Origin of the sequence: Crystallibacter permensis (assembly GCF_025960875.1) — a bacterium.
Lineage (GTDB): Bacteria > Actinomycetota > Actinomycetes > Actinomycetales > Micrococcaceae > Crystallibacter > Crystallibacter permensis.
Genome location: NZ_JAODLR010000017.1, coordinates 1 through 57,671, shown reverse-complemented (window position 1 = coordinate 57,671; position 57,671 = coordinate 1). Strand labels below are relative to the sequence as shown.

The window sequence follows — 57,671 nt, the reverse complement described above, 5'->3', positions numbered from 1 at the left end:
GCGCCCTGCTCCATCTCGCCGCGGGACACGTGATGCAGGCCCACCAGCAGGTGCCAGAAGATGTGCTCCCGGGCGGGTGCGCCGGGGTCCGGAGGGACCGCGACGCCGACGGGAGTGACCCCGATGCCGGAATCGCCGCCGAAGGATGCAAGCGCGGCGGCGAACATGGCCATTTCCCGCGCCCGCACCGGATCCGCCTGGGCAACGTCACGGGCGCCCTGCAGGATCACGTGGTGGCCCAGCTGGAGGGAACCGGTGTTCCACTCGATCCGGGCACGACGGCGGACCGCGTCTGCGCGGAGGCCTGGGGTTCCGGCCAGAGCGACCGCGGCGTCGCTGAGATTCCGGGCGCGGGCGGCCTGTCCCGCCAGCCAGGCGCTGCCGGCTGCTTCATACAAACGCCGGGCCTTGGCTTCCGCGTCGAGGGTCAGTTCTGCGGCGCGTTCCCAAGCGGCGCTGGCGGCCTCGTGCCCGCCGCGGCTGCGCGTCCTTTCCGCCACCTGGTCCAGCTCGGCGGCCACCGCTTCGTCGTCGTCCTCCGCCGCGGCGGCCAGGTGCCAGACCCTGCGGTCCGTGCTGTGCTCCTGGACAAGCACCTCCGCCAGGGCAGCATGGGCCTGCCGGCGTCGGTAAGCCGTGGCGGCACCGTAGACGGCCGAGCGGACCAGCGGATGCCGCAGCTTCAGCTTGCCGTCCTCCACCTTCAGCAGGCCGGATTGTTCCACCGCTTCCAGCGCGTCATCGCCGGCACCGAGGGATTTCGCCGCCTGCCGCACGGTGGTGAGCTGGCCGGCGTCGTCCGCCGCTGCCACGAGGAGCCAGGTCTGTGCGTGCTCCGGCAGGCGCCGGCAGCGGTCCAGAAAGGCGCGTTCCACGCCGGTGGTGAGCGGCAGATGGTGCGGCAGTCCCGAGGTTCCGGCCAGTTGTTCGGGCGACAAGGATCCGGCCAGCTCCACCAGGGCCAGCGGGTTGCCCGCGGTGCTGCGCACCAGTTCGCCGGTGACTTCGGCCGGAACAACGACGCCGGAATGCTCGGCGAGCAGCTCTGCCGCCGTCTGCTCGTCGATGCCTGCGAGCGCCAGTGCCGGCAGGTCGCCGTAGTCGAACTGGCGCTCATCGCCATCGCGGGCGGCGAACAGGACGGCCACCCGCTCCGCGTCGAGCCGGCGCGCCACAAACAGCAGCGCCGCGGCCGAGACGTCGTCCAGCCACTGCGCGTCGTCGACAACGGCCAGCACGGGCTGGTGCTCGGCTGCTTCGGCCAGCAGACTCAGCGCGGCGAGGAAGATCAGGAACCGGTCCACGCTCTCGGTGGCGATTTCGCCGAAGGCTGCCTTGAGTGCGTGGGCCTGCGGTTCGGGAAGCCGGTCTGTGTAGGACATGACCGGGCGCAGCAGCCGGTGCAGCGCCGCGAAGGCCAGCGGGGATTCGGACTCGATGCCCCGGGTCCGCAGCACGCGCAGGCCTTCGGCCCCGGCCACTGCGTCGTTGAGCAGCGTCGACTTGCCCACGCCCGGCAGGCCATGGATGACAAGGGCGTTGCCCCGTGAAGCGCGGGCTTCTTCGATCAGCCCCGCAATGACCGCGCGCTCCCGCGCCCTCCCCTGGATCACCGCACGATTCTACCAACGGCAGTTGGGAAATCCCGGTGGTTTTACCGGTCCGAAGCACCCCTCCCGAGCCGGAAGATCGACATACCGAACCCCGGAACACCACAAGTCAAACCTCATTTCGACAAGGAGCCACCATGTCCCTCCAATTCCGCGGCAGCCAGCCGGACGAAGGCCAGCTGATCCGCACCACGTACCAGGTGGCCGGCATGTCCTGCGGTCATTGCGAAACCGCGGTCAAGACCGAGATCGGAGGCCTGGCGTCGGGTCACCGGCGTCGACGTCGGCCTCTCCTCGGGTGCCGTCACGGTAGCCAGCCAGCGTCCGTTGGCCCGCAACGACGTCGCAGCCGCCGTGACCGAGGCCGGCTACACGCTCATCTGACCGCCCGCCCTTCCTTGCTACCCCCTCCTCCCTACTCCTCACCTCCTCAATTTCCGAAGGCAAAACAATGAACAACACCGAACTTCACGCTTCCACCACCAGCACCTCCGTATCCGCGTCCACCACCACCAGCCGCGGCAGGCGTGTCTGGCTTTTCACCCGGCACTATCTGGAAATGGTGGTAGCGATGATCCTCGGCATGGTCATCCTGGGCCCGGTCTGGTCCTTACTGACCAACGCCGCTGGCGTCTCTGCTGTGTTCGACCGGCCGGATGTGGCCTCCCTGGTCATGGCGACGAACATGACCGTCGCCATGGGCGCGTGGATGAAGTTCCGCGGGCACGGCTGGGCGCCGATTATCGAAATGGGCGCGGCCATGTACTTGCCGTTCATCGTGCTCTTCGTCCCGCTCTGGATGGGTATGATCGACGGCCACACCGTGATGGCCGCCGGACACCTGCTCATGCTGCCGGCGATGGCCCTCGCGATGCTGCTGCGTCTCGACGAATACACCCAGGACCATGCGCACCACCGCCAGCACTCCGCCGAACAGGGTCACCAGCACCACGCCCACGAACACGCTTGAGCCGGCTTACCGCTCCACCGCCGGGCTGCAGCTGCTTACCGAAGTAACCGCGGCCCGGCTTGAGGATCTCGCCGCCGCGGTCACCGCCGCTGGCTACACCCGGCGCCTCCGGCAGCACTCTCGCCTCGGTTACTGGATGCCGGTCAGCAACAATAGTGACAAGGGCTAACTGCGTACTAAGGTGCTGGTCATGCCAAAGTTCACCTGTCCTGATGGCCTCGCCGTTGCCTACCGAACCAGCGGTCAGGGCGCGCCTCTCCTGCTGTTGAGCGGCCAGGGTAACGGGATGGGCTGGTGGGATCCGATCGTCGCCGATTTCGAGTCCGACCATCTGGTCATCCGTTTCGACTATCCAGGCACCGGCGGCAGCGACACGCCGGCGGCCGGCTATACCCTTGGCCGGTTCGCCGATGATGCCGCGGCACTGCTGGACCATCTGGGGATCGAATCGAGCGCTGTCTACGGCACGTCAATGGGTGGAAAGGTGGCGCAGCAACTGGCTCTGCGCCACCCTTCCCGCGTCAGCGCCCTCGTCATCGGCTGTTCCTCCACCGGAGGACCGAACACGCTCCGGATGTCCAAAGAGATCGGCTCCCGAATCGCAGATCCGGAGACCAAGGAAGCGGTCCTGACGGACCTGATGTATTCACCTGCTTGGACAGCCTCGCATCCTCGGCCTTACGCCACGTTGGGCGAAGCAACCACTCCCCAGGCCCGCCTGGGCCATCAGCGGGCAAGCAACGGCCACGACGCGTGGGACCAACTGGGGGCTATCTCTGTGCCCACATTGGTCCTGCACGGCAGCGATGACCTCATGGTTCCACCGGCCAACGCTGATCTCCTGGCCGACCGGATTCCCAACGCCCAAGTACGGATCATTCCCGGCGGACGCCACGCGTACTTCGAAGAGTGCCGCGAGGTCGCCAGCCCGATCGTCCTGGACTTCCTCGCAGGAGTGCTATCCATGCCTTCGGGCGACTCGAAATAAGCACTATTGGACTGCCCTTGGGCCAGCGTCTAGCGTAAGTCTTATGTCAGGGGAACCCGCAGGAAAAGCAACAGCAAAGTCGACCAACAATCCGCTGCTTGTACTGGGGAAAATCACGTCTATTCTCGATGCCTTCTCCCTGACGCGGCCGGTGCTGACGCTGGCCGATATCCGGGAGGCCACGGGAATGCCGACCTCCACCGTGCAGCGGTTGGTCACCAACCTGACGTCCCAGGGCTTCCTTGACCGCGAGGAAGATGCCTACCGGATCGGCCTCAAAATGGCGTACTGGGCGGCGCCGGCGACGCGCGGCAAGGCAGTGCTGGACGTCATCGGCCCGCTGCTGAAGGACCTGCGAGACACCACGGGCGAGACCGCCTGCTTCTTCCGCGCCGAGCAGCACTACCGCGTCTGCGTAGCCCTGGCGGAAACCCGGCACGCACTCCGGCGGGAAATGCACCTGGGCAAGATCCTGCCGCTGCATGCCGGCTCGGCCGGCCGGGTCATTCTCGCCTGGGACCCGGAGCTGCTGGCCGAACTGGTCAAGAACCCGCTGCCGCCGCTCACCGAGTCCACGATCACCAGTTCCGAAGACCTCGAGACAGTGGTGAAGCAGACGCGGACCGACGGTTTTGCCATCACCACAGAAGAGCGCGAGTCCGGGGCATCCGGCTTGTCCGCCCCGGTCTTCGACTCCGCAGCCGGCTTGGTCGGCGCCGTGACGATCAGCGGCCCGACCATGCGGATGCCCCGGCAGGTCTGCGAGGACTGGGTCGAGACCCTCCTGCAGACCGCCGAACGCATGACGCGGCTCATCGGCGGGCGCTTCCCCGGCGAGCCAAAGGCCTAGGTCTGCAGCATTCCGGCGTCGGGTAGCCGGCCGCCGTCGGGCAGTGAGTTAACGACGACGGCGATGTCCGCGCCGGCTGCGCGCATCGCGGCGGCGTCCGAGGCGACCAGCACGTCGGCGAAGTTCTCCCGATAGTCACCCAGATCTTCCGAGACGGAGCCGACGACGGCGAAGACCTGCAGGCTTCGGCCGGACCTCCGCACGCGATGCAGGATGGTCGAGATGATCTTGCCTTCCGCGGTCTGCGAATCGAGACGTCCTTCGCCGACCACCACGGCGGTAGCCTGCTCCAGCTCTCGGTCGAACCCCACGGCATTGAGCACCGTGTCGGCGCCGGAGACCAGTTCCGCCCCGAAATGCGCCCACATGCCGCCGGCAAAACCACCGGCGGCACCGCTGCGTAGTACACCGGTCGGGTCGCGCGGGAACTCCGATGCCTGCCGCGCCAACCGTTCCTCAAGCACTTTCACGGTGGCGGGATCGGCGCCCTTCTGCGGTCCGAAGACCCGCGCCGCGTCCACGAACGTGGTGGTGACATCGGAGAGCACGGTCAGCTGGGCGCCGCGCAGTCCGCCGGCGTCCTGGATTGCCCGTATAGCCCCGGAGCCGCCGTCGGTAGTTGCCGAACCGCCCGTAGCGACCAGGATCTTCCGCGCACCGTGACGCACGGCCTCGGCGATCATCATCCCGGTGCCGTAAGTGCTGGCCGACACCGGGTCGCGGTCACCGTCGTGCGCCATGGTGATTCCGCCGGCCTGGGCCAGTTCGACGACGGCGGTGCCACCATCCGCCGTGATCCCGATTTCCGCGCGGGCCGGCATCCCCCAGGGATTCTGTACCTCCACAGGCACGGGCACGGCACCAAGCCCGCGGCAGAGCGCCTCGAAGGAGCCCTCGCCGCCGTCGGCAACCGGCGCTGGACCGTTTGGCCGCCGGCGTCGGCAAGCCCTGCGGCCACGGCTGCGGCGACTTCGGCCGCGGCATAAGTCCCTTTGAAGCTGTCCGGTGCGATCAGGATGCTCATGCCCACGCGTCCGGGTTGACGGCATGCGGCGGGATCCGGCCCTCGGCCATGGCCACCGCGTTCAGCGCGCTCAGCCGCGCCATTTCGCTGCGCACCGGGACTGTGGCACTGCCGACATGCGGCAGCAGGACCGTGTTGGGCAGCTCCGCCAGGCCCGGGGCCAGTCGGGGTTCGTCCTCGAAGACGTCCAGCCCGGCGCCGGCGATCGTACCGTTCCGCAGCGCTTCCACCAGTGCGGCTTCGTCTACGATCGGCCCGCGGGCCGTGTTGATCAGGATGGCGCCGGGCTTCATCCGCTCCAGCACGTTGGCATTCACCAGGTGCCTGGTCTGCTCATTCAGCGGGACATGGACGGAGAGGAAGTCGCTGCGCTCCACCAGCTCGGTCCACGGCACCTGCCGGACCTTGCCGGCGAATTCGCCCAGCTCCTCGTCGCTGACCGGCCGGTCCCCCGGCGGTCGCGGCGCGAAGATCACCTCCATGCCGAAGCCCAGTGCCCGGCGGGCGGTGGCACGGGCGATCCGGCCGAACCCGGCCAGCCCCAGCATGCGGCCGGACACATCGTGGCCGAGCATCAGTTCGGGCTCCCAGCCGTGGAATTTCCCCTCGCGCACCAACCGGTCCGCCTCCACTACCCGCCGGGCAGTCCCGAGGATCAGCAGCAGCGCGATGTCCGCAGTCGCGTCCGTGAGCACGCCCGGCGTATTGCCCACCATGATGCCGTTGGCGGTGGCCGCGTCCACATCAATATTGTTGTAGCCCACCGCATAGTTGGAGACACCGCGCAGCCGCGCCCGCGACAACAGCGGCGCGTCAACCTGGTCACGCAACTGCGTCAGCACGACGTCGTAATCGCCGGAGGCGCAGAGCTCGCCCAGCGTTTCATAGTCCGGCGGCTCCGGCAGGACGGTGACCTGCCCGGCTGCCTCAAGCAGCTCCAGGCCGGGCGAGGGAACGGGTGTAGTGACGAGGAACCGGGCGCCCATTCAGAGCCCCATGTCGCATACGGGTTCGCGGTCCGAGACGATGACCCATTCGAAGGCCTCCGCCTTGGAGCGGGCGCCCTGGGCCGACTTGGAGCGGTTGGGCTCGCCCAGTTCCGCCAGCAGTTTTTCGGACAGGTCCACCAGTCCGGCGAAGGTAGCCGGCGTGAGCCCCTCGGGTCGGGTGGCGAAGAGGATGTCCTCGGTGGAGGTGTTGCCGCTGGCCCCCGGGGCGAAGGGGCAGCCGCCCAGCCCGCCCAGGGCCCCGTCCACCAGAGTGGCGCCGGCCGCGATGGCTGCCAGCGTGTTGGCCACGCCGAGGCCCCAGGTGTCGTGGCCGTGGTAAACGATCCGCCGTGCCGGGGACTCGTCGCGCACGCGGGAGATGAGGCTGGCTACCTGTGCCGGGACCGCCTGTCCCAGGGTGTCACAAATAACGACGTCGCAGGTGCCTCCCGCCCGCGGGTCATTGGCAATGGCGAGTACCCGTTCCTCGGGCACGCTCCCCTCGAACGGGCAGGTGAAGGAGGTGGCGATGCAGAGCTGGATCTGCCCGTTGACGGCGCGGGTATGCGCCACGGCCTCCGGCAGCGCGGCCAGGCTGGCGTCGGTGCTGCGGCCAATGTTGGCCTGGTTGTGGGAGTCCGAGGCCGAGAGGCAGTACTGGAAGTTCCGTGCCCCGGCCGCCGCCGCCTTGGCCACGTGTCCGGGCGTTGCCACCCAGATCCAGCACTTCTGAAGCTCCTCCGGAGTCAGTGCCTGCACCACTTCAAGCGTGTTGGCCATGGTCGGCACCAGGTCCGCCCGGGCCATGGAGCCCAGTTCGATGGACGGTACGCCCAGCCGCAGCAGCTCGCGGACGGTCTCGACCTTGCGTTCGGTGGAGAGCATCTTGCCGGTCAGCTGCAGCCCGTCACGCAGCGTGACGTCCCGCAGTTCCGCGCGGGGTTCCAAGGTGAAACTCATACCTGCAGTGCCTCCTCGCGGCTCGAGGCCGCATTGATTTGTTCGGTGTCCATGCCCAGCAGTCCGCCGAGGACTTCGTCTGTATTCTCGCCCAGATCAGGGCCGAGGTTACGGATGGGCAGCGACTTACCCCCGATCACCGGCACGATCCCCGGGAAGCCGACGTCGGAAAGAACTTCCTCGCCCGTGGACACGTCGAACTTCTGGATCATGTTCCGCGCCGCGTACTGGTCATCGGCGACGATGTCCTCCGCTGTGTAGATGGGGCCGGCCGGCACGCCCGCGGCGTCCAGCGCGGCGAGGGCGTCCGCGGCCGGGAGCTCGGCGGCCCATTCGCCGATCGCCGCATCCAGTTCCTCGCGCCGCGCCCAGCGGAGGGCGTTGGACTGCAGCCCCGGGTCAGCTCCCAGGTCCGGGCGGCCAATGGTTTCCATGTACCGCAGGAAGATGCCGTCGCCGTTGCCGGCCACCACGATGCTGGCGCCGTCCGCGCAGACATAGGCGTTGGACGGGGCGATGCCTTCCATCCGGCCGCCGGTGCGTTCGCGGCGCACGCCGTACGCCTCATAATCGGGCACGAGCGATTCCATCATCGAGAACATCGCCTCGTTCAACGCGACGTCGATAATCCGCTCCGGCAACGCAACAGCGGAACCCGAGCTCCGCCGTCGTGCTTCGCGCTGGAAGAGGCCCATCATGGAGCCGAAGGCGGCGTACAGGCCGGCGATCGAATCGCCGATCGAGACCCCCACGCGGACCGGGGCGCGGTCCGGATCCCCCACCAGGTTGCGGAAGCCGCTGTAGGCCTCGGCCACCGCGGCGAAGCCGGGGCGTTCGGACAGCGGGCCGGTCTGGCCGAAGGCGGAGACGCGCGTGATGATCAGTTCCGGGTTGGCCTCGTTGAGCACCTCGGGACCCAGCCCCCACTTCTCCAGGGTGCCCGGCCGAAAGTTCTCCAGCAGGATGTCCGACTTCGCGGCCAGCTCCAGCACCGCCTGGCGGCCCGCATCCGTGCGCAGATCCAGCACCACAGACTTCTTGTTGCGGTTGATGGTCCGGTACAGCATGGACGTGTCGCCCTTGTGCAGGCGCCAGTTCCGCAGCTCGTCGCCGGTGCCCGGGCGCTCCACCTTGATCACCTCGGCGCCGAAATCGGCCAGCAGCCGGCCGGCAGTGGGGGCGGCAATGTAGTTGCCAAGTTCAAGAACGCGTACGCCGTCCAGCGGGGCGATAGGTGTCTGTGTCATAACTCTTTCCTCGATAGTGCAGTACGTCTGTTGGCCGGGGGCCGGTCTAGAAGAGCAGGCTCATCGGCAGAATCAGCAAAATTGCGACGACGGACGCCACCGACACGCCGACCGTCACCGATTTCAGTGCGCCCCGGACGCTCTGGCCGAGCAGCGACTGCAGCAGCCAGAAGGTGTTGCTGGTGACGTGCACCATGAACAGCGAGCCGGCGCCGGCGGCGAGGGCGATCAGGACGGGGTCGATGCCGATGGCGGGAGCGATCGGGGCCAGCAGGCCCGCGGCGGTGATGGCCGAGAGGGTCACGGAGCCGACGGCGATGTGCAGGAGGGCGGCAATGCCCCAGACCACGAGCAGCGGAGCCACCGTGCTGGCGGAGAAGAATCCGCCGAGGATGTCGCCCAGACCGGCTGCGCCCACGGTTGCAGCGAGCGAACCGCCGACGCCGGTCAGGATGAGGATCTGTCCGCTTTCCTTGAAGCCCGTGGCGATGGCGGTTTCCACCCGCTTCTGGCCCACCGTGTACCGGCCCATGATGCCGGTGCCGATCAGGCCGATCAGCAGGGCAATGACCGGCTCGCCCAGCAGCTGCAGCCAGGCCATCTCGATCTTCAGGATTTCCAGGATCGCGCCGGCGCCGATGAGCAGCAGCGAGACCAGCAGCGGGGCGAAGAGCACCAGCAGCGGAGCTTCGCGTTCCTTGTCCGACTCGGCGACGGCGACCGAAGCGCCGGCCGGGACAGGTTCAGCAGCGGAACCGTCACCGTTGGAACGGCCCGTGGCGCCCGTGGTGCCCGTGCCGTTGTCGGTGCTGCCGCTTCCGGCACCGGTTTCTGTACCGGCCGCAATCGTCGCGGTCCCAGCGGCGGAGGTATCGTCGTCGTCCTCGTCGAGGTAGATGTGGTCCTCATCCTTCTCTTCGTTCCAGAAGCCCCTGCGGAACAGGAACGTCATGATGGCGATCGAGATGATGATGGTGGGGACGATGAGGATCAGGCCGAAGATCATCATCTTGCCCAGCGGCACACTCAGCAGGCCGGCAAGGGCCAGCGCCGCGACACCCGGGACCATGAAGACGATGCCGCATTCGAGCGCGATGGCCATGGCCGTGGCCATCCGCGCCGTGCCCAGCTTGCCGATCCTCGGCGCGAGCTTGCGGGCCAGCGGAGCGGAAATCACCAGCAGCACGTCCAGGAAGATGGACTGCAGTGCGGTGCCGAGGGCCAGGCCCATCGTGTAAGGCAGCCGCTTGGGCCCAAAAGTCTGCAACAGGTGCTCCACCAGGCGGCGGATTGCTCCGGTTTCGTTCAGGATGGAGCCCATCAGCACGCCGAAGGCAATCAGCAGGCCGACCTCGACCATGATTTCGCCGAATCCGCCGGTGATCGTCTCAACCGTCTTGGTCACGCCGAGCCCGGCCGAGAGCCCCAGATAGACGGAGCCGATAACCAGCGAAATAACGGGGTTGACCTTGAACCTGACAATCAGCACCACGGTGGCAAGCACAGCCACCGCAGTGTTGATCAAGATAGCCATATCGGACATGGGAAGAATCCATTCAGTCGAGCCTTCAGCACTGGAGGCTGCGTACGAGTTTAGCTGTGACGGGAAGCACAGCGATCATCCCATATTATGGGTTCTGACTCACATTACAAGACTTGGACCAAAATAATTACGACGGCGACAATCTGTTGCCCCACCGCTGGCTCGTCCCTCTGAATTCCTATCGCAGTCTTGCCGGCTTCGAACCTCCTGATACTCCCCGGTGCCCGGTGTTATCCGGTTCATACATGCGGCCTTCGTCACCCACACGGCGTCGAAGCCGCACATCATTGTCGGTGCCGGCTTTTAGACTGGCTGCATGGCTGAATCAGAGGCGCCCGCAGGAGACATCGTCGTTTATGTCAGGGGCGACGCAGTCCGCCTCGATGTTCGTTTCGACGGAGACACCGTCTGGCTGTCTCAGGCACAAATCGCTGAACTGTTCGGCACCACCCAGCAGAACGTCAGCCTTCACATAACCAACATCATCAATGAGGGCGAGCTCGACCCCGATTCAACTCACAAGGATTACTTGTTAGTTCGCCGGGAAGGTAGTCGTTCAGTTCGCCGCGCAGTCGCACATTACAACCTGGACATGATTATTTCGGTCGGGTATCGCGTCCAGTCGAAGACTGCCACACTGTTCCGGATCTGGGCCACTCAGCAGTTGAGGGAATACATCGTCAAGGGATTCGTTCTGGACGATGAACGGCTAAAAAACCCGGATCGACCGTTTGACTACTTCGACGAACTGCTCCAGCGGATCCAGGACATCCGCACCTCGGAACGTCGCTTTTATCAAAAGATCACCGACATTTACGCTCTCAGCACGGACTACGACCCTACGGATCCGCACAGTATCGATTTTTTTGCAACGGTTCAGAACAAGCTGCATTGGGCTATCACCGGTAATACTGCAGCGGAGCTTATCCACGCCCGCGCCCGCGCCGACGAGGCCAATATGGGGCTCACAACATGGCGGGGGTCGATGCCACGAAAGTCCGATGCGACAATCGCCAAGAACTACCTGACGGAGCAGGAACTCGCGGACCTAAACAATTTGGTTGAACAGTTCCTGGTTTTTGCCGAAGGACAGGCCCGCCGCAAGGTTTCGATGAAAATGGCAGACTGGATTAGCAAACTCGAAGCTTTCCTCACCCTAAATGACAGGGAAAGCCTCAAGCACGCCGGGAAGATCAGCCGCCATCTGGCGGAAGACACTGCCCGCTCCGCGTACGACGAATTTCATAGGCGGCGGGTCGCCTCGCAGGACATGGCGCAGAGCGACTTCGACGAGTTTGTTGCTCGGACTATTCGAAATGACGGACCTTCAGCGCCCTCGCCGACGATCGCCAAACAGCCCTCACCAGCGCCCGCCTTTGATCCTGCCGAGGAGGCACCCTCTAGTACCTTCGATTCAGCAGACCTGCGCCGTCGCGGATTTACCGGCTTCCTTTCGCTAGGAAATCTGGATCTTCAACGAGTTCCCGTAAGCCCCGGCCTGTACGCAGTATTGAGTAATGATCCCGAGCGTTTGGCTGCAGCACCCAAGAACGTTGGCGGGTGGTTCAAGAGAAAGGACCCCACGGACGACGTCGAGAAATTATCGCGACGCCTCAGCCTCCACGTCCCGCTCCTCTACATCGGCAAGGCTGATGCGGGTAGCAAGGGGAACCGTGGTCTGCGGGCACGAATTAATGAGTTCGTTCGCTTTGGCAACGGCGAGCCTGTCGGACATTGGGGCGGACGGTATTTATGGCAACTAGTTAATCCACAGGAGTTGGTGTTGGCTTGGCTTCCAATCGATTCGGGGCCAGCCAGCAGCCTGGAATCAGCGATGCTCGAAGAGTTTTACAATCTGTACGGTCAGTTACCTTTTGCCAACCTCCGGCGCTGACAGCGGTAGGTTCTACCTCCACGAAGCCAGATGGGATTCACAGCCGACCTCCGTGCCGCCGTCGTTGTTGGTTTGCGTTAAGTTGTCGGTGTGCCCGTCGTTATTTGGTTAGCAGTAGCGCTTCGAAGGACTCGTTGACCCCGTCGACGTCGAACTCCTTCGGGTCAATAGTTGCGCCGCGCTGCAGGCCCAGCCACTCGCGGAACTCCTCATGGTCAGGGTGCCCAGGATTGTTGACGGCGTCGACTTTGTCCATCCAGCCCCACACTCCCCCGCTGTCCTCGCGCGGCGCCTGCCCGCGGCCGCCGGTACAGCGCGGGAGCCGGTCGCCGTCGGATGGGTCCAGCACCTTCTCCAGAGTGATGACGTGCTCCCAGTCGTCGCCGAAGTCATAGGTGTAGACGAATTTTTCGCCCTCGGCCTCGAGGATTTCATGCAGGGAAACGGTCCGCTCGTCGATTTCCGGGTCGCCGAAGGGCTCCGGATCCACCGGTCCGTAGAGCGTTCCCGGCCAGTCGCCCACACGGAAGTTATGCAGGTGGTAGTCCAGCCATTCGAACGACGCCTGGATGATGTTATGCAGCTCGTCCAGCCGGACGGAGGCCGGGACCAGGATCCGGCGCCAGATCGGCGGCTTGGAGTTTCGGAGCATGATCTTCAGCTGATAAACGGACGACGGCGGAGCCGGCTTGCGCTTCTCCGCCGCCTGCTCGCGCTCCTCGGCTTGGTCTGCCGCCCAGGCGGCTCGCGCCGCCACCATTTCGGGATGATCTTCCGGGTAGACAACGTCCAGGTCGAACTCGTCCTCGAAGGCCTCCGCAACACACTGGATCACCGGGGCCGGCACTCGAATGTGGGTGTCGATCTCCAGGAGCCCGAGCTCGGCCAGCGCCTTTAGCCGGGTGAAGGACATCCGTGTGACGATGCCGGCCATGGCCTTTTCGTCTTCCGGCGCATAGTCCTCCGCCGCAAGGAGCCGGTCGACCTCTGGCGGATCATCCGTGGTCGCGGCGGCCAATACTGCTACCTGGAGGATGGCTGATGACTCTTCCCAAGGCCCGAAACCTCCCGTTTCCAGGACAGCGTCGCGCAGGAACTCGCCGATAAAGAAGCGGTAATCATCCGCCATTTCCGATGGGCTGCCGCCCAGAAAGGCATTTGGATCGCCATGCGGAATAGCCTTGGTGGCGAGAACCTCGATCATTTCCGTTTCAATGAACGTGTTCCAGATCTGGCTCAACAACGGTATGTCATGCATGGACTGCACGGTCATGGCCTCGGGTGAGGCCTGTTCGGGGGAAAGCTCAGCAAGGCCGGGAATGACCTCTTCAGTGGCTGGCTGCCGTTTACTTGCGCCACGGGCGGATACGCCCACGCAGGCGGCAGCCGCCTCAATGTCCTTCAGCCGCAGTACCCCGGTAGCCGTGACTGGCTTTCCATCGCCAAGCCACTCCAGCAATGCACGCGCCCGTTGGATCAGGGGTAGCGCCTCCAGAGCCGCTGCTGCGTCCTCCTCCGACAACTCGGGCACCGTGATCACTGGCATTCCCGGTGCTGTGTCATCCTCCCTCACTAGGGCATGTACGGCGTCATAGTCCGCCTCGGTTCCGCTCCAGTTGCCGGATTCGTGCAGGAAATCGATGAACAGATGCAGGACACTGAAAATCATCGGCGCACGGTCCGGATCCGATTCCCCTATCATTTCCAGCACGGCCGCAAATGAGCCGGGTTCGAAAGCGGTGGCTGAAGCGATGCCTGCTTCCTCGAAATATGCCGCGGTTGCTGCGGTCACTACCTTCAGGCAGACCAGAGCCTGGTCCGTCGGACCGAATGACTGCGCAAACCAGTCGACGAAGCCGGGAACCAGAGGGGCAAGCGCCCGCTCAGCCCGGTAGCTGCTCAGCGAGACGGCAGAGCTTGACGACGCCGGGGAATGCCCTGACTTGGAATGCCGGGTGGCCTTTTTGGCCGAGCGGTTCTTGTTCTTCTTCGCCACTGACAGTGCCCTTCGCGAGAGTGGATGTGCCTCCCCAGTACGCTACGGGGCGGGTGCCCGCTGCTTCAACTATTAGCGCTGCACCAGAACTTCCGGGTCTTCGGCAGCCAGGGCGCTGACCGTCTCGTCATAGAGGGGCGCCGGGCCTTCGGCTGTTACCGCGCCAGCCGACGGTGACCGGGGTGGCATGGTCGCGGCAACGCGCGGCGGGGCAACAGGAGCGGCAGGAACGACGGGAACGGCCGAAGCGGCAGCCGGCATAATTTCTTCAGCCGACCAATCGCCGTCGTACTCGTGGGAGTAGTAGCCGTGCGCGGCGGCTTCGGCCTCGGCAATCGCCTCTTCCTCGGCTCGCTGCTGGGCGACTTCGGCGCGCTTTTGGTACATGTGAACGGTCAGGTGGGTGATGGCCAGCAGCACCACCGGCGGCATCGCGGCCACCAGCGCGGACACGATCGGCGGAATGCCCGACGCCATCTTGTCCACGGTGAGGATCGCGTGCACGGAGTTGGCGGCGGTGGAGACGATCGCGCCGAAGAACAGCAGCGACCAAGGGTAGATCATCGCACGGCGGCCGTGGCCGTTCAGCGCGACAATTGCCACGGTGGAAGCGACGATCATGCCGTCCACGATGATCGGCCAGATCCAGGCCAGATGCGGTTCGATCCCAGAGCGCTGCGCCAGATCGGTCAGGGCGGCGAAGGAAAGTACGAAGGCGCCGACCGCGATCAAAACCGTGGCGCCGACGGCGGTCCTCAGGACGGCCTTGTGCGGCTCGTTGGGAATATTGGCCATGTCCGTGGGCTGCCTTCTGTTTGAACCGTGCCGGCGGACCGGCAGGGACGCTGACGGCCCCGGAAGATTCTACTGTGGCAACACCAGCGTTCGGCGCATTTGGGCGAACGACGTCGGGTGCCCGGCTCTTGTGAGCCGGACACCCGCCGTCGTCGTTCGGAAATTTGAGCTAGGAGAGCTTGGATGCCACCAGCGAGGTCAGATCCACCAGGCGGTTGGAGTAGGCCCACTCGTTGTCGTACCAGGCGACAACCTTGACCTGGTTGCCGATGACCTTGGTCAGGCCCGAGTCGAAGATGGCCGAGGCGGGGTCGGTGACGATGTCCGAGGAGACGATCGGCTCGTCCGTGTAAGTCAGGATGCCGGCCCACTGCTCTTCGGCCGCGGCGGCCTGGTAGGCGGCGTTGACTTCCTCGGCGGTGACCTCGCGGCCAACGGTGACGGTCAGGTCAGTGGCGGAGCCGGTGGGGACGGGGACGCGGATGGCAAAGCCGTCCAGCTTGCCCTTCAGCTCCGGCAGCACCAGGCCGATGGCCTTGGCGGCGCCGGTGGAGGTGGGCACCATGTTCAGCGCGGCGGCGCGGGCCCGGCGCAGGTCCTTGTGCGGGCCGTCCTGCAGGTTCTGGTCAGCGGTGTAGGCGTGGATGGTGGTCATCAGGCCGTGCTCGATGCCGAAGTTGTCGTTCAGCACCTTGGCCAGCGGGCCCAGGCAGTTGGTGGTGCAGGAGGCGTTGGAGATGATGTTGTGCGCGGCGTCGTCGTACAGCCCGTCGTTGACGCCCATGACCACGGTGAGATCCTCGCCGGAGGCCGGGGCGGAGATCAGGACCTTGCGGGCGCCGGCGACCAGGTGCTTCTCGGCATCCGCGGCGTTGGTAAAGAAACCGGTGGATTCGATCACGATATCCACGCCCAGTTCGCGCCAGGGCAGGTTGCCCGGATCGCGCTCGGCCAGCACCTTGATGGTCTTGCCGTCGACCACCAGGTTGCCCTCATCCACACGCACCTCGGCGGCGAGCCGGCCGGTGACCGAGTCGTACTTGAGCAGGTGGGCCAGCGTCTCGGGGCTGGTGAGGTCATTGACCGCCACGATTTCGAGATCTGCGCCCAGCTTGCCCTGCTGCAGAGCGGCGCGGAAGAAATTGCGGCCGATGCGTCCGAAACCGTTGATTCCAATACGAGTGCTCATGTGGAGGTTCTCCTTCAGCGCGACAGCGCTATTTGATTTAGTGTCTAAATTTAAACTCCATTACTATTGTCTAGAACAACCGGCCCAACGTCAAGAGGAACTTTCGTGGACAAGACAGCGACCACCCCGCAGGCCTTGCGGCGGACCAACCTCAGGGCGGTCCTGGAGGTCATGCGGGACGCCGGCGCCATGACGGGAACGGACTTGATCGAAGCCACCGGGCTGACCAGGGCGACCGTGATAGCGGTTTGTGACGACCTGATCCGCCGCGGTTGGGTCCGCGAACTGGAGGGCGACCGGAGCACAGGCAGCCAGAAGGGCCGGCCGGCACGGCGGTTCGAGTTCAACGCTTCCGCAGGGTGCGTTCTGGGGCTCGATGTCGGCATGGCCACGGTCACCGTCCTGGTCGCCGGTCTCACGGGACAGATGCTCGGCCGGGCCGCGGAGCGCTTCAGCAAGACCGCCGATGAGGCCGAACGACGCGCCACCATTGCCCGGACTGCGGAGCGCGCCCTGGCAGAAGCCAGCTTGCCGCACTCCGCCGTGCTCGCCGTCGGGATCGGGTTGTCCACCGCGGTGGACCGCCACGGCAACATCACCAAGGGCCTGCAGTTGAGTGAGCATTTCGACATCGGCCTGCAGACGGAACTGTGGAAAGAGCACGGCTGGCCGGTCCTGCTGGAGAACGACGCGAACCTCGCCGCCCTGGGCGAGCACTGGCGCGGCGTCGGCGCCGGAGTCGACGATCTTGCGGTCATGCTGGCCGGGGAGCGCCTTGGCACCGGACTCATCGAATCCGGCAGGTTACTCCACGGCAGCAACGGCGGTGCCGGCGAAGTAGGCACGCTGGAACTGGTCGACGGCGTGGGCAGCCAGGACGGCATCGCCCGGCTCGCCCGGCATTGGGGCACCGCGGCGCTGGCCGAAGGAAAGGCGACCCTGATCCGGGAGTTGGTGGGCCCGGACACCACGCGCGTCTCCGCAAGGTTTGTGTTCGAGGCGGCCGCCAAGAACGACCCCGTGGCGCAGGAGATCCTGGAACGCATCGGCCGCCGCATGGCACGCGTCATCTCCCTGCTCGGCACCTTCCTGAACCCGGAACTGGTGGTCATCGGCGGCGCCGTCTCCGCCTCGGCGACTGCGCTGTTGCCGACCATCAACGCGGAACTTCCACGGCTGACCGGGACCCCGCCCCGCGTCGCCGTCTCCGAGCTGGGCGACGCCATCGTCGCCACGGGTGCCGTCCGGCTCGCTCTGGCCTATGTGGAAGAAAACGCGCTGGCCCTCACTCCGGCCGGCGCCGGGCAGGGTGTCGGAGCGTAAGACATTTGCCCGCGGCAACGGCTTTTTTGGTACAGAACGTCTGCTTCCGGGCCTCGGCTCTGGCCGATCGGCAGGCTGTCGGTTAGGTTCGAATTTGGCCATTGGTTTTTCCCAACCAATGGCCTCGCGCTGCCCGGCCCCAACCGGCGGCGCGATCATTCGCCTAACCTTTGGAGGACATGCAGTGACGCACTACCCCAAGCTCCAGCGCGGCTCCCGGCCCAAGCGGTACCGCACTCTCGCGGCCGCCGCAGCCATCGCCGTCGTACTCCCCTTCGGTTCGCTTGCCCCTGCGGTGGCGGACGCGAACTTCCCCTCGCCCGAGGGACAGACCAATATTTCGAGCATCCTCACCTACTCTGACGTGGTGGCCGAACTGCAGAAGCTCGAGCAGACCAGCCGCTACAACGTGGACGCCTTCACGCTGGAAGAGGTCGGCATGCAGGTGAGCACGTCCGAGCAGGGCCGCGACCTGTATGTGGCAACGGTCGGCAGCGGCGAGGAACACGTGTGGGTGCAGGGCCGGATCCACGGCAACGAGCCCTACGGCACGGACTCGGTCCTGACGCTGCTCAAGGACCTGGGCAGCAACGGTTCAGCGGACTACTCGCTGCTGCGCGAGAAGTTCACCTTCCACTTCATCCCGATGTACAACCCGGACGGATCGGAGGCGAACATCCGCCACACGGTCCTTTGGGACCAGGAGACGGACGCACCGGAGCTGAGTGCGGACGGCAAACAGCAGCGGATCGACCTGAACCGGGACTGGACCGCGGACGGCTTTGTGGCCGATGAGTCGCTGGCGTTCTACGAGTACTGGGCCACGGTCAAGCCGGACTTCGGTATCGACATCCACCACCAGGGCCTGAAGAAGGAATGGGGAACCGGCGATGATGTCACGCTCTCGCTGGGCATCTCGCTGGCACCCGGCGGGCCCACGCTGCCCGGGATAGAGAACGGCGCGTACGACGTGCTGACCCGCCAGATGCACGTCTATGTCTACGACCAGTTGGCCAAGTACGGCTCCATCAACATGGACCGCTACCAGGTGGGCGACGGCTACGAAATCGACATCAAGGGCGGGGTGGTTTCGGCCATGATGCTCGGCCTCAACTACCAGGACCTCAACCCGGAGGGCCACTCCAACCCGGTGGTGTTCTTCGAGACATCCGGCAACACCTCCGACGGCAGTCTCGGCCAAAAGGCCCGCGGCAAGTCCATCCGGCAGAACGTGCTGGCGATGAAGGAACTGCTGCTGGGCCTGGCCACCGGTGAAGTGCAGCAGGCCGACGCCGAGCGCTGGGAAGACATCCCGCACCAGCCTGTCAACGGCTACCAGACGGACTACGCCGGAGTCATCCCGGTCCCGTAGGTCCGCTCGCATCGCTCCAAACCACTAACAACGACGGCGGACGGCCGGCTAGGGTGCCGTACGTCCGCCGCCGGCCATTGTGCTCTGAATTGCCAGGCTCTACGGTGCATGAACCGCATTCCAAACCGCAGGAGCGGGTATGGGCAGCATCCGCAAACGGAGTGGGCGGACGCCATTGCATTTTCCGGCCGCCTTCATCTCCGCCTGTGCGGCCGCTTGCTTCCTCGCCGTCGGAATCTGCTTGGCAGCCTTCGGGACCGGGGCCACGGAACCGGCAATCCCTGGGCAGGACCGCGGTTCGGCGGACCACGCCTTTGCGGCAGTAGACGCCTATTTGCAGGAACAGATTGATGCCATCGGGATTCCGGCAGTCTCCATCGCCATCATCAAAGACGGCCGGCAAGTACACCAGGCGGCGTTCGGCAGCGCCGATGACTCGGGGCGACCAATGACCGCGCAGACGCCGGTACTTCTGGCGTCGACCAGCAAATCCCTGACCGCCATCACCGTGATGCAGCAGGTGGAGGCCGGCCGGCTGGAGCTGGACGAACCTGTGCAGACATACCTGCCATGGTTCAGCATGAGTGACAACCGCGCGGCCGGAATCACCGTCCGCCATCTGCTCCACCAGACCAGCGGACTGTCCACGGCTGACGGTTCGGCTTTCGGAGCCTCGGACAGCCAGGATCCTGACGCGCTGGAACAAGGCGTGCGGGATTTGTCCGGCGCCAGCCTGGCTCACACTCCGGGAGAAAGGTTCACCTATTCCAATGCCAACTACAACATCCTCGGCCTCTTGGTGCAGACGGTTTCCGGCCAGCCGTTCGGGGACTATATGCAGGATCATGTGTTCGCGCCCCTGGACATGGCCAACAGCCACACCACGCGGGCAGCCGCACGCGCGGACAACCTGGCGTCAGGCTACTCGCTGTGGTTCGGCACCTGGTGGCGGCAGACGGACGTGCCGGCAGCGGTGACAGGGATGCCCTCGACCACCATGTACTCATCGGCTCAGGATCTCGGCCACGAGTTGATCGCCCTGCTGGACAACGGCGTCTACCTGGACCGCCGCATCCTCCGACCGGAAAGCGTGGAGACGCTGCTGACACCCCGGGTCCGTGTGGACGAGTCCAAAAGGTACGCCATGGCGTGGTTTGCCCGACCCCTGCTGGAATCGACCAGCCTGGACGCACCGCCCCCAGCGGACGGCGATCTGCCGTTACTACTGGAGCACCAAGGTGAATGGGGCAACACGCACACCTATCAAGCCCTGGTTCCGTCCTCCGGACTGGGCCTCGCCCTGCTCATCAATGGGAATGACACATCCGCGCCATCTCGGCTCCAGGCGTTGGACAGCAACATCCTTCGCATTCTCCACGGGCAACCTCCCGAGCCCCTGACCGCGCGGGAGGACTGGCTGCAGCAGTCCGGTTGGGCCGTCGCCCTGGGCCTGCTGTTCGCTGAACTGGCGAGCCTTGCGCTGGTACTCCGCTTCCTGGCACAAAAACACACTGTTTCGACCAGCAGCATTGCCCGGCAGCGACGGATGATTATCCTCTGGACTGTCGGGGCAATGGCTCTCGATACTTTCCTCATCTGGTTGGCTTTTGTTTACGCGCCGGCCAGGTTCGAAACCTATCTGGCCGTCATCATCCACCAGTTTCCCGACGTCGGTGCCGCGCTCGTACCGGCGCTGACGTTGGCCATCGTCTGCCCGCTCCCCAGGACCGCCTGGCTGCTCTCCCGGCTACGGATGCCCCGCCCCGACTCTTGACCGCGCAACCCACCGGATTTACAGTTAAGGAACTTATTAATTAAGGAGTTGCTTACGTGGCTGCATCGGACGAGCTAAGTGTTGTTTTTGCGGCACTCGCCGACCCTACGAGGAGGGCTATCCTGTCGCGGCTGCGACAAGGGCCAACCACCGTAGGTGAGCTCGCCGAGCCTTTCTCGATGAGCCGGCCGGCGATCTCGCAGCACCTTCGCGTCCTGCAGAACGCCGGGCTCATCGAACGCACCACGAGCGCGCAGTGGCGCACCTGCAACCTGCGCACTGAACCCCTCGACGACGTTTCGGCCTGGATCGACCATCACCGTGGTCTCTGGAACGAGCGTTTCGATCTGCTGGACGAGCGGCTCCGCGAACTGAAGGAGAGGTCATCCGATGGTTGACCAGACCACAACCCAGGAAAAGCAGTTCACCATTACCCGCGTCTTCGACGCGCCCCGCGAGGCTATCTGGCACGCATGGACGGACCCGGATGAAGCCGCACATTGGTGGCACCCGCGCGAGGTCCGGACGCCGCGTGAGTCTGTGCGCGTGGACCTGCGCGTTGGCGGCAGCTACGAGTACACGATGATCGCCCCGGACAACAGCGAGTACCCCACCGCCGGGGAGTACCTGGAGGTCGTCGAACCCGAGCGGCTGGTCTTCACTTGGGGCAGCCCAGGCGACGACCGGGAGCAAGCGCCGGTCATCACCGTCACCCTCGCCGAACTCGACAGCAACCGGACCGAAATGACGTTCCACCTGCGCGGCATGGACGGCAAACCCGGCGACGGCTTTGTCTACGATGGTTGGGACGAGGCGTTCGACGCCTTGCTCGAGCACCTCGACTGAACTAGAGCTTCGGTCCTTACTTAATTCAGCTGGTTGATCGGCTCGCCCTTGGAGAAGGCGAGGATGTCGTCGAGCATCTGGGTGTAGCCGAGCCGGTGGGCGCGCTGTGTCACGAACCCGATATGGGGACTCAGGATCAGGTTGGGCGCGGACCTGAGCGGGCTGTCTGCCGGCAGCGGTTCCACCTCGAAGACGTCGAGCGCGGCTGCTGCAATGCGTCCCTCGCTGAGCGCGCGGACCAGCGCCGCCTCGTCCACCAGCGGGCCGCGGGATGTGTTGACCAGCCGCCCCTCCGGGCCGAGCATCTCCAGCTCGGCGGCGCCGACGATCCCGCGCACAGCGTCCGACAGCCGCAGGTGGATGCTGACAATGTCGCCGCGGAGGAACAGTTCCGACTTGGTCACCAGTTCGACGCCGTGTTCGGCCGCGCGTTCCTCGGTCAGGTGCGGGCTCCAGGCGATGACCTTCATGCCGAAGACCTCGGCGTAGCGGGCCATCAGCGAGCCGAGCTTGCCCAGCCCCAGCAGGCCGAGGGTGGCCCCGCCAAGGTCGGTCCCGATCCCGGCCTGCCACTTGCCGTTGCGGATATCGCGATCGTTCTGCGGGATGTCCCGTGCCACGGCCATGATCAGCGCCCAGGCCAGTTCCGCCGTCGCGTTGGTGGACTGCCGGGTGCCGCAGACGGCAATGCCAAGCCGCTTGGCCGCTTCCAGAGCGATCGAAGCGTTGGCCATTCCGGTGGTGGTGATCAGGCGCAACCGGGGCAGCCGCTCCAGCAGTTCCGCCGTCATGGGCGTCCGCTCACGCATGACAACAACGACGTCGGCATCGCGCAGCCGTTCGGCGAGCGCGTCCGGATCGTCGAGGTGGTCGGTGAACCGTTCGACACTCGCCTCCGGCGGGAGCTGCTCCCACGGGGCGCTGGCCAAAGCGACATCTTGGTAGTCATCCAGAATCACGATCTTCACGCTGCCCAGCGTAGCGCCCCGCCTTCCCCGAGGCGCGGCTGCGCAAATTAGACTGGGCGGGTCCGGCATTTTCACCGCCTGTCCTGACAGCTGGGAGTCCACCATGCGCGCCCTCACGAAGACTGCTCCTGCTGCCACAGGCGTCGCGCTGCTGGGCCTTGCCTTGCTCACCGGTTGCACCGCCGGGGAGGAAACGGATGGCACGTCCGGTGCCCCGCCGTCGTCGTCTGTTGTTGCCAGCAGTCCGGCCCGCGCGTCCGGGGAAGCATCGCCGTCACCCGGCGCGCCCACGACCTCCGCTCCCCCGGCTCCCGAGGGCGAGGAACTGGACCGCCTGAACCAGCAACTACAGCAGGCCGCCGCCGACAACGACGCCGGGCAGATTGCCGACCTGCTGGACCGGGGCGCAGAGCTGGAACACCGCAACGCGGAGGGCCGCACGCCGCTGGTCATCGCCACCAAGGCGAACAACGTCGACGCCGCACGCATGCTCATCGAGGCCGGCGCCGATGTGAACGCAAAGGACAACATCGACGATTCCGCTTTTCTGTACGCCGGAGCCGAGGGCTTCGACGAGATCCTGCAGCTGACGCTGGAGCACGGTGCGGATCTGTCCAGCACCAACCGCTTCGGCGGAACGGCGCTCATCCCGGCCTGCGAACACGCGCACACCTCGACCGTTCGGATCCTCATTGACGCCGGCGTCGACGTCGACCATGTGAACACTCCCGGCTGGACGTGCCTGCTCGAAGCCGTGGTTTTTGGCACCGGCAGTGAGGCGTACCAGGACACGGTCCGTGAGGTCATCGCCGCCGGCGCGGACCTCAACATTCCCGACGCCAACGGGGTGACTGCACTGCAGCACGCGGAGGCATTGGGCCAGATGGAGGTTGCTGCGCTGCTCCGGCAAGCCCGCGCGCGCTGACTTCCGCAGCGCCTGCACCTGGCACCTGCATCTAGCGGTTGTTTCTTCCAGAAAACTCTCAACATGTGACCAAATGGTCACCTATCATTAACGCGTGGACGTTGTGTTTAAGGCCCTCGCAGATCCGACCCGCCGAGCCTTGTTGGACGAGCTCTTCCGCGAGGATGGGCAGACACTCAGCGCCCTTGAAGCGCAGTTCGATATCACGCGCTTCGGTGTCATGAAGCACCTGAAACAGCTCGAGGAAGCAGGCCTGGTGGTCACGCGGCGCAGAGGCCGCGAAAAGCTTCATTTCCTGAATCCGGTGCCGATCCGGCTCATCCATGACCGGTGGATGGGCAAGTATGCACAACCGTGGGCCGCTGGCCTCAGCGAGCTCAAGACACGATTGGAAACTCCGATGGAAAAGATCTTCGAGATCTACATCCGCACCACCCCGGCACGGCTGTGGGAAGCGATCACGGACAGCGAGACCAGAAGCAAGTACATCTTCGGCAACCGGATCGAAACCGACTGGCAGGTTGGCTCGAGCTACCGGATGACGAATCCCAAGGCCGACGGGCCGCTGAGCGAAGGCAAAATCCTGGAAATCGATCCGCCGCGACGCCTCGTGCAGAGCATGCGCGCGCTCTGGGGCGAGGATGTCGAGGCCGAAGGCACGTCCCGGATCACGTGGGAAATCGAGCAGGTGGCGGACTCCTGCCGGCTGACCGTCACCCACGACCAGCTGCCCGAGGGCGCCAACGAGCAGCTGTACGGCGGCTGGCCGATGATCCTCTCCGGACTGAAGACCTGGCTGGAGACCGGCGAAGTGCTCACCACACCGGGATCCCTTATGTACACGTGATCCGCGGAAGCGGTTCCTAGTCGCTCAGCTCGGGATCGCCCGTTAGCCATCCATCCCGGCGGCAAGAAGTTCCTTCAGACCGTCCCGGAACTTGACCTTGCCGCCGTGGGCCGGATGGCGCACTTTGGGAACGGACAGGCCGCTGGCGCTGACGCTGCGGAATCCCACGTTTCCTACCGCAACAACGGACTCCACCGCGAACAGCTTCGCCAGGTCCTGCCAGAACGGGCGTCCGGCCACTGCTTCGGCGGCCGACGGCGTGCGGTTCGACAGCGGCCGGTCGGGCTGATGAGAATGCAGCGGATAGGCACTCCAGAGCAGCGGCAGGAAGTCCAGGCCGGCGAGCACGTCCCACATCACCGTCGCCGTAGGTTCGGCGGCAACCGAGGCCGCCTCGGCCGGCAGGACGTATCCCCTGTCCGGCCCGAACAGCCCGAAGTAGCCCTCGCGGCTTTGAAGGATGTCGCGGTTGGTGAACGGAACTCCGGTCATCCGCATGCCTCGGTAGCCGGGTGCCTCCCCCACCAGCAGGACTTTGGGCTGGCGTTCCAGCATGTCCTGCAGGTACAGCTGCAGATTGCGCCGTCGCACGGCGTTCTCCGGCCTGGAGTGGTCGAAGAAGTTGCAACTGCTCGCCCCGACGGGCAATCGGGCAAGCTTTTCGATGAAGACCTGGATGTCCTGCGCGCCTCTGGCCAAATTCCTCAAGTCCTCCCGCCCGTTGCAACGCAGCGCAGCCACTTAGGCGAGCACGCCGTCGTTCATTGTTCTGACTCCTCAACCATAGTGTCCGGCGGTGGCCAGGTGGCCTGCCCTGCTCCAATATGGGAGTCTGAAGCATGGTCGACGTCACCACCGAAATACTCATCGCTGCGCCGTGCAAGACGGTTGCCGAATACGCGGCTGCCCCGGACAACGCCCCGGAGTGGTACCAGAACATAGCCTCGGCCCGCTGGGAAACGCCCCCTCCGCTCGCAGTTGGATCCCGCATAGCCTTCGACGCCGCCTTCCTCGGCCGCCACCTCTCCTACACCTACGAGATCGTCGAGTTCCGCCCGCTCGAAAAACTGGTGATGCGCACCGCCCAGGGTCCCTTTCCGATGCAGACCACCTACACCTGGACCGAGGTGGACGGGGCCAGCACACGGATGACCCTGCGGAACAACGGCGAACCAGTCGGCTTCTCCCGGCTGGCTGCACCCTTCATGGGGATGATGATGAGGAAGGCCAACCGCAAGGACCTGGTCCGGATCAAGTCGATTCTCGAAGCACGTCCCGCTTCCGCCTGAGCGCCAGCGCCACAGGCACCACGTCCCGGTGGCCGCCGGCTCCCAGTATTCGTCGCCCTAAAATGGCCTGCTCCATCACGACGCACAGTTCGTCGTTACCGGCAGCGTCAATAACAGCTCTTTGATTCGATTGAAGGCAGTCCCTGATGGCCTTTTCGACGTCTTCCAGGCCGTACAGTCACAATCGCAGGGCGGATGCGGTTTGCTGCGTCACGGCGTGGGCATACCACCGTTCACGTTGAGAGTTTCGCCGATGGTGAAGCTTGATTCACCCGAGGCGAGATAGACATAGGCCGGTGCCAGTTCGGCTGGCTGCCCTGAGCGGCCGAGCGGGTTGTCTTTGCCGTATTCGGGCAGCTTCTCGGGAGGAAAACCCTGGCTAACCTGTAAAGCTGTCCAAGTCGGGCCTGGTGCAACGGCGTTAACACGAATGCCACGCGGGGCCAATTGCTGGGCCAGTGCTTTCGAAAAATTGTTGATCGCACCCTTGGTCGTTGCATAGTCGAGCAAAAACGGTAGTTGATTGTAGGCTTCAAGAGAGGCCGTACAGATGATGGTTGAGCCGGGCTTGAGATGTGGAACCGCGGCCTTAGCCAGCCAGAACATGGCAAACACGTTCGTGTGCATGGTGTCCTCGAATTGCTCGTCGCTGAGGTCCTCGATTTTTTCCACGAAGACTTGTTTGCCTGCGTTGCTCACGACGATGTCCAAGCCGCCCAGGCCGTCAACGGCCGCATCAACGAGGCGGTGGCAGTAGTCCTTGTTTTTCAGATCGCCGGGGAAAGCGACAGCGGTGCGGCCAGCTTCCTCGATCAGGGCAACGATGTGGCGTGCATCTTGTTCTTCTTCGGGAAGGTAGGAGATTGCGACATCTGCGCCCTCTCGTGCGAAAGCGATTGCTACGGCCCCGCCAATGCCGGAGTCGCCTCCGGTTATAAGTGCCTTGCGCCCTTGAAGGCGGCCGGACCCGCGGTAGCTGTTCTCGCCTAGGTCGGGTACCGGAGTCATTTTTGCTTGGACCGCGGGTTCGGGCTGTTGCTGTACGGGTGGGGAGATGGATGGATACAGGGTCCTGGGATCAGCGAACGAGTACTGGTCAGGAGACATGATGGTCCTCTCATCGTGACGATACGGGGTTAAATGGTGGCCACTGAGCCGGAGTCCACACGGTAGTTGGAGCCGTTGACGAAGCTCGCGGCGTCGGAGCAGAGGAAGGTGATGACATTGGCAACTTCGTCGGGATTGCCGCGGCGCTTCAAGTCGATGTGCGGACGCTCTTCTTCGAGGAAGCTCTCGATTGCGTCCGTGACCGGGATGCCTAGCTCGGCAGCCCGTTTCTCCATCATCGCGTCGGTCATGGGCGTATGGATGAAGGCCGGGGAAACGCTGTTTACCAGCAGTCCCTCCAACGCATAACTGCGCGAGAGGCCCTTGGCCAGCGCGAGGATGCCGGCTTTTGCGGAGCAGTACGGCAACTCGTTCTCGTACGGCTGAACACCGTCCTCCGATGCGACAAACACGATCCGGCCCCAGCCGCCTTTACGAAGCGACGGTAGAAATTCGCTGACGAGCCGCACCGGGCCCATCAGATTCACCAGCAGGGTATCCGTCCAGCCTTCGTCCGTGAGTTCGTGGAAAAGACCTTGGGCGCCGGTGATGCCTGCGGACTGAACGAGGATGTCAATATCGCCTACAGCTTCGGTTACCCGTTCGCCCAGCAAGGCGATCGAAGCAGTATCCGTGATGTCGGCCGGGATGGCGTACAGCTGGCCTGGTTTGGCTTCAAGTCTCTGGGCAGCCGCGTTCAGCTGATCCTCGTACTGGTCGGTGATGACGACAGTGGCGCCCTCGTTGAGCAATTGGCGGGCGGTGTGCCAGCCAATACCCGAATCCGCGCCGGTGACGAGTGCAACTCTGCCTTCTATGCCCAGGTCCATTAATCGACCATACGCGAAACTGCACGGGCTGCAAGGCTTTACATAGGCGGTGGCACATGCTGTGGTGGACCGATGGGCAGCGTCCTGGGGGTTCCGGAGGTTTTCAGGGATAGCCGGGCAATTCTGGGCGAAAGCCTGGTGTGGGATCCGGACGGTGTGGAGCCGGCAATGATCTGGTGCGATATCTCAGCAGGAAGCATCCACAGAAGCGGGCTCGGCGGGCCAAGCGACGGATCAGCCGATCGTGTCATCACGTTGCCTCCCCCGGTTGCATCTCTTTCACCGGCAGAAATTGCAGGCGGAGCGGGGTTCGTGGTGTCGCTTGAAGACCGCATCATCGTGACAGATGCCTCGGGCAGTCTGATCCGGACCCTGGCCATCATTGAGCACGCCCATAGCGGCCTGCGCCTCAATGAGGGAAAAGTCGATCCCGCCGGCCGGTGGGTGACCGGCTCAATGAACGTCACCGGAGCGGACCCGGTCGGCGCGTTTTATTCTGTCACCCGCGATGGCGACCTGCGTCTTCTGCGCGGAGGCATCGGCGTCGCGAACGGACTGGAATGGTCGCTCGACGGCCGGAGAATTTATTTCACGGACACGAGTGTCGGCACGATCTACACCGGTACCTATGGTCCCGAGGGTGAAATCCGTGATGTCGGAACGTTCATTGAAGATGGTCCGCACGACGGGCTCACGATCGATACGGACGGCAATTTTTGGGGCGCGATGTACGGGCGCGGACAAGTCGTACATTACGATTCAACCGGCCGGAAAATGTTCGCCATCGAGATCCCGGTGCCAAACGTCACCTCCGTCGCGTTCGGCGGGCCCGGCCTTTCGACCCTGTATATCGCGAGTGCACGAGAGAACCTGACCGAAGCACAGCTTGAGGCGTATCCATTATCCGGTGATGTATTTCGTATTCAGACCAATACTCGCGGACGCCTGCCCTATCCCTTCATTGTCCGCAGTTGAGTTCCTCAAGTGTGATCGCCGCGTTGATGAGTGCGAGGTGGCTAAGTCCCTGGGGCAGGTTGCCCAAAAACAACAGGTTCTGGGGGTCGATCATCTCGGAATACAGGCCGACGTCGTTGGCCATGTTGACGATGCCGTTCATAAGTGAGACTGCTTCACTGCAGCGGCCGACACAGGCAAGTGCTGACACCATCCAGAACGAGCACGCAACAAAAGCACCCTCCTCCCGGGCGGCCTCGGTGTAGCGGTGCATGAGTAGACCGTTGCCAAGCTCGGCCTGTATCACATCGATGGTCGAGGACATCCGCCAGGTCCGGTCAAAGCCGCTGGCCGCATGCAGCAGTACCGAAGCGTCGAGGCTATCGCCGCCTGCCCAAGCAACAAAACTCTGCCGCTTCTCGGACCAGCAGTTTTCGAGTATCCACTCGTGAATGGCTTCCGATTCCGATAGCCAGTGTTCGGAATCTCCCGGAATCTGACCCATTTCACCTAAACGCGCTGCTTCCTTCAGAGCCTGCCAGCATCCCATTTTCGAGGAGGTGAAGTGCCGCTGCTCCGGCAGCTCCCATATGCCGGAATCCTGCTGCCGCCATATTCCTGTCACCTCATTGGCCAGGGCGGCCAGCATCGAGCCGGTTCGTTCATCAAGGACATTTCCTGCCTCAACGAACACGCGCATGACATTGAACAGGTCTCCGTATACGCCCAACTGCAACTGATCGACCGCTCGGTTTCCGGACGCGACCGGACCGATCCGGCGCCATCCCGGGGCATCACGGACGCGCACATCGTCTGGGATGCTGCCGTCCAAGGTGTAAAGAATACTGAGTCCTGGACCGTTCTCCCTGATCGCGTCCAGAAGCCAGACTACGGCGGCATGTGTTTCTTCACGCAGCCCGAAACGGACCAAGGATCGAACCATGTAGGCGATATCCCGCACCCACGCGAAACGGTAGTCCCAGTTTTTGCCGCCCCCGAGGCTCTCCGGAAGCGAAGTTGTCGCGGCCGCAGCAATCGCACCGGTGGGCTCATACATCAAGAGCTTGAGGGCCAGTGCGCTGCGTTGCACCGCGGCCGCCCAAGGACCACGGTAATTGAAATCACGTGACCAGGACTGCCACGTCTCGATCGTGCGGTCCAGCCCCTCGTCAGTCAGCTTGGGCACCGGCAAATGCAGCGGTTCATCTTCGGTTGCAGCAACTGTAATGAGGTGACGGGACTTAGAGGTTGTTGTAAAGGTTCCGGCGATTTCGCGTCTCCCGCCGGACTCCGGAACGTGCGCTATACCCCGCACCACCATCATTAGACCGCCAACCCGGATGACCTCGCCATGCACGGTGGTGTCCACCCATGGGGATGCCGTCGAAAAGCGCGTTCCCGGGGCAACACACCATCGAAAGCGCACCTCACCATCGACTCCTTCAACGCGCCGGGCCAGCTCCACCCACGGCAATCTGCCCGCGAATCCGTTCACGAGAGCATCGGTAACGCGTGCAGTACCGGCATCGGTTGTAAAAGTGGTTTCGAGTACATTGGTCCCGTCCACATAGCGACGATCCACCGTGAAGGGCTCAGTCGGCTTCAGTTCCATACGACCGCCTTCACACGCATCGAGCAGGCGTGCGAAGGCAGGTGCGGAATCCAGATCTGGTATGGGCAACCAGTCGATCGCACCATCAAGTGCTATGAGCGCAACCGTTCGCCCATTGCCAATCGCCGCATAGGATGACAAATCCCCATAACCGCCCTCACGTTGCGCTGGCATCGACATATGCCCAGCATCGTTGGTCCACCGTTAGATCACAAGCTCTAATCACCCTGTGAGGGAGGACGACGGCGGCAGCCCACCTGCCGCCGTCGTCCTCCTTTCTTTCCTTTTGCTGCCTGCCCTTCCCGCGAGGCGACTATGCTCCTGCTATGGCGGGGAGCAGCGGGCCGATCGATAACGACGTTTACAACCGGCTGGGTGGTTCCTGGTGGGATGAAGACAATCCGCTCAATCTGTTGCACGGGAGCCTCACTCCCGGACGGATGTCCTACTTCAGTGAGGTCCTGCAGCGCGAGCTTGGAGATGAGGACGGAAGCGTGGCCACGACAGGCTTCCTGGCTGGTGGTTCAGCCGTTGCGCAGCCGATCGGGGCAGGGCTGAAAGCGCTCGATGTGGGCTGCGGGGCGGGTTTGCTGGCTGAGGAGTTTGCGCGGCTGGGGTTCGACGTCGTGGGTGTGGATCCGTCCGCCGTCGCTATTGAAGCGGCACGGGTGCATGCGGAAAAGAGCGGGCTCCGGATCCGCTACCAAGTGGGTACCGGCGAACTGCTGCCGGTGGAGGACGGGACGTTCGACGTCGTTTACTGCTGCGATGTACTCGAGCATGTCGCCGATCTACCGCGGGTCTTGGCCGAGACCACCCGGGTGATGAAACCGGGTGGGCTGTACCTGTTCGACACCATCAATCGGACCGCCACGAGCAAGATCCTGGCCATCAAGTTTATGCAGGAGTGGCCGCTCACCCGGATCATTGACACGGAGCTCCACGTCTGGGAGAAGTTCATCAAACCACGCGAGCTGGCCGCCCTATTAATAGGTAACGGACTGCAGCCGGCAGGCCTGTCCGGTCTGGCACCGCGCGCGAATCCGCTGGCCATGCTGAGTGGTTTCGTCCAAGCCCGGCGGGGCCGCATCACCTACGGCGAGCTCAGCCGAAGGCTGGACTTCGGGCAGGTGCGGCAGACGTCCCTCTCCTATATGGGGTACGCGGTGAAGCACCGGGACTCGGAACCAAATGTGCAGTCCGAGGCCGGCGAATGAGGCTACAGGAACTGACGGATCGGATCGAGCGGCTTGCCGCTGCAACTACGGATACCCCTGAGCAGGCGGCTGAGGATGACGCGGCTGCCCCGCGCAGGCGGACCATTATCGGGATCGTCGGCGAACCTGGCGCGGGCAAAACCACCCTCGCGGAAAACCTGCTGGCGCTGCTCAATGCAGGCACTCCCGATCCCGAGCAGCAGCAGTTCGCCCACGTCCCGATGGACGGCTTCCACCTCGCCGACGCCGTATTGGAACGGCTGGGGCTGTTGCACCGGAAGGGCGCGCCGGAGACCTTCGATGTGTATGGCTATGCCGAGCTTCTCCGGCGGCTTCGGCGCGACCGGCACAACGCCGTCTATGCTCCAGGTTTCGAACGGACCCTCGAACAACCATTGGCAGGCCTGGTCCCGGTCTTCCCGGCAGCACACACGGTGCTCACCGAAGGTAACTACCTCCTGCTGGATGAACCCGGCTGGCGGAAAGTCAGGGAACAGTGCACGGAGGTCTGGTACGTCGAGCAGGACGACCGGCTGCGCATCCGCCAGCTGGTTGAGCGGCACATCGCCTTCGGCAAATCGCCGGAAGCCGCCGAAGCCTGGGTGCGCGATGTGGACCAGCCTAACGCCGGCCTGGTTCGTGCCATGCGGGATCGGGCAGACTTGGTTTTCGAGCTGCAATAGGCGTGGCTGGTCCTCGATCTGTCACTTATCCACAGCGGTTCCCAAACCGTCTTAGGGAGTGGGTAGGGTCGAAGCCATGAAACATCAGCTGGATTGGCTCGTTCCGTTACTGCTCGTGCCAATCAGCTATATGGCAGGAGTGCTGCTTCATATTTGGATTGACTCGGCCGGAGGGGACGATTTTGCGACGCTCCTCCTCCTCTTCGATCTCTTGGCAGCGCTTTTGGCGGCAGTGGGTCCGATAATTGCCGGCTGTTTCCTGGTCCGCGCGCTGTACCGCCGCTTCCGGGCCTGGCGCCGCAGCAAGGGCCACTTCACCAAGGCCGAACGGCACCGGCGCGACGTTGAGGCTGGCTACGCGTTCGGTTACCACAAAGCCCAGGTACTGGCGCGTGGTCTGGCCGCCGGGGCCGCTCCTCCTCACATCGATTTGTGGAATGTTCCGCTGTTCGCAGGCGAGGTGGCCTACTACCAGTGCAACGCCACGTATGCCCGGTACTACGGCTTGGACGGATCGTACACGCACGTTTCCGGTTTCTACTGGGGCCGCCCGGCCTTCATCCTCGGTGGCCTTGCCGCCCAGGGGCTTCTGAACTCATCCCGCCGCAAGGCTGCCGCCGCGGCGTCCATGGAATGCTGGCGCGAGCAGCAGTTCATTCCGGTCATCGTCACATCGCACCGCTTCATCTGCTGCGTCAACGGGCAGTGGACTTCCTTTGACCATGGTGCTGTTAACGCTTGGTACCCCGAACCGGACAATTCCAGTCTTGTGCTCCATTACCAAGGCCTGCCCCCTGTCCTGTTTGCCGGTTCGGAAAGCCCGGTGTTATCAGTCCTCACGACCTATGTGCTCAGCGGACAAAACGGCGTAACCATCAATCCTGGTCTGCAGTCCTTGCACCGGGGCCAGTTGCGCGAGTGGGAAGCCGTAGCCAGCGGACGGAGCTGACGCAGGGGTGCTGAACTGGCAGCGCCCGGCCGCCGATTTCCTGGCTGTTCCGTCATGCGAGGTCATGTGGCGTCACGCTGCTGACGCACGAGGTCACTGCGGTTCAGAAATATTTCCTGCCCTCGGAAGCGCCGGTAGATTCCTCAGTACGTCCCCAAAGGACGGTAACTGCCACGAGGCGACGCAAGCTTCGTTGAACACTAGCCGGTGAGTGCAGTCCCCGAATGTTCGGGTGCCTCCGGCGAGCCGTTTAACGGGCCGGACGGAAGAACCCGAGAACATGACATTACGCAAAGCCCCCTGGGCACCCACGGCCCTTGCCGCCGTCGTTGTCCTGGCCCTGGCCGGTTGCGGCGGCGCCGCGAGCGCCCAGCCCGATGAGGCCGACACCTTTGTTTTCGCCACCGGCAAGGACATCTCCTGCCTGGATCCCCACGTCAACGGGGACATGCCGCAGGCGTCGCTCGCCGCCAACTACCTTGATTCGCTGGTCTCGCAGGACAAGGAAGGCAAGATCCGGCCATGGCTGGCCGAGTCCTGGGAGGTCTCGGCGGACGGACTGACCTATACCTTCACGGTCCGCGACGATGTCTACTTCACCGACGGCACCAAGTTCACGGCCGAGGCGGTCAAGGCGAACCTGGACCACATGGTGGATCCGGACACGCAGTCCGGCACCGCCGGCGGCTACCTCAAGCCCTATGAGAGCACCGAGGTCATCAACGAAACCACGGCGCGGGTCACCCTGAACCGGCCGTATGCGGCTTTCCTGGAAGTGCTGGCCCAGCCGTTCCTCGGCATCGAATCCCCCACCGCGCTCAAGCGGCCGCAGGCGGAGAACTGCATTTCTCCCGTGGGCACCGGCCCATACAAGATTGTGGACTACATTCCGCAGTCCAAGGTCTCGCTGGTGCGCAATGAGGACTACAACTCGGCCCCGCCGTTCGCCCAGCACCAGGGTCCGGCGCACATCAAGAACCTGGAATGGCTGATCGTGCCGGAGGATTCCACCCGGTACGGCCTGCTGCGCGCAGGCCAGGTGGACGCGCTGGACCTGATGCCGTCGGTGCATTTCGCCGAGGCGGAGGCGGATAAGAAGGTGCAGCTGGTGCTGCAGGACAGGCCGGGCAACCCGACCAACCTGATGCTCAACACCACACGCGCCCCGTTCGACGACATCAAGGTGCGCAAGGCGTTCCTGCACAGCGTGTATGTGGAGGCCGGCATCGACAGTGTCTATTTCGGGACGGTGACCAAGGCCGGCGGACCGCTGGCCAGCACCACCGGCTTCTACTCGCCCGAGTTCGAGGACGCCTATCTCCCGGATCCGGTAGAAGCGGACCGGCTGCTGGACGAGGCCGGCTGGACCGGGCGGGACGAGCAGGGCTACCGGACCAAGGACGGCAAGCGGCTGACCGTGGTCCTGCCCTACACCCCGGCGGCCTGGCCCACGGCGCACGCGGCACTGGTCACGCAGATCCAGGCCAGCGCCAAGCAGCGCGGCTTTGACGTGCGGATCGAGAACCAGGACTTCGCGTCGTCGTCGGAAAAGTACAACAACTTCGAATACGACCTGCGCGCCGGCTACTGGAACACCAACACGGCGGACGTGCTGCGGATCGTCTTCTCCACCGAGTACATGAAGTCCGCCGGCTTCGTCCCCAATGGCTCCGGCTTCAGCAACAAGGAGTTCGACAGGATCGTCAACGAGGCACTGGCCACCGATGATCCGGACATCCGCGCCGACCTGTACTACCGGGCCCAGCAGATTGTCAGCGAGAACGCTCTCCAGCTTCCGCTCTACAACCAGACCAGCCAGCTGGCCCTGCGCCAGGACCGGTTCGCCAACCTGACGCTGGAACCGAGCCTGTCCCTCCCCTACATCTACGACGTCACGGCGGTGAACGCATCATGAGCACGGCAACGCAGACAGCCCGCACTTCGCATACGGAAATTCCACGAACGACGGCGACAGCCGGCTCCACGGGGCAGGTGATCCTCAAGCGCGCGGCCGGCAGCCTCTTTGTCCTCTGGGCCGCGGTGACGCTGACGTTCTTTGTCCTGCGTCTGGTGCCCGGCGATCCGGTCACCACCATCCTGGGCGGACACAGCGCCGCCCCGTCCGCCGAAACCGTGGCCGCGGTCGAGGCGCAGTACGGGCTGGACCAGCCGGTACTCCTCCAGTACGTCAACTACCTGGCAGGGCTGGCCACCGGCAACTTCGGCACCTCGTACGTGTTCAAGGTTCCGGTGCTGGACATCCTCGGCCCGCAGATCCTGCCCACGTTCCAGCTGGCCGGCCTGGCGCTGGTCTTCGCCTGGGCCATCGCGCTGGCATTCACCCTGCTGACCGTGGGACGCGGCCGGGTGCTGGACGGCGTAGGCCGCGGCATCGAGGTCTTCTTCGCCGCGCTGCCGCCGTTCTGGGTGGGCATCATGCTGGCCGTGGTCTTCGCCGTCATCCTGGGCTGGTTCCCGGTGGCCGGCGACGACGGCTTCAAGTCCCTGGTGCTCCCGGCCCTGGCGCTGGGCATTCCGCTGGCCGGCTTCATCGCCCAGGTCACCCGCTCCTCCTTCGAGGAGGCGCTGGCCCAGCCGTTTGTGCTCTCCGCACGGGCCCGCGGCCTGTCCGATCTGGCCGTCCGCGTGGGCCACGCGCTGCGGCATGCCATCCTGCCGGGGCTGACGCTCTCAGCCTGGGCGGTCGGCTCGCTGGTCAGCTCGGCCGTGGTCGCGGAGATCATCTTCGCCCGCCCCGGCCTGGGCCGCTCCCTGGTGGACGCCATCATCAACCGGGACCTGCCCATCACCCTGGCCGTGGTGTTCATCATCGCCACGGTCTACATCCTCGTGAACCTGGTGGTCGACGTGCTGTACCGCGTGATCGATCCCCGCACCAATGACAAGGGGGCCGGCGCATGAGCGTGGCACTTGAACCCACTACCACCCGGACGCCGCTGCCCGGCGGCGGCCAGCCCGGCAACCAGCCTGACGGCGGCCGTGGCCGGACCCGCACCACCGGCCTGCTCGCCGCAGTGCTGCGGGGCCTCCGCGGCACCCCGATCGGCGTGTGGATTGCCGCGGCGGTCCTGGCCTTCCTGGTGCTGGCCGCCGTCGTTCCTTCGCTGTTGACGGTCAAGGACCCCTACATCATCGACCCGGCCGGCGCCTTCACCGCGCCGAACGCGGAGCATCTCTTCGGCACCGACCAGAACGGGCGCGACGTCTTCTCCCGCGTCATCGCCGGCACCGGGCAGTCCCTGCTGCTGGGGCTGGCCGCCACCGCCATCGGGCTGGTGCTCGGCGGACTGCTCGGCATCACCGCCGGGGTCTCCGGCAAGTGGCTGGACTCGGCGATCTGCCGATTCGTGGAGATCCTCTTCGCCTTCCCCGGCCTGCTGCTGGCGCTGATTGTCATCGCCGTTTCGGGCACCGGCGTGGTCACCGCGGCGATCGCCGTCGGCGTGGGCACGGCCCCGGGTTACGCCCGCATGCTCCGCACGCAGACGCTGCAGGTCATCGCCGCGCCCTATGTGGAGACCGCGCGCTCGCTGGGCCGATCCCGGCAGCACATCCTGTGGCACACCATCGTTCCCAACGTGATCCGGCCGCTGTTTGTGCTGGCCACCCTGGGCGTGGGGCAGGCGATTGTCTGGGCTTCCTCGCTGAGCTTCCTCGGCCTGGGCGCCCAGCCGCCGGCCGCCGAGTGGGGCGCGATGCTGGCGGACGGGCGCAACTACATCCAGATCGCCTGGTGGATCGCCGCCTTCCCCGGCATCTTCATCACCCTCGCCGCGCTGACCACCACCGTGGTGGGGCGTCACCTGCAGCAGCGGCTCGAAGCAGAGGTTTAGGACATGACTGATTACCGCACAAACAACGACGGCGGGGGCACGGCTTCCGCAGTGCCCGCCGGTTCCGCAGGCGAAGCCAACTCGCTGCTCAACATCGAAGGCCTGAATGTTTCCTTCGCCACGCCGCGAGGCACGGTGGACGTGGTCAAGGACGTCTCGCTGGCGCTGGCACCGGGCAAGGCCCTGGCACTGGTCGGCGAATCCGGCTCAGGCAAGACGGTCACCGCCCGGACGCTGGTGGGCCTGAACGCGGCCAACGCCAAGGTCAATGCCGGACGGCTGGAGGTGCTGGGCAGGAATGCGCTGAAGCTGGGCGAGCGGCAGTGGCGCGGGCTACGCGGCAAGGACATCGGCTACGTGCTGCAGGACGCGCTGGTCTCGCTGGATCCGCTGCGCACGGTGGGCCAGGAAATCGACGAGGCGCTGCGGGCGCACGGTGTCCGGGGCAAGGCCGCACGGCTGGAGCGGGTGCACCAGGCGCTGCTCGATGCGGGCATCCCGGATCCGGAAGTGCGCGCCAAGCAGCGTTCCGGTGAGCTCTCCGGCGGGCTGCGCCAGCGGGCCCTGATCGCCCAGGCCACCGTGCTCAATCCGCAGCTGGTGATCGCCGACGAGCCGACCACCGCGCTGGATGCCACGGTGCAGGCGCAAATCCTGGAGCTGCTGGCGGGGCTGAAGGAACAAGGCCGCGGGCTGGTTTTCATCTCGCATGACCTGGCCGTCGTCTCCCATCTGGCGGACGAGGTCGCCGTCATGCAGGGCGGGCGGATCGTCGAGTCCGGCCGCGCCGCCGAAGTGCTGTCCAATCCGCGGCACGAATACACCCGGGCGCTGATCAACGCCATCCCCACCGGCGCGGCCAAGGGCCGCAGGCTCTCCGCAGGCGCTCCCGTCTCCGCTGCCTCGCTTTCCGGCAGTCCCGGCCGGGCCACGGAATTCTCCGAAACGGCGCCGGCCATCGTGGCCCGGGACCTGGTCAAGTCCTACCCCGGTCCCGGCGGAACCCGCCGCACCGTCGTGGACGGCGTTTCCTTCACGCTGGAGCGCGGCAGGACGCTGGGCATTGTGGGCGAATCCGGCTCCGGCAAGTCCACCACCGCGCGGATCGCCCTGGGGCTGACCCAACCGGACGCGGGCAGCGTGACCCTCGGCGGCTTCGCCTGGTCCGGCACCGGCGCGGACCAGGTCTCCGAGGAACAACGACGCCGGCACCGCCCGGACATCCAGCTGGTCAACCAGGACCCGCTGAGTTCCTTCGACCCGCGCTTCAGCGTCGGCCGGGTCATCACCGACGCGCTGGAGGCCGGCTCCATCGGCACGTCCGGCGACCGCACCGAGCGGGCGGTGACGCTGCTCGACCAGGTGGGGCTGCCGCCGTCGTTATTCAACCGGCGCCCGCTCACGCTGTCCGGCGGGCAGCGCCAGCGCGTGGCCATCGCCCGGGCGCTCGCCCTCCAGCCGCGCGTGCTGCTGCTGGACGAACCGGTCTCCGCCCTGGACGTATCCATCCAGGCGCAGGTGCTGGACCTGCTGGCGGATCTGCAGTCACAGCTCGGGCTGAGCTACCTGTTCATCAGCCACGACCTCGGCGTAATCCACCACGTCAGCGACGATGTCCTGGTCATGAAGGACGGCAAGGTAGTCGAAACGGGCACCGCCGCGGACATATTCACCAACCCACAGACCGACTACACCCGTCAGTTGCTGGCCGCCGTGCCGGAACTGCCCGCCCGAGAACCGGCTGCCCACGTAGCGGCTGCCCCGGGACTTACCGTCAAGGAGGCATCATGAGCAAAGAGATCCATTTCAACGGTTTCGAGATGAACACCGTCAGCCATATCAACCATGGGCTGTGGGTGCATCCGGACAACCGCCGGCATGAGTACACGGACATCGAGTACTGGACCGAGACCGCGCAACTGCTGGAACGCGGCCTGTTCGACGCCATCTTCCTGGCCGACGTGGTCGGCACCTACGACGTGTACCGCGGCAGCCGGGATCCCGCCGTCGAGCGTGGACTACAGGTGCCGAACAACGATCCGTACCTGCTGGTCCCGGCGATGGCTGCTGTGACCCGGCACCTCGGCTTCGCGGTCACGTTCTCCACCACCTACGAGCCGCCGTTCGGCAATGCCCGGCGGCTGAGCACGCTGGACCATCTGACCAAGGGGCGCGTGGCATGGAACGTGGTCACCGGGTACCTGCCGGACGCCGCGCGCAACTTCGGTCTGCCCGCGCACATCAAGCACGATGACCGGTACGACATCGCGGAGGAATACCTCGACGTTTCCTACAAGCTGTGGGAGGGTTCCTGGGACAACGGCGCCGTGGTGCGCGACCGGGAGCGGCGGGTCTACACCGAGACCGACGGCGTGCACGAGATCGGCCATGCCGGCCGGTTCTTCACGGTGGACGGGCCTCACCTGTCCGAACCCTCGCTCCAGCGCACTCCGGTGATCTACCAGGCCGGATCCTCCGAACGCGGCAAGGACTTCGCCGCCCGGCACGCCGAAGCCGTCTTCGTCAGCTCGCGGACCGTGCAGCGCGTGGCCGCGGACGTGCGGGACCTGCGCGAGAGGGCCGAGGCCGCCGGACGCGGACGCCACGCGGTCAAGGCACTGGCCTCGCTGAACATCGTGCTCGGCGAGACCGAAGCCGAGGTGGCGCGCAAGGTCGAAGAGGTAGTGCGGCTGCGCGACGTCGAGGGCCATCTGGTGCACTTCGGCGGCTCCTCCGGGATCGACGTTGCCTCGCTGGAGACGGACGAGTACCTGCAGTACGTGGGCCGCGACCATGCGCAGTCCATGGAGGCCGAGTTCGCCACCGGCGCGGGCCGCAAGCGCGCGCACGAACTGATCGACACGCTCTCCGACCCGCGCAACGACGAATTCTTCATCGCCGGCACGCCGGAGCAGGTGGCGGACCGGATCGAGGAGATTGTGGACGCCACGGACGTGGACGGCTTCAACATTGTCCAGTTCCTCTCCCCCGGAACGTTCACCGACGTCGTCGAACTCCTGGTCCCCGAACTGCAGAAGCGCGGCCGCTACCGCACCGCGTACTCGGAGTCCGAGCGCACGCTGCGCGAACGGCTCTTCCCAGGCAACGGCCCGCTGCTGCCAACCACCCATCCCGGCGCCGCCTACCGCGGCGCTTTCAGCCGTGAGGAGATCACCGTATGAGTGCCATCCAGACGACGGCGCCGCTCCGCTCTTCGGCAACCGCGCCGCTCCGGTCTTCGGGAGCCGCGCCGTCTTCCGCCGCTCCCGTCGGCTCTGTGCCGGTCGACGCAGCCCCGACCTTCGCCGAGCTGGCGGCCAAGTACCGGCCGGTCTTCGAGTCCATCGCGGCCGGGGCCGCCGGGCGCGAAACGGACAGGGTGCTACTACACCTGCAGATCCGCGATCTGGCGGCGGCCGGTTTCGGCGCGGTCCGGGTGCCGCGGGAGTTCGGCGGCGACGGGGCCACCGCGGTGCAGTTCTTCCGGTTGCTGATCGAGCTGGCGGCCGCGGAATCCAACCTCGCCCAGGCCCTGCGCTCGCACATCGCCTTTGTGGAGGGGCGGCTCTACAGGAACGACGCCGAGTGGTTGCGTCGGGTGGGCGAAGGCCAGATCCTGGGCAACGCCTGGACCGAAACCGGCCCCGTGGCGGTTGGCGGCGTGGGCACCACCATCGAGCCGGACGGCGAAAACTTCCGCGTCAACGGCACCAAGTACTACACCACCGGCAGCCTCTATGCGGACTGGATCCAGACCGGTGCCCGGACGGCGGACGGCCGGGACATCATCGCCCTGGTCCGCGCGGATGCGCCGGGCGTCACCATCCGCGACGACTGGGACGGCTTCGGGCAGCGCCTGACCGCCTCCGGAACTACGGTTTTCGACAACGTAGCGGTCCCCGCCTCCGATGTCCTGGTGGAAACTGAGCAGGCGCCGTACGCCACCGGCGTCTACCAGCTCATCCACGTAGCCACCTTGGCCGGCATCACCCAGCGCGTGGTCCGCGACGTTTCCGAAGCGGTCCGCGAGCGCACCCGGGTGTTCAGCCACGGCAACGGCGTCCGGCCCGGCGAGGACATCCAGGTCCAGCAGATCGTGGGCGAGATTTCGGCCCAGGCCTTCGCGGCAGAGGCAGCCACGCTGCGGGTCGCCGAACTGCTGCAGGAGGCCTTCGACGTCCGCCCCGCGGCCCAGGGCGCAGAGAGTCCTTCGTTCGAGGAAGCCGTCCTGCAGGTGGAGTTCGGCTCGTCCCAGGCCCAGATCGTGGTGACCGACCTCGCGCAGCGCGCGTCGTCGTCGTTGTTTGATGCCTTGGGCGCATCCGCCACAAAGTCCGACCTGCAACTGGACCGCCACTGGCGCAACGCCCGGGTCATCTCTTCGCACAACCCCGTGGTCTATAAGTCCCGCGTGGTCGGCGACTGGAAGATCAACGGCACCATCCCCGAGTTTGTCTGGCGATCCGGAACCGTCTGACAGCAGGAGAATCACCACAGGTTGGCGGGAGTGCTTGCCGGGTTGCCCAACCCGGCAAGCACTTCCGCCGTCGTTGTTTTCCGGCCCTTCCGCAAAAAACCTGAGCGCCAATTGTGGGGACATCATTGCACCCCTTTACTAAGCATGCTTAGCATGAACTTACACCGTAAGCAGGAGAAATCGGCACGGCATGTCCTCAGGGGGACTGACGGCAACTAGTTCATCAAGCATTGGAGTAACAACTATGACAACGCAGAACTGGCAGGATCCGGAGGCGCCCGGCACGGAGAATCTCGCGATTCAGAACAGCCAAACGGCCACCGGCCACACATCAACCGGCAGCTCATCCACAACGACGGCGGCCAAAGACGAAGCGAAGAACGTCGCCAAAGAGGGGGCCAGCGCCGGTAAACAGGTTGCAGGCACCGCGGTTGAAGAGACCAAGGCCGTGGCCCAGGAGGCCGGCACCCATGCAAAGAACCTGGTCAGCGAACTGGGTTCGAACCTGAAGGACCAGGCCGGAACGCAGCAGCAGAGGGTCGCCGAAGGACTGCGGTCGCTGAGCGAAGAATTGCGCTCGATGTCGCAGGCATCGGAGAATTCCGGGGCTGCGGCCAACCTGGTTGACCAGGCGGCGCGGAGGACCGGCGATGTGGCGGGCTGGTTCGAAGCGCGCGACCCGGGGTCGTTGCTTCAGGAAGTCACGGGTTTTGCCCGCAAGCGACCCGGTGCCTTTCTGGCGGTTGCCGCTGGGGCAGGACTGTTGGCGGGCCGGCTGACCCGTGGCATCACCGGGGCACATTCGGATTCGCAGTCCGGCCCGCGAGCAGGAACTCCCGCTTCGAGCCCGAGGACCACTCCCGCCCCGCCGGCAGCCGAGCCCACAGTCGGCACCACCGGTACTTCGGCACCGGTTACGGGAGATCCTTTCGGCGACCCTTGGGCGACGGAGCCCACCCTTCCTCCCGGCACCCCACCGGTAAGCACCGATCCTGAACGGAGGCACGCGCTCTAATGACACAGCCGAACTCAACCGGCTCCCACGCCTACGAGATTCCACCGACCGAAGCGGAGGTGAGGGCACAGAACTCGTCCTTGGGCGACATCCTGAGCGAAGTCAGCCGCGACGTTTCAACGCTCATGCGCCAGGAAGTCGAGCTGGCCAAAGCCGAACTCAAAGAATCAGGAACCAAGGCAGGCAAGGGCGCAGGCATGCTCGCCGGCGCAGGCGTGGCCGGGCACTTTGTCCTGGTCTTCCGCTCCATCGCGTTGATGCTTGCACTGACCCTCTGGATCAGCATGGCCTGGTCGGCCGTGATCGTCGCGGTGATCTGGGCGTTTATTGCGGCCGTTCTCGCCGCCAAGGGCAAGAAGGAAATGAAGACCGTCCGCGGCATGCCGCAGACCGCTGAAACCATCAAGGAAATTCCCCCGACGTTGAAACCAGGTGAGGAGACCCCATGAGCCAGTCACCGGAAGAGATCCGCGAAGATATTGAACGGACCCGTGCAGAACTAGGTTCCGACGTCGATGCGTTGGCGGAGAAGGTCACCCCTTCCAGCATCGCGCACCGGCAAGGCCAGAAAGTCCGGGACAAGATGAACCAGGTCAAAACCAGCATCATGGGCGCGGCCGACAACACCACCGGCTCGGCAAAATCCGGAATGCACGAGGCCGGAGAATCTGTTTCCCATACTGCCCAGCATGCCGGCGAAACGGTCCAGAACGCTCCGCATCAGGTCGCCGAGAAAACCCGCGGCAACCCCATGGCAGCCGGCCTCATCGCCTTCGGTGCGGGCATGCTGATCTCCTCCCTGATACCCGCAAGCCAGAAGGAGCAGCAAGCAGCAACTGCCCTGAAGGAAAAGGCAGAACCGTTGAAAACCGAGCTGACCGATGCTGCCAAGCAGGTAGCGCAGGACATGAAGGGCCCGGCCCAGGAAGCCATGGAGTCGGTCAAAAGCTCGGCGCAGGATGCTGCCGGCAGGGTGAAGGAAGAGAGCGCGGGCGCCGCCTCGGATGTCAAGGAGCGCGCGCAGGATGCCAAGTCCAAGGTCAAGGACACGGGTTCAGGCTCCGCGACCACCGCCGACGCCAGCCGTCCAACGGGCTTCTAGGCAGGCACCTCCCAACAAACCGCCCATAGATCCGGGCACAGGACAGCTGTGCCCGGCGGAAACAAAGGAAATGACATGATCACCAAAGAAAACATTGACCGACTGGCCGGCAACGGATCCAACGTGCTTGATTCCGCGGGGAACAAGATCGGTTCCATCGGGCAGCTGTACCTGGATGACAGGACCGAAGATCCGAGCTGGGCGACCGTCAAAACGGGCCTGTTCGGCACGTCAGAGTCCTTCGTCCCCCTGGCCGAGGCGACGGTAGACGGCGACGATATCCGTGTCCCCTACACCAAGGACCAGGTCAAGGACGCCCCGCGCGTGGATCCGGACGGGCACCTCAGTGAAACCGAAGAGGACCGCCTCTTCGAGCACTACGGTCTCGGGGCAAACGGCGCCTACACCGGAACCTCCGGAACCGCAGGCGTGGGCACGGGCGTGGGCGCCGACAGCTACACCGGCACCACCGGAACCGATGCCGGCACGCGGACTGTCGGAACAGGAGATTACGACGACGCAACGGGCTCGCGCGGCGCGGTCGGGCATGACACGTCGGGTCCGACCACCGACGACGCCATGACTCGTTCCGAAGAGCAGCTCCATGTCGGCACCGAAAGCCGTGAGACCGGACGTGCCCGGCTGCGCAAGTACATCGTCACCGAGAACGTGACGCAAACCGTGCCGGTCAGCCGGGAAGAAGTCCGGGTGGAGCGCGAGCCCATCACGGACGCGAACGCCGGCGATGCTCTGGACGGGCCGGACCTCAGCGAAGAAGAGCACGAGGTAGTCCTGCGCGAGGAACGTCCCGTGGTCGAAAAGGAAACCGTGCCCGTGGAGCGGGTCCGCCTCGACAAGGAGACGGTCACGGATCAGGAAACGGTCAGCGAGGAAGTCCGCAAGGAGCAGATCGAGACCGATGGCGATGACAACGGCCGGCTTCGCTGAGGTCTGCTGACAATTAGGTCACGGTAACCGGTGCGGGCGGCAGGAACATACCCGCCGTCCGCACCGGCATGCCAATGTCAGTGGCTCGAGCTGACGTAGCCGCGATCCTTGTCCACCAGGTTGGCCAATGGCTCCCCGGCGGTCCAGCGGGTCAGGTTCTGCAGGAACTGGTCAGCCAGTGCCTCGCGCCAACCGATCACGTCCCCGCACATGTGCGCCGAGATGTGCACGTTCTCCATCGCCCAGAACGGGTGCTCGGCCGGCAGCGGCTCTTCCTCGAACACATCCAGCGAAGCGGCAGCGATCTGGCCGTCGCGCAACGCCTCAACCAGCGCGGCCTCATCCACCAGCGCGCCGCGGCCGACGTTGACCAGATGCGCGCTCGGCTTCATGGCCGCCAGGACTTCGGCGTTCATCATGTGGCGGGTCTGCTCGGTCAGCGGTGCAATCAGCACCACGTGGTCCGCCCAGCCGACGTGTTCGGCCAGGTCCGCGCTTGGCACCACGGTGCCGAAGTCGCCGTCGTTATCCCTTGCGGTCCGGCCGACTCCCCGGACCTCAATCCCGACGGCGCGCAGCAGCCGGGCGGTGGCGCGACCGATCCCGCCGGTACCCACTACCAGCGCACACGAACCGCCGGTCGGGGTGAGCTCGCGGTGCTGCCAGACGGACTGTTGCTGCAGGCGCTTGCTCAGGTGCAACTGCTTGTCGTGGGCGAGGATGGAGGCCAGCGCGAACTCGGCGATGGGCCGGTCGAACGTGCCGTGGGCGTTGGTGACCAGCACCTCCGAAGCCCGCAGCTCGTCGAACATCATGGCGTCCACCCCGGCCGCCGCCACGTGCACCCACTTCAGCGCGTCCGCATTGGGCCAGGCCTCGCCCAGCGCCGCGGAGAAAAAGTCCCAGAGGAACAAAACATCGGCCCCGCGGGCGGCTTCCGGAAGACCGGCCGCATCAGTAATAACGACGTCGGCGCGCGCCTTGATTTCGTCGAGATTGTAGGGGCTGGGCTGGCCCTCCGCAGCGAGAATGACAACGCGGGGACGGGAGCTGGAATCACGATTAGTCACGCCTCCACGCTACGCGATAAGAGGATTGTTGACAATAAACAGGTGTGACCTGCACCATAGGTGGCATGACCTCTCTTAGCCCCGCGCTCAAGCAAGCAACGCCCATCGTCGTCGACCACGCCCTCGGTTCGTGGATCCATGCCACCGACGGCAAGGACTATCTGGATTTCACTACCGGCATCGGCGTGACCAGCACCGGTCACTGCCACCCGAAGGTTGTGGAGGCCGCGCGCGAACAGGTGGGCAAGATCATCCACGCCCAGTACACCACCGTGATGCACAAGCCGCTGCTGGAGCTGACCGAGAAGCTCGGCGAAGTCCTCCCCGCGGGGCTGGACTCCGTGTTCTACGCAAATTCCGGCTCCGAGGCCGTCGAGGCCGCCATTCGCCTGGCCCGCATGGCCACCGGCCGGCCCAACATTGTGGTCTTCCAGGGCGGCTTCCACGGCCGCACCGTCGCCGCCGCCTCGCTGACCACGGCCGGCACCAAGTTCTCCGCCGGCTTCGCGCCGCTGATGGCCGGCGTCCACATGTCCGCCTTCCCCTATGCCTATCGCTACGGCTGGGACGAAGCCACCGCCGTCGCGTTCGCGCTGCAGGAACTGGACTACCTGCTGCAGACCCGCACCGCCCCCAATGACACGGCCGCGTTCCTGATCGAACCGGCGCTGGGCGACGGCGGCTACCTGCCCACTCCCCCGGCCTTCATGGAGGGCCTGCGCGAGCGCGCCGACCGGCACGGCATCCAGCTGATTTTCGACGAGGTGCAGGCGGGCGTGGGCCGGATGGGCAAGTTCTGGGGCCACCAGTACTCCACCGCCACCCCGGACATCCTGATTACCGCCAAGGGCATCGCCTCGGGCTTCCCGATCTCCGCCATCGCGGCTTCCACCGAGACCATGTCCAAGGCGTGGCCCGGCTCGCAGGGCGGCACGTACGGCGGCAATGCCGTTTCCGCCGCGGCCGGCGTGGCCACGCTCGAAGTGGTCGAGGAGGAGGGCCTGGTGGAGAACTCCCGGATCCGCGGCGAGCAGCTGCAGGCCGGCCTGAAGGAGATCCAGAACCGCTTCCCGGTGATCGGCAACGTCCGCGGCCTGGGCCTGATGCAGGGCATCGAGTTCACCGCCGAGGACGGCACCCCGGACGCCAAGACCGCCGCCGCGGTCCAGCAGGCCACCACCGCGCAGGGCCTGCTGTCCCTGACCTGCGGCCCTGCCGGCAACGTGGTCCGGCTGATTCCCGCCCTGGTGGTCACCGCCGACGAAATCAGCACCGGACTGGAGCGTTTCGAGGCCGCCGTCGGCGCCGTCGTCGGTGTCGTTCCCGCCGGAGCAGGAACGGGAGCCTGATCCCCCGATGACCGAAGCAGTTCTTCCCGCAACCGGGCAGGCGGACGCGCGCCGCCTGCCTGGCAGCCCGGCGGCAGACCGGCAGCCGGCGGTGCTGGCGCGCCTCGCCGCGGCCGGCGTTTCCGCGGACAGTTCGCCGCGCCGGCTGGCCGAGTACTCCTACGACGCCTCCAACTACCGGGTGCCGCCGCTGGCCGTGGTGTTTCCGCGTACCGCGGACGACGTCGCCGCTGTGGTGGCGGCGTGCCGCGAAACGGGGACGCCGCTGATCGGGCGCGGCGGGGGAACGTCGATGGCCGGCAACGCCATCGGGCCCGGTGTGGTGCTGGACTTCTCCCGCCACATGAACCGGATCCATACCATCGACGAGGCCGCGGGCACCGTCGCCGTCGATCCCGGCGTGGTGCTCGCCGTCCTCTCCCGCGAGGTGGAGAAGGCCACGGGCGGCAAATTCACGTTTGCCCCGGACCCGTCGTCGAAAACCCGCGCCACCGTGGGCGGGGCGCTGGGCAACGACGCCTGCGGGAACCACTCCGTACGCTACGGACGGACCTCCGACCACGTGGTGGAGCTCGACGTCGTTACTTCCGACGGCGCCCGGCTCACCGCCACTGCCACCGGGCTGCGCGCCACGGACCCTGCGGACAAGACATCTGTTGCGCGCGCCGCCGCAATCACCGGGTCACTGCGGGAACTTGCGCACACCCATCTGGCCGACTTCCGCATGGAGCTGGGCCGGATCCAGCGCCAGGTATCCGGCTACCATCTGGCCAACCTGCTGCCCGAAAACGGCTTCAGCGTCGCCCGCGCGCTGGTCGGTTCCGAGGGCACCTGTGCGATCGTGACCGGGGCGCGGATGAAGCTCGTGCCCAAGCCGGCGAGCGCGCTGCTGGTCTGCCTCGGCTATACCGACGTGGTCGAGGCGGCCCGCGACCTCGAAACCATCCTTGAATTTTCCCCCGCGGCGGTGGAGGGCATTGACGAGGCCATCGTCGACACCATGCGCTTCCGCCGCGGCGAGGACGCCGTCCTCGGGCTGCCCGACGGCAAGGCCTGGCTGTATGTGGACCTGGACGGCGAAGATCCGGACGAGGTCGCCGCGGAAGCGGACCGGCTGCTGACCCGGCTCAAGGAGAACGGCCGCCTGGTTGACGGCCGCGCGGTCCCCGACACCACGGCCCGCGCTTCGCTCTGGCGTGTCCGCGAGGACGGCGCCGGGCTCTCCTCACGGCTCTCCACCGGCGGCGAGTCCTGGCCCGGCTGGGAAGATTCCGCTGTCGCGCCCTTGAAGCTGGCCGACTACCTGGCGGACTTCCGCGAACTGCTGGCCGAGTTCGGCCTGCAGGGTGTGATGTACGGGCACTTCGGGGCGGGCTGCATGCACATCCGCATCACCTACGACCTGCGCACCGAGGAAGGCCGGGAGGTGTTCCGCCGCTTCTCGCGCAGGGCTGCCGAACTGGTTGTCCTGCACGGGGGCTCGCTCTCCGGCGAGCACGGCGACGGCCGCGCCCGTTCGCAGCTGCTCCCGGTGATGTACTCGCCGCGGATGCTCGACGCGTTCAGCGCGTACCGGCGGATCTGGGACCCGGCAGGCATCCTCAACCCGGGATCGCTGACCGACCCGGATCCGATCGATGAGCACCTTGCGCTCGAGGGCGTGCCGCAGCGGCAATGGCGCACCAGCTTCGATCTGCGCCCGATCGGCAGCGGCGGCGGCTCGACGGCGGAAACCGACAGCCCGTCCGACGCCGGCGGCAGCGGCACGGATCCGTGGGTCCACGCCGTCCAGGGCTGCATCGGCGTGGGCAAGTGCCGCACCGATTCCGGCGGAGTCATGTGCCCGAGCTACCGCGCCACGCGGGACGAGAAGGACTCCACCCGCGGCCGCGCCCGCGTCCTGCAGGACATGGTTCGCGGCGCCCGCACCGTCGAGGAAGGCTGGAAGTCCAAGGAGGTCCGCGAAGTGCTGGACCTGTGCCTGTCCTGCAAGGCCTGCTCCAGCGACTGCCCGGTCGGCGTGGACATGGCCACCTACAAGTCCGAGTTTTTCGACCACTACTATAAAGGGCGGCTGCGCCCGCTCTCGCACTTCTCGCTCGGCTGGCTGCCGCGCTGGCTCAAAATCACCGGCCGCATCGCGCCGCTGGTCAACGCCGTGCTGGCCACGCCGCTGGGCAAACTGGCCGCCGCGCTGGGCGGGCTCACCACCCGCCGTGCCCTGCCGAAGTTCGCCGGCGGGTTGGACTGGCAGCGCGAAGTCGCCGCCGCCGGCGTCCTTCCCCCGTGGAATTACGACGGCGGGGCCCGGCGTCGTGCGTCCGTCACCGCTGGTTCAGCTCACGGCGGCGGGGCCCGGCACGGTACCGACCCGGATTCCGGCGTCGTGCTCTTCGTGGATACCTTCACCCGCGGCTTCCGGCCCGAAGTTGCCGGCGCAGCGGCCCGGGTGCTGACCGGCACCGGGGAACGCACCGAGTGCTCGGCGGACGCCTGCTGCGGGCTGACCTGGATTTCAACCGGCCAGCTGGACACCGCCAAGAAGCTGCTGGGCAAGGCCGCCGAAGCGCTCGACGACGGCACCGACCGGCCGATCGTTGTCGTCGAACCCAGCTGCGCCGCGGCCCTGCACAAGGACCTGCCCGAACTGGTACACACCGAGCAGGCCCGCCGCGTGGCGTCCCGGGTGCGCAGTTTCGCCGCGCACGTCAACGAGCTCGCCGAAGCCGGTTCACTGCCGGCACCGGCCCGGGACCTGCCGGAGGAAGTGGTGCTGCAGACACACTGCCACGAATACTCCGTCTTCGGCGCCGGCATCCAGCGCCAGGCGTTGGCCGCCGTCGGCATCACCGGGGTGACCGATGCCTCCGGCTGCTGCGGCGTGGCTGGCAATTTCGGCTTCGAAAAGGAGCACTACGACGTGAGCATGCAGGTCGCCGAGCACTCGCTGGCCCCGGCCCTGCGCGGCAGCGGAGCCGAGACCGTGGTCCTCACGGACGGCTTCTCCTGCGCCATGCAGGTCAACCAGCTCGACAAGTCCAGACCCGGGCGCCACCTGGCGCAACTCCTGGACCCCGGCGCACCGTCAGCCACCGGCCCCAAGACCGATCCCACTACTGACCTCGACTCCGAACCAATCAACAAAAAGGACCTCCCATGACCACTGACATCACCCAGTCCCGCGGCAGCACCGCAGGCAACGCGCGCACCTCCCAGCAGGCGCTCGACGCCATCTCCCGCGTCAGCACGGGCGTATTTATCGACGGCGAATGGACCGAGTCCGCCTCCGGCGCCCGCTTCAACGTAGTCAATCCCGCCACCGAAGAAGTCATCGCCACCGTCGCCGACGGTGGCCCGGAAGATGCGCAGCGGGCCATCGAGACCGCCGGCCGCGTACAGAAGCAGTGGGCGAAGACCGCGCCCCGCGAGCGCAGCGAGATCCTGCGCCGCGCCTACGACCTCATCATGGCCCGGCAGGACGAACTGGCCCTGATCATGACCACCGAAATGGGCAAGCCCCTCGCCGAGGCCAAGGGCGAAGTAGCCTACGCTGCGGAGTTCTTCCGCTGGTTCTCCGAGGAGGCCGTGCGGATCGGCGGGGATGTCACCACTACCGGCGACGGCAAGAACCGCATTCTGGTCTCCAAGGAACCGGTTGGCCCCTGTGTGCTGGTCACGCCGTGGAACTTCCCGCTGGCCATGGGTACCCGCAAGATCGGTCCCGCCATTGCCGCCGGCTGCACCATGGTGTTCAAGCCCGCCAACCTGACCCCGCTGTCATCGCTGGCTCTGGTGGACATCCTGGTCGAGGCCGGGCTGCCCATGGGCGTGGTCAACGTTGTCTGCACCACCAAGGCCTCCTCGGTGGTCACTCCCTGGATGGCCAGCGGCATCGCCCGCAAGGTCTCCTTCACCGGTTCGACCGAAGTGGGCGTGAAGCTGCTGCAGCAGGCCTCCGAACACGTCATGCGTTCCTCCATGGAGCTCGGCGGCAACGCACCGTTCATCGTCTTCGAAGACGCGGACCTGGACCGGGCGGTCGAGGGCGCCGTCGCGGCGAAGATGCGCAACATGGGCGAGGCCTGCACCGCGGCCAACCGGATGTTCGTCCAGCGTTCCGTCGCCGCCGAGTTCGCGCGGCGCCTCGCCGCACGTCTTGGCGCACTCGAGGTGGGTGACGGCGCAGAGCCGGGCACCGACGTCGGGCCCTTGGTGGAAGAGAAAGCTCTGGTTAAGGTCCAGGAACTGGTGGACGACGCGGTGTATAAGGGCGCCACGGTGGTCTGTGGCGGCTCGCGGCCCGAGCGCCCCGGCTACTTCTACACGCCCACCGTGCTCTCCGACGTCAGCCCGGCCTCGGACCTGATGAGCCAGGAGATTTTCGGCCCGGTGGCGCCCGTGGTCCCCTTCGACACCGAGGATGAGGTCACGCAGATGGCCAACGACACCCCCTGGGGCCTGGTGGGCTACGTCTTCACGCAGGACGTGGACCGCGGCTTCCGGATGGGCGACGCGCTGGAGGTCGGTATGGTCGGGCTGAACACCGGCATTGTCTCCAATCCGGCCGCCCCGTTCGGCGGCGTGAAGGCCTCCGGGCTGGGGCGCGAGGGCGGCCGCGTGGGCATCGAGGAGTTCCTCGAATACAAGTACATGGCAGTACCGAAGAGCTGATTTTCCCGCAGCTCCGCTTCGGGGAGTAGCCGGCCGGGGCCAATGGGCCCAAACCCCTTGTACCCGGCCGCAACTCCTTGTATATTGTTGACAATCTACTAATTACTGTGACGTGGACCACCCACGCTTGCAAGGAGCTTCAGTGAACGTAAACGGCACGGCCCGCATGCTCTTCACCACCGAAGAGTACGCGGCACGCCTCGCAGCGGTCCGGCTGCGCATGGCTGAGCAGGGCCTGAGCGCCCTGCTCGTGACTGATCCGGCGAACATCTACTACCTGACCGGCTACAACGCCTGGTCTTTCTACACGCCGCAGCTGGTCTTCGTGCCCGCCGAGGGCGACATGATCCTGTTCAGCCGGCAGATGGACGCCAGCGGAGCCTTCCGCACCTCGTGGCTGGCGCCGGAGAGCATCGTCGGCTACCCGGAGAGCTACGTGCACCGCCCGCACATCCACCCCTTCGATTGGGTAGCCTTCGCCCTGCGCGAGCGCCACCTGATTGCCCCGGCGGCCAAGGGCTGCGTGGGGCTCGAAATGGACTCGCACTTCTTCGCGCCGAAGGCCTACCGCGCGCTGGTCAACGCCATTCCCGAGTGGACGCTGGTGGACTCCTTTGAACTGGTCAACTGGGTGCGGTCCATCAAATCCCCCGCGGAAATCCAGCTGATGCACAAGGCCGCCGTGATCACCAACAGCGCCATGGCCGCCGCCGAAGAGGCCATCAGGCCAGGCGCCCGCAAGTGCGATATCGCCGCGGCCATCACCGAGGCGCAGATCCGCGGCACCGAGGAATTCGGCGGCGACTACACGGCGATCGTGCCGCTGCTGCCCACCGGCGAGTCGGCCGACACCCCGCACCTGACCTGGAGCGAGGACCGGCTGGAGGAGGGCGAGCCCGTCGTCGTCGAACTCGCAGGAGCCTACCAGCGCTACCACGTGCCGCTGAACCGCACCTTCTCGCTGGGCGAGCCCTCCGCCGAACTCAGCAGGCTTGCCGATGCCACCGGTGAGGGCCTGAACGCCATGCTCGATGTCATCCGCGCCGACGTTCCCGTGCGCGAGGTCGCTGCCGTCTGGAACCGCACCATCTTCGAGTACGGCTATGAGAAGGACTCGCGGCTGGGCTACTCGATCGGCGTCGGTTTCCCGCCGGACTGGGGAGAGCGGACCATCAGCATCCGCAGCGAAGAAGAATCCATCCTCGCCGAAAACATGACCTTCCACCTGATCTGCGGCATGTGGATGGACAACTACGGCTACGGCCTCTCCGAATCCATCCGCGTGACCGCTACCGGGGTGGAGACGTTCACCACCTACAAGCGCGGACTCCTCCCCATCAACAGCTAGGAAACACCCTTATGTCAATCCGAGACCTCCCCCTCGCCGAACGGGCCGACCACCTCGTGGGTTCGGTCATCGACTCCAGCACCTCGCTGCTGGCCAAGCAGACGCACGACATCGTGCGGTTCGCCATGGGTGCGCCCGCGGAAGAAGCCGTCCCGGTGGAGCTGTTCAACAACGTTCCCGCGGCTGTCTACGACGCGTCCTCCTACACCTACGGCGCAACCGAGGGCGAACCGCACCTGCTTGACACGCTCACCGATTATCTAGCAACGACGGCGGACCCCACCGCGCGCGAACGCATCACCATCACCTCGGGCGGGATGCAGGGCCTGGACCTGGCCTGCAAGATCTTCGTGGACCCGGGCGACCTGGTGGTGGTGGAAAGCCCCACCTACACCAACGGTTCGGCCACCGCCATGAGCTACGGCGCCGAGCTGCTGGAAGTACCCGTTGACGACGACGGCATGATCGTCGAGGAGCTGGAAGCCCTGGTGGCCGCCTCGGGGCGCACCCCGAAGGCCATCTACACCATTCCGAACTTCCAGAACCCCTCCGGCACCACGCTCTCGCTGCCCCGCCGCAAGCGGCTGCTGGAACTGGCTCACCGCTGGAACGCGGTCATCATCGACGACGACCCTTACGGGCTCCTGCGCTTCGAGGGCGAAGACCTGCCCACGTTCAACCAGCTCAGCCCGAACGACCCGCTGATCTTCTCGGTCCGGACCTTCTCCAAGATCCTGGCTCCCGGCCTGCGCGTGGGCTGGGTGGAAACGGACCCCGAACTCCAGCGCCTGGTCATCAACGCCAAGCAGGCCATGGACACCTGCACCAACGTTCCGGCCCAGCATCTGGTTGCCGAATTCATCCTGCGCGGCGGACTCGACGACCACCTGAACTGGCTGCGCACGGAGTACCAGAGCCGCCGCGACGCGATGCTCGCCAGCATCGAACGCCACTTGGGTGACCGTGTGCGTACCACTAATCCCGACGGCGGCTTCTTCCTCTGGGTCACGCTTCAGGGCGAGGACGCGAAGATCAATACGCAACGGCTGTTCGACATCGCGCTGGCGGAAGGCGTGGCATTCATCCCGGGCCCGGCCCTGTCCCCCACCGGACGGTTCACGGACGCCTTCAGGGTCTGCTTCGCCTCCTGCTCGCCGGAGCGGATCGAGGTTGGCGTCGAACGCCTCACCAACGCTCTGGACAAGGCGAGGTCGGAGTTGTCCTTCGGTACGGCTGCATCCTCCGGGGCGCGGTAGATGCCGGCCGCTCTCGGCGTCAACGCGTTCGCCCTGGCGCCCACCCGGGACGAACAGGAAGTCCTCGACCATATCCGGCTGGATGAGATCATCGCCATGGCGGAAAAGCTGGTGAACGCCGGCGGCGAGAACCCCGGCGGCACCGAGCTCGCCACGGTGGCCGTGCTCGAAGCCGAGGCCACGCGCCTTGGCTTCGACGTGGACATCCAGCCGGTGGCTCCGGATCGTCCGAACATTCTCGTGACGCTGCTCCCGCCGGACAGGAAATCGGCGCTCGGGCCAGGCCTGATGTTCCTGGGCCACTCGGACGTCGTCCCGGCTGGGCCCGGCTGGTCCCGGCCGCCGTTCGAAGCGGTAGCCGAAAACGGCCGGTTGTACGGTCGCGGCTCCACGGATATGAAGGGCGGACTGGCAGCAGTTGTCGGTGCGATGGCCGCATTGAAGCGCTCCGGCGTCGTACTTTCGGGCCCTGTCACCTTGGTCTGCACGGTGGACGAGGAGGATCTCGGCCTGGGCATCCGCGCCCTGACGGCGCGCGGACTGCCGCACAGCTACCTCGGATGTGTGGTGGCTGAACCCACCGATATGGAAACCGTCATCGCCTGCCGCGGCGACAGCTACATTGAACTGGAGATCACCGGCAAGCCGGCGCATTCGGGCCGCCCGGCCGATGGGCGCAACGCCATCAGCGCCGCCGCCCGGATCTGCGAACTGATCCGGGCCGACCACGACGCGCTCCAGCAGGACCAGGACCCGCTGCTGGGCAGCGGCACCTGGAATGTCGGGCGCATCGACGGCGGCGAAGGCACCTCGATGGTGGCACCGTCCTGCCATATATCCGTGGACCGCAGGCTGATGCCCGACGATGATCCCGAGGACATTCTGGCCCGCTTGCTGCACCGGATTCGTGAAGCCGGCATCGATACGGACGGCATCAGCGTCGACGCCGAACTCACCATGCAGATGCCCGGTTTCCGGACCCCGCAGGACCATCCGCTGGTCTCCGCCGCAGTGAACAGCGTACTGGCCGCTGGCGGAGAAACGCGCATCAGCGGCTGGACTGCGGCCTGCGACGGCGGCTTCATCGTCAGGGACTACGGCATCCCGGCAATCGTGCTGGGGCCGGGCGGTCTCAACGACCAGGCGCACCAGATTGATGAGTCCGTAGGGCTGGCGGAACTTACCACAGCCGCACGTACTTTCGCATTATTGTGCCTGCGCTCCCTGAGGCATACGGTCGACGACATGCCGGATTCGAAAAAATCGCTCCTAGAAGGAGAACGCCCGTGACCCGTTCCGAGCCAATACGAAATGATTATCCGGAGCAGCAGCTCGCGCCAGGATCCGAGCCGACGACGCCGGAAGCCAAGAAAACGCTCCATCGTGCCATCCTCGGTTCCGCCCTCGGTAATGCCGTGGAGTGGTTCGACTACGGCGTCTACGGCTACCTCACCATCTACATGGCCGTTAACTTCTTCGGTTCCGAAGCAGGCGACGGCGGCCTGGGCGTCACGCTGACGCTGGCCACCTTGGCGCTGTCCTTCCTCGTCCGGCCGCTCGGCGGCATCATCCTTGGCCCGCTGGGCGACAAGGTGGGCCGGCAGAAGGTCATGGTCCTGACGGTGCTGATGATGACACTGGCCACCGGCGCCATCGGTCTGCTGCCGACCTTGAGCACGGTGGGCGTCCTCGCCCCGATCCTGCTGCTCGTGTGCCGCCTGGTGCAGGGCTTTTCCGCGGGTGGCGAGTACGGCGGCGCTGCCGTCTACATGGCCGAGTCCGCGCCGGACCGCCGCCGCGGGTTCCTGGGCTCCTTCCTGGAGTTCGGCACCACTGTGGGCTTCATGCTCGCCGCCGTTGTCTGCACCACCTTGATCACATTGGTCGGCGACCAAGGTATGGAGGACGGCTGGTGGCGCCTGCCGTTCCTGCTCACCATTCCGCTCGGCCTGACTGCACTGTGGATTCGGACGCGGCTGGGTGAGGCCCCTGTCTTCACCGAGGCATCCCAGCACGCCGAAACCACCCGCTCGCCGCTTCGGCATGTGCTGGTCAACAACTGGCGCCAGATCCTGGTCCTGGCCGGTTTCGTTGTCCTGCTGAACGTGGCGTTCTACCTGATCCTTGGCTACATGCCCACGTATCTCAGCGGCCAGCTTGGACACAGCACGGCGCAAGGCAACTGGATGCTCGTGGCGATCATGGCGCTGATGCTCGTGGCTATCCCGCCCATGGGAGCGCTGTCCGACCGCATTGGCCGAAAGCCGCTGCTGCTCGTGGCGGCAGTGGGCTATATGCTGCTGTCCGTCCCGTCGATCATGCTGCTGGGCACGCCCAGCCTGCTCCTGCAGTTCGTCGGCCTGGCGGTGCTTGGCATCCTGTTGGTGATTCTGGTTTCGTCCGTCTCCTCGACCCTGCCGGCACTGTTTCCGACCTATGTGCGGTACAGCGGCTTCGCCATCGGCTACAACTTCTCCACTGCGTTCTTCGCGGGGCCGTCGCAGACCGTGGCCAACCAGTTGATCGAGACCACCGGCAATCAGTTGGTGCCGGGCTGGTACATGGCTATCGCGGGACTCATCGGCTTTATTAGCATCCTGTGCATGCGCGAGACTTCGCAGGCTACTTTGCGTGGCGAGGAACTGCCTGGCGTTCCGGAGTCCTTGGGCGCCCCGAAGCCTATTTATGTTGAGCAGAACCGCGAGGATGCCGAGGCCCGCCGGGCGAGCTACCAAGCCTAGTCAGGTAATGTTCCGGCACCATCTCAAAGCGGGGCTCCGGTTTTGCCCGGGGTCCCGCTTGTCGCTTACCGGCTCTGACCCGGGAAACCTGAACGGAACTGGCTCAGGCTGCGCGCCGGTAGATGAAGTCGATGCGGCCCAGGGCCTGCTCGAAGACTGAGAACGGCTCCAGTGTCTCGTCCGCCTGCTCCGTCGCCGGTGGGGTGCCGGGTAGCGCTGGTGCGGTGGATTGGTAGGTGTGTCCGGTCGGGGTGGTCGTTTCGACGGTGTGCCGCGGTCCGGGGATCCTTTGGGCGTGCCAGCCTTCAGTTTCCTTCGCCAGGTTACAAGCTTCACATAGCCCTTGCCCGTTGAGTTCGCTGGTCACCCCGGCGTCGCGCCAGGGCACGACGTGGTCGTGGTGGCGGATCGGTGCGTCGCACCAGGGTGTGCGGCAGAGCTGGTCCCGAGCCTGGATCATGCGCTGCATTCCGGCCGGCATCAACCGTGCCCGCGAATCCATGCCGAGCAGCTGTCCGGTGCCTGGCGCGGTGTAGAGCCGGCGCACCCAGACTTCCACATCTTCTTTATCGCCGGAGGCTCTTCGCTCCGAGTTTGGCGGCCCGGTCGCCGTACCGGTGGTTCCACCTGTGTCTGGCGGGCCGGAACCGGCAGCGCCGTCCCCGTTGGCGGCATCCGCTGCGCGGGTGACGATCTTGCCTTCGTCGGCGCCCTTTATCGGATTGCCGACCGCGGGGTGATCTGTGCTGCCGTTCCCGGCGTCGATGCTGTCCGTGCCGACACTGTCACTGTCGGTCCCGGTCTCGGTCTCGATGCCGTTCGCGTTGTCGGTGTTGGTGTCGCCGGTGCGGAGCAGGTCGCGGGCCCATTGCGCGGGGACGATGCCGTACCCGGCCAGGTGCGCCGGCTCGGTATCGCCCTGGAACAGGGTGCGGTCGGTCATGACCAGCTGGACTTCAATTTTCGCGGGGTTCTCGGCCGGCTGACCGGTGACGCGTTCGACGAGGATATCGGCCATCAGCTGGCCCCGGCCACGTTCATCGCCCTGCGCCTTCAACCGGTCGGCCTCCTTCGTCAGGGCCGCGAGGA

General features: G+C 65.6%; 50 protein-coding genes (1 of these 50 running past the window's edge). 34 read left to right on the top strand and 16 right to left on the bottom strand.

Annotated elements, in window-relative coordinates; genetic code table 11:
* Nucleotides 1-1,613, bottom strand: the 5' portion of a protein-coding gene (locus B0G38_RS17185; protein ID WP_264670540.1) for a helix-turn-helix transcriptional regulator. 1,135 nt of this gene lie to the left of the window's left edge; the window shows 1,613 of its 2,748 coding nt (coding positions 1-1,613); it begins with the start codon at nt 1,611-1,613; its stop codon lies off the left edge, out of view.
* Nucleotides 1,614-2,061: 448 nt separating this feature from the next.
* On the opposite strand from B0G38_RS17185, the gene B0G38_RS17180 reads away from it, so the two are divergent.
* Genes B0G38_RS17180 through B0G38_RS17165 form a run of 4 tightly spaced genes read left to right on the top strand, consistent with a single transcriptional unit; the run spans nt 2,062 to nt 4,418 of the window.
* The gene (locus B0G38_RS17180; protein WP_264670539.1) at nt 2,062-2,580 is read left to right on the top strand and encodes a hypothetical protein; all 519 of its coding nucleotides are present in this window, start codon (nt 2,062-2,064) and stop codon (nt 2,578-2,580) included.
* On the top strand, nt 2,516-2,749 hold the full coding sequence (locus tag B0G38_RS17175; protein ID WP_264670538.1) for a hypothetical protein: 234 nt from the start codon (nt 2,516-2,518) through the stop codon (nt 2,747-2,749). Before B0G38_RS17180 ends, B0G38_RS17175 begins: the two co-directional genes overlap by 65 nt.
* A gap of 21 nt (nt 2,750-2,770) precedes the next feature.
* A complete protein-coding gene (locus tag B0G38_RS17170; protein ID WP_264670537.1) occupies nt 2,771-3,568 on the top strand; it encodes an alpha/beta fold hydrolase in 798 nt (265 codons plus the stop codon).
* A gap of 43 nt (nt 3,569-3,611) precedes the next feature.
* Complete coding sequence (locus tag B0G38_RS17165) at nt 3,612-4,418, top strand: IclR family transcriptional regulator (protein ID WP_264670536.1); 807 nt, start codon at nt 3,612-3,614, stop codon at nt 4,416-4,418.
* Here B0G38_RS17165 and B0G38_RS17160 read toward each other — a convergent pair.
* From B0G38_RS17160 to B0G38_RS17140, 5 genes are read right to left on the bottom strand one after another with little or no spacing between them, the layout of a single operon-like run.
* Nucleotides 4,415-5,467 (bottom strand): glycerate kinase family protein, encoded by a 1,053-nt coding sequence (locus tag B0G38_RS17160; protein ID WP_264670535.1) that lies wholly within the window; start codon nt 5,465-5,467, stop codon nt 4,415-4,417. The two genes, B0G38_RS17165 and B0G38_RS17160, sit on opposite strands and share 4 nt — an antisense overlap.
* The gene (locus B0G38_RS17155; protein WP_264670534.1) at nt 5,439-6,428 is read right to left on the bottom strand and encodes a 2-hydroxyacid dehydrogenase; all 990 of its coding nucleotides are present in this window, start codon (nt 6,426-6,428) and stop codon (nt 5,439-5,441) included. The genes B0G38_RS17160 and B0G38_RS17155 overlap by 29 nt, the downstream gene beginning before the upstream one ends.
* Entirely contained in the window at nt 6,429-7,391 is a 963-nt protein-coding gene (locus B0G38_RS17150) for a beta/alpha barrel domain-containing protein (RefSeq protein WP_264670533.1), read from the bottom strand. It abuts the gene before it with no gap.
* Nucleotides 7,388-8,638: a CaiB/BaiF CoA transferase family protein gene (locus tag B0G38_RS17145; protein ID WP_264670532.1), complete on the bottom strand. Its 1,251-nt coding sequence runs from the start codon at nt 8,636-8,638 to the stop codon at nt 7,388-7,390. Before B0G38_RS17145 ends, B0G38_RS17150 begins: the two co-directional genes overlap by 4 nt.
* A 46-nt stretch (nt 8,639-8,684) precedes the next feature.
* Nucleotides 8,685-10,181 (bottom strand): GntP family permease, encoded by a 1,497-nt coding sequence (locus tag B0G38_RS17140; RefSeq protein ID WP_264670531.1) that lies wholly within the window; start codon nt 10,179-10,181, stop codon nt 8,685-8,687.
* Nucleotides 10,182-10,497: 316 nt separating this feature from the next.
* On the opposite strand from B0G38_RS17140, the gene B0G38_RS17135 reads away from it, so the two are divergent.
* The gene (locus tag B0G38_RS17135; RefSeq protein WP_264670530.1) at nt 10,498-12,075 is read left to right on the top strand and encodes a virulence RhuM family protein; all 1,578 of its coding nucleotides are present in this window, start codon (nt 10,498-10,500) and stop codon (nt 12,073-12,075) included.
* A 100-nt stretch (nt 12,076-12,175) separates the two neighbouring features.
* Here B0G38_RS17135 and B0G38_RS17130 read toward each other — a convergent pair whose 3' ends face one another.
* The 3 genes from B0G38_RS17130 to gap form a co-directional block, all read right to left on the bottom strand.
* The gene (locus tag B0G38_RS17130) at nt 12,176-14,071 is read right to left on the bottom strand and encodes a plasmid pRiA4b ORF-3 family protein (protein ID WP_264670529.1); all 1,896 of its coding nucleotides are present in this window, start codon (nt 14,069-14,071) and stop codon (nt 12,176-12,178) included.
* A gap of 72 nt (nt 14,072-14,143) precedes the next feature.
* Entirely contained in the window at nt 14,144-14,866 is a 723-nt protein-coding gene (locus B0G38_RS17125; protein ID WP_264670528.1) for a DUF2637 domain-containing protein, read from the bottom strand.
* Between the two features lie 169 nt (nt 14,867-15,035).
* Complete coding sequence (gene gap, locus B0G38_RS17120; protein ID WP_264670527.1) at nt 15,036-16,055, bottom strand: type I glyceraldehyde-3-phosphate dehydrogenase; 1,020 nt, start codon at nt 16,053-16,055, stop codon at nt 15,036-15,038.
* 105 nt (nt 16,056-16,160) lie between these two features.
* Between gap and B0G38_RS17115 the strand changes: the two genes are divergently transcribed.
* The 5 genes from B0G38_RS17115 (at nt 16,161) to B0G38_RS17095 (ending at nt 21,370) form a co-directional block, all read left to right on the top strand.
* Entirely contained in the window at nt 16,161-17,378 is a 1,218-nt protein-coding gene (locus tag B0G38_RS17115) for an ROK family transcriptional regulator (RefSeq protein ID WP_264670526.1), read from the top strand.
* A gap of 184 nt (nt 17,379-17,562) precedes the next feature.
* Nucleotides 17,563-18,750: a M14 family zinc carboxypeptidase gene (locus B0G38_RS17110; RefSeq protein ID WP_264670525.1), complete on the top strand. Its 1,188-nt coding sequence runs from the start codon at nt 17,563-17,565 to the stop codon at nt 18,748-18,750.
* A gap of 139 nt (nt 18,751-18,889) precedes the next feature.
* Complete coding sequence (locus tag B0G38_RS17105) at nt 18,890-20,524, top strand: serine hydrolase domain-containing protein (protein WP_264670524.1); 1,635 nt, start codon at nt 18,890-18,892, stop codon at nt 20,522-20,524.
* Nucleotides 20,525-20,580: 56 nt separating this feature from the next.
* Nucleotides 20,581-20,922, top strand: a complete 342-nt coding sequence (locus B0G38_RS17100) for an ArsR/SmtB family transcription factor (RefSeq protein WP_264670523.1) — start codon at nt 20,581-20,583, stop codon at nt 20,920-20,922.
* A complete protein-coding gene (locus B0G38_RS17095) occupies nt 20,915-21,370 on the top strand; it encodes an SRPBCC family protein (RefSeq protein ID WP_264670522.1) in 456 nt (151 codons plus the stop codon). Before B0G38_RS17100 ends, B0G38_RS17095 begins: the two co-directional genes overlap by 8 nt.
* A 20-nt stretch (nt 21,371-21,390) precedes the next feature.
* Here the strand turns inward: B0G38_RS17095 and B0G38_RS17090 are convergent, their stop codons facing one another.
* Nucleotides 21,391-22,338, bottom strand: coding sequence for a D-2-hydroxyacid dehydrogenase family protein (locus B0G38_RS17090; RefSeq protein WP_264670521.1), 948 nt, complete (start codon nt 22,336-22,338; stop codon nt 21,391-21,393).
* 103 nt (nt 22,339-22,441) lie between these two features.
* Between B0G38_RS17090 and B0G38_RS17085 the strand changes: the two genes are divergently transcribed.
* Entirely contained in the window at nt 22,442-23,263 is an 822-nt protein-coding gene (locus tag B0G38_RS17085) for an ankyrin repeat domain-containing protein (protein WP_264670520.1), read from the top strand.
* 94 nt (nt 23,264-23,357) lie between these two features.
* The gene (locus tag B0G38_RS17080; protein WP_264670519.1) at nt 23,358-24,110 is read left to right on the top strand and encodes an ArsR/SmtB family transcription factor; all 753 of its coding nucleotides are present in this window, start codon (nt 23,358-23,360) and stop codon (nt 24,108-24,110) included.
* Between the two features lie 42 nt (nt 24,111-24,152).
* Here B0G38_RS17080 and B0G38_RS17075 read toward each other — a convergent pair whose 3' ends face one another.
* A complete protein-coding gene (locus tag B0G38_RS17075) occupies nt 24,153-24,809 on the bottom strand; it encodes a uracil-DNA glycosylase (RefSeq protein WP_264670518.1) in 657 nt (218 codons plus the stop codon).
* Between the two features lie 140 nt (nt 24,810-24,949).
* Between B0G38_RS17075 and B0G38_RS17070 the strand changes: the two genes are divergently transcribed.
* On the top strand, nt 24,950-25,399 hold the full coding sequence (locus tag B0G38_RS17070; protein WP_264670517.1) for an SRPBCC family protein: 450 nt from the start codon (nt 24,950-24,952) through the stop codon (nt 25,397-25,399).
* 210 nt (nt 25,400-25,609) lie between these two features.
* Here the strand turns inward: B0G38_RS17070 and B0G38_RS17065 are convergent, their stop codons facing one another.
* Together B0G38_RS17065 and B0G38_RS17060 are read right to left on the bottom strand one after the other, a co-directional pair.
* Nucleotides 25,610-26,506 carry an SDR family oxidoreductase gene (locus tag B0G38_RS17065; RefSeq protein WP_264670516.1) on the bottom strand — a complete coding sequence of 299 codons (897 nt, stop codon included), beginning with the start codon at nt 26,504-26,506 and terminating at the stop codon, nt 25,610-25,612.
* A gap of 29 nt (nt 26,507-26,535) precedes the next feature.
* Nucleotides 26,536-27,336, bottom strand: coding sequence for an SDR family NAD(P)-dependent oxidoreductase (locus B0G38_RS17060; protein WP_264670515.1), 801 nt, complete (start codon nt 27,334-27,336; stop codon nt 26,536-26,538).
* 72 nt (nt 27,337-27,408) lie between these two features.
* Between B0G38_RS17060 and B0G38_RS17055 the strand changes: the two genes are divergently transcribed.
* Complete coding sequence (locus tag B0G38_RS17055) at nt 27,409-28,311, top strand: SMP-30/gluconolactonase/LRE family protein (protein ID WP_264670514.1); 903 nt, start codon at nt 27,409-27,411, stop codon at nt 28,309-28,311.
* Here B0G38_RS17055 and B0G38_RS17050 read toward each other — a convergent pair.
* The gene (locus B0G38_RS17050) at nt 28,295-30,076 is read right to left on the bottom strand and encodes a glycoside hydrolase family 15 protein (protein WP_264670593.1); all 1,782 of its coding nucleotides are present in this window, start codon (nt 30,074-30,076) and stop codon (nt 28,295-28,297) included. The two genes, B0G38_RS17055 and B0G38_RS17050, sit on opposite strands and share 17 nt — an antisense overlap.
* A gap of 152 nt (nt 30,077-30,228) precedes the next feature.
* On the opposite strand from B0G38_RS17050, the gene ubiG reads away from it, so the two are divergent.
* The 13 genes from ubiG (at nt 30,229) to B0G38_RS16985 (ending at nt 44,147) form a co-directional block, all read left to right on the top strand.
* A complete protein-coding gene (gene ubiG, locus B0G38_RS17045; RefSeq protein WP_264670513.1) occupies nt 30,229-31,119 on the top strand; it encodes a bifunctional 2-polyprenyl-6-hydroxyphenol methylase/3-demethylubiquinol 3-O-methyltransferase UbiG in 891 nt (296 codons plus the stop codon).
* Nucleotides 31,116-31,802 (top strand): nucleoside/nucleotide kinase family protein, encoded by a 687-nt coding sequence (locus B0G38_RS17040; protein WP_264670512.1) that lies wholly within the window; start codon nt 31,116-31,118, stop codon nt 31,800-31,802. The genes ubiG and B0G38_RS17040 overlap by 4 nt, the downstream gene beginning before the upstream one ends.
* A gap of 76 nt (nt 31,803-31,878) precedes the next feature.
* The gene (locus B0G38_RS17035) at nt 31,879-32,751 is read left to right on the top strand and encodes a hypothetical protein (protein ID WP_264670511.1); all 873 of its coding nucleotides are present in this window, start codon (nt 31,879-31,881) and stop codon (nt 32,749-32,751) included.
* 280 nt (nt 32,752-33,031) lie between these two features.
* Nucleotides 33,032-34,666: an ABC transporter substrate-binding protein gene (locus B0G38_RS17030; RefSeq protein WP_264670510.1), complete on the top strand. Its 1,635-nt coding sequence runs from the start codon at nt 33,032-33,034 to the stop codon at nt 34,664-34,666.
* Nucleotides 34,663-35,673, top strand: a complete 1,011-nt coding sequence (locus tag B0G38_RS17025; protein WP_264670509.1) for an ABC transporter permease — start codon at nt 34,663-34,665, stop codon at nt 35,671-35,673. The genes B0G38_RS17030 and B0G38_RS17025 overlap by 4 nt, the downstream gene beginning before the upstream one ends.
* The gene (locus tag B0G38_RS17020) at nt 35,670-36,605 is read left to right on the top strand and encodes an ABC transporter permease (protein WP_264670508.1); all 936 of its coding nucleotides are present in this window, start codon (nt 35,670-35,672) and stop codon (nt 36,603-36,605) included. The genes B0G38_RS17025 and B0G38_RS17020 overlap by 4 nt, the downstream gene beginning before the upstream one ends.
* A gap of 3 nt (nt 36,606-36,608) precedes the next feature.
* Nucleotides 36,609-38,396 (top strand): dipeptide ABC transporter ATP-binding protein, encoded by a 1,788-nt coding sequence (locus B0G38_RS17015; protein ID WP_264670507.1) that lies wholly within the window; start codon nt 36,609-36,611, stop codon nt 38,394-38,396.
* Entirely contained in the window at nt 38,393-39,787 is a 1,395-nt protein-coding gene (locus B0G38_RS17010; protein WP_264670506.1) for an LLM class flavin-dependent oxidoreductase, read from the top strand. Before B0G38_RS17015 ends, B0G38_RS17010 begins: the two co-directional genes overlap by 4 nt.
* Nucleotides 39,784-41,082, top strand: a complete 1,299-nt coding sequence (locus B0G38_RS17005; RefSeq protein ID WP_264670505.1) for an acyl-CoA dehydrogenase family protein — start codon at nt 39,784-39,786, stop codon at nt 41,080-41,082. The genes B0G38_RS17010 and B0G38_RS17005 overlap by 4 nt, the downstream gene beginning before the upstream one ends.
* Nucleotides 41,083-41,326: 244 nt before the next feature.
* On the top strand, nt 41,327-42,097 hold the full coding sequence (locus B0G38_RS17000; protein ID WP_264670504.1) for a hypothetical protein: 771 nt from the start codon (nt 41,327-41,329) through the stop codon (nt 42,095-42,097).
* Nucleotides 42,097-42,546, top strand: a complete 450-nt coding sequence (locus tag B0G38_RS16995; RefSeq protein ID WP_264670503.1) for a phage holin family protein — start codon at nt 42,097-42,099, stop codon at nt 42,544-42,546. The genes B0G38_RS17000 and B0G38_RS16995 overlap by 1 nt, the downstream gene beginning before the upstream one ends.
* A complete protein-coding gene (locus B0G38_RS16990) occupies nt 42,543-43,199 on the top strand; it encodes a DUF3618 domain-containing protein (RefSeq protein WP_264670502.1) in 657 nt (218 codons plus the stop codon). The genes B0G38_RS16995 and B0G38_RS16990 overlap by 4 nt, the downstream gene beginning before the upstream one ends.
* A 75-nt stretch (nt 43,200-43,274) precedes the next feature.
* Nucleotides 43,275-44,147: a PRC and DUF2382 domain-containing protein gene (locus B0G38_RS16985; protein WP_264670501.1), complete on the top strand. Its 873-nt coding sequence runs from the start codon at nt 43,275-43,277 to the stop codon at nt 44,145-44,147.
* 77 nt (nt 44,148-44,224) lie between these two features.
* Here B0G38_RS16985 and B0G38_RS16980 read toward each other — a convergent pair whose 3' ends face one another.
* Nucleotides 44,225-45,217: a D-2-hydroxyacid dehydrogenase gene (locus B0G38_RS16980; RefSeq protein WP_264670500.1), complete on the bottom strand. Its 993-nt coding sequence runs from the start codon at nt 45,215-45,217 to the stop codon at nt 44,225-44,227.
* A gap of 65 nt (nt 45,218-45,282) precedes the next feature.
* On the opposite strand from B0G38_RS16980, the gene B0G38_RS16975 reads away from it, so the two are divergent.
* The 7 genes from B0G38_RS16975 to B0G38_RS16945 all read left to right on the top strand — a co-directional run bounded on the left by B0G38_RS16975 (nt 45,283) and on the right by B0G38_RS16945 (nt 56,582).
* The gene (locus B0G38_RS16975) at nt 45,283-46,566 is read left to right on the top strand and encodes an aspartate aminotransferase family protein (RefSeq protein WP_264670499.1); all 1,284 of its coding nucleotides are present in this window, start codon (nt 45,283-45,285) and stop codon (nt 46,564-46,566) included.
* Nucleotides 46,567-46,573: 7 nt separating this feature from the next.
* Nucleotides 46,574-49,726 (top strand): FAD-binding and (Fe-S)-binding domain-containing protein, encoded by a 3,153-nt coding sequence (locus B0G38_RS16970; RefSeq protein WP_264670498.1) that lies wholly within the window; start codon nt 46,574-46,576, stop codon nt 49,724-49,726.
* On the top strand, nt 49,723-51,237 hold the full coding sequence (locus tag B0G38_RS16965) for an NAD-dependent succinate-semialdehyde dehydrogenase (RefSeq protein ID WP_264670497.1): 1,515 nt from the start codon (nt 49,723-49,725) through the stop codon (nt 51,235-51,237). Before B0G38_RS16970 ends, B0G38_RS16965 begins: the two co-directional genes overlap by 4 nt.
* Nucleotides 51,238-51,403: 166 nt before the next feature.
* Entirely contained in the window at nt 51,404-52,585 is a 1,182-nt protein-coding gene (locus B0G38_RS16960) for a M24 family metallopeptidase (protein ID WP_264670592.1), read from the top strand.
* A gap of 11 nt (nt 52,586-52,596) precedes the next feature.
* Complete coding sequence (locus B0G38_RS16955; protein WP_264670496.1) at nt 52,597-53,841, top strand: aminotransferase-like domain-containing protein; 1,245 nt, start codon at nt 52,597-52,599, stop codon at nt 53,839-53,841.
* Complete coding sequence (locus tag B0G38_RS16950; protein WP_264670495.1) at nt 53,842-55,131, top strand: M20 family metallopeptidase; 1,290 nt, start codon at nt 53,842-53,844, stop codon at nt 55,129-55,131. It abuts the gene before it with no gap.
* A complete protein-coding gene (locus B0G38_RS16945; RefSeq protein ID WP_264670494.1) occupies nt 55,128-56,582 on the top strand; it encodes an MFS transporter in 1,455 nt (484 codons plus the stop codon). Before B0G38_RS16950 ends, B0G38_RS16945 begins: the two co-directional genes overlap by 4 nt.
* A 103-nt stretch (nt 56,583-56,685) precedes the next feature.
* Here the strand turns inward: B0G38_RS16945 and B0G38_RS16940 are convergent.
* The coding region (locus B0G38_RS16940) for an HNH endonuclease (RefSeq protein ID WP_264670493.1) at nt 56,686-57,671 on the bottom strand (986 nt) is incomplete at its 5' end.

Coding starts and splice junctions, on each gene's coding strand:
- B0G38_RS17180 (WP_264670539.1), top strand. CDS start 2,062: ATGAACAACACCGAACTTCACGCTTCCACCACCAGCACCTCCGTATCC.
- B0G38_RS17175 (WP_264670538.1), top strand. CDS start 2,516: ATGCGCACCACCGCCAGCACTCCGCCGAACAGGGTCACCAGCACCACG.
- B0G38_RS17170 (WP_264670537.1), top strand. CDS start 2,771: ATGCCAAAGTTCACCTGTCCTGATGGCCTCGCCGTTGCCTACCGAACC.
- B0G38_RS17165 (WP_264670536.1), top strand. CDS start 3,612: ATGTCAGGGGAACCCGCAGGAAAAGCAACAGCAAAGTCGACCAACAAT.
- B0G38_RS17160 (WP_264670535.1), bottom strand. CDS start 5,467: ATGCCGTCAACCCGGACGCGTGGGCATGAGCATCCTGATCGCACCGGA.
- B0G38_RS17155 (WP_264670534.1), bottom strand. CDS start 6,428: ATGGGCGCCCGGTTCCTCGTCACTACACCCGTTCCCTCGCCCGGCCTG.
- B0G38_RS17150 (WP_264670533.1), bottom strand. CDS start 7,391: ATGAGTTTCACCTTGGAACCCCGCGCGGAACTGCGGGACGTCACGCTG.
- B0G38_RS17145 (WP_264670532.1), bottom strand. CDS start 8,638: ATGACACAGACACCTATCGCCCCGCTGGACGGCGTACGCGTTCTTGAA.
- B0G38_RS17140 (WP_264670531.1), bottom strand. CDS start 10,181: ATGTCCGATATGGCTATCTTGATCAACACTGCGGTGGCTGTGCTTGCC.
- B0G38_RS17135 (WP_264670530.1), top strand. CDS start 10,498: ATGGCTGAATCAGAGGCGCCCGCAGGAGACATCGTCGTTTATGTCAGG.
- B0G38_RS17125 (WP_264670528.1), bottom strand. CDS start 14,866: ATGGCCAATATTCCCAACGAGCCGCACAAGGCCGTCCTGAGGACCGCC.
- gap (WP_264670527.1), bottom strand. CDS start 16,055: ATGAGCACTCGTATTGGAATCAACGGTTTCGGACGCATCGGCCGCAAT.
- B0G38_RS17105 (WP_264670524.1), top strand. CDS start 18,890: ATGGGCAGCATCCGCAAACGGAGTGGGCGGACGCCATTGCATTTTCCG.
- B0G38_RS17095 (WP_264670522.1), top strand. CDS start 20,915: ATGGTTGACCAGACCACAACCCAGGAAAAGCAGTTCACCATTACCCGC.
- B0G38_RS17085 (WP_264670520.1), top strand. CDS start 22,442: ATGCGCGCCCTCACGAAGACTGCTCCTGCTGCCACAGGCGTCGCGCTG.
- B0G38_RS17070 (WP_264670517.1), top strand. CDS start 24,950: ATGGTCGACGTCACCACCGAAATACTCATCGCTGCGCCGTGCAAGACG.
- B0G38_RS17065 (WP_264670516.1), bottom strand. CDS start 26,506: ATGTCTCCTGACCAGTACTCGTTCGCTGATCCCAGGACCCTGTATCCA.
- B0G38_RS17060 (WP_264670515.1), bottom strand. CDS start 27,336: ATGGACCTGGGCATAGAAGGCAGAGTTGCACTCGTCACCGGCGCGGAT.
- B0G38_RS17055 (WP_264670514.1), top strand. CDS start 27,409: ATGGGCAGCGTCCTGGGGGTTCCGGAGGTTTTCAGGGATAGCCGGGCA.
- B0G38_RS17050 (WP_264670593.1), bottom strand. CDS start 30,076: ATGCCAGCGCAACGTGAGGGCGGTTATGGGGATTTGTCATCCTATGCG.
- ubiG (WP_264670513.1), top strand. CDS start 30,229: ATGGCGGGGAGCAGCGGGCCGATCGATAACGACGTTTACAACCGGCTG.
- B0G38_RS17040 (WP_264670512.1), top strand. CDS start 31,116: ATGAGGCTACAGGAACTGACGGATCGGATCGAGCGGCTTGCCGCTGCA.
- B0G38_RS17035 (WP_264670511.1), top strand. CDS start 31,879: ATGAAACATCAGCTGGATTGGCTCGTTCCGTTACTGCTCGTGCCAATC.
- B0G38_RS17030 (WP_264670510.1), top strand. CDS start 33,032: ATGACATTACGCAAAGCCCCCTGGGCACCCACGGCCCTTGCCGCCGTC.
- B0G38_RS17025 (WP_264670509.1), top strand. CDS start 34,663: ATGAGCACGGCAACGCAGACAGCCCGCACTTCGCATACGGAAATTCCA.
- B0G38_RS17020 (WP_264670508.1), top strand. CDS start 35,670: ATGAGCGTGGCACTTGAACCCACTACCACCCGGACGCCGCTGCCCGGC.
- B0G38_RS17015 (WP_264670507.1), top strand. CDS start 36,609: ATGACTGATTACCGCACAAACAACGACGGCGGGGGCACGGCTTCCGCA.
- B0G38_RS17010 (WP_264670506.1), top strand. CDS start 38,393: ATGAGCAAAGAGATCCATTTCAACGGTTTCGAGATGAACACCGTCAGC.
- B0G38_RS17005 (WP_264670505.1), top strand. CDS start 39,784: ATGAGTGCCATCCAGACGACGGCGCCGCTCCGCTCTTCGGCAACCGCG.
- B0G38_RS17000 (WP_264670504.1), top strand. CDS start 41,327: ATGACAACGCAGAACTGGCAGGATCCGGAGGCGCCCGGCACGGAGAAT.
- B0G38_RS16995 (WP_264670503.1), top strand. CDS start 42,097: ATGACACAGCCGAACTCAACCGGCTCCCACGCCTACGAGATTCCACCG.
- B0G38_RS16990 (WP_264670502.1), top strand. CDS start 42,543: ATGAGCCAGTCACCGGAAGAGATCCGCGAAGATATTGAACGGACCCGT.
- B0G38_RS16985 (WP_264670501.1), top strand. CDS start 43,275: ATGATCACCAAAGAAAACATTGACCGACTGGCCGGCAACGGATCCAAC.
- B0G38_RS16975 (WP_264670499.1), top strand. CDS start 45,283: ATGACCTCTCTTAGCCCCGCGCTCAAGCAAGCAACGCCCATCGTCGTC.
- B0G38_RS16970 (WP_264670498.1), top strand. CDS start 46,574: ATGACCGAAGCAGTTCTTCCCGCAACCGGGCAGGCGGACGCGCGCCGC.
- B0G38_RS16965 (WP_264670497.1), top strand. CDS start 49,723: ATGACCACTGACATCACCCAGTCCCGCGGCAGCACCGCAGGCAACGCG.
- B0G38_RS16960 (WP_264670592.1), top strand. CDS start 51,404: ATGCTCTTCACCACCGAAGAGTACGCGGCACGCCTCGCAGCGGTCCGG.
- B0G38_RS16955 (WP_264670496.1), top strand. CDS start 52,597: ATGTCAATCCGAGACCTCCCCCTCGCCGAACGGGCCGACCACCTCGTG.
- B0G38_RS16950 (WP_264670495.1), top strand. CDS start 53,842: ATGCCGGCCGCTCTCGGCGTCAACGCGTTCGCCCTGGCGCCCACCCGG.